Origin of the sequence: Halorubrum sp. AD140 (assembly GCF_034497445.1) — an archaeon.
In the GTDB taxonomy this organism is placed as follows: domain Archaea; phylum Halobacteriota; class Halobacteria; order Halobacteriales; family Haloferacaceae; genus Halorubrum.
The window spans coordinates 1-56,175 of the sequence record NZ_JAXRUU010000005.1; the positions used below are offsets into that span (position 1 = coordinate 1).

General features: G+C 69.3%; 50 protein-coding genes. 21 read left to right on the forward strand and 29 right to left on the reverse strand.

Features of this window, described 5'->3' with window-relative positions:
- Positions 1-224 precede the first annotated feature (224 nt).
- From U4E84_RS02240 to U4E84_RS02250, 3 genes are all read right to left on the reverse strand, one after another.
- Positions 225-752 (reverse strand): VOC family protein, encoded by a 528-nt coding sequence (locus U4E84_RS02240; RefSeq protein WP_322530471.1) that lies wholly within the window; start codon positions 750-752, stop codon positions 225-227.
- Between the two features lie 94 nt (positions 753-846).
- Positions 847-1,782 carry an NAD-dependent epimerase/dehydratase family protein gene (locus U4E84_RS02245; RefSeq protein WP_322530472.1) on the reverse strand — a complete coding sequence of 312 codons (936 nt, stop codon included), beginning with the start codon at positions 1,780-1,782 and terminating at the stop codon, positions 847-849.
- A gap of 73 nt (positions 1,783-1,855) precedes the next feature.
- Positions 1,856-3,466: an iron ABC transporter permease gene (locus U4E84_RS02250; RefSeq protein WP_322530473.1), complete on the reverse strand. Its 1,611-nt coding sequence runs from the start codon at positions 3,464-3,466 to the stop codon at positions 1,856-1,858.
- A 115-nt stretch (positions 3,467-3,581) separates the two neighbouring features.
- Here U4E84_RS02250 and U4E84_RS02255 point away from each other — a divergent pair, with 115 nt between their 5' ends.
- The 3 genes from U4E84_RS02255 to U4E84_RS02265 all read left to right on the forward strand — a co-directional run bounded on the left by U4E84_RS02255 (position 3,582) and on the right by U4E84_RS02265 (position 6,672).
- The gene (locus U4E84_RS02255) at positions 3,582-4,145 is read left to right on the forward strand and encodes a gluconate 2-dehydrogenase subunit 3 family protein (protein WP_322530474.1); all 564 of its coding nucleotides are present in this window, start codon (positions 3,582-3,584) and stop codon (positions 4,143-4,145) included.
- Positions 4,142-5,803, forward strand: coding sequence for a GMC family oxidoreductase (locus tag U4E84_RS02260; protein WP_322530475.1), 1,662 nt, complete (start codon positions 4,142-4,144; stop codon positions 5,801-5,803). The genes U4E84_RS02255 and U4E84_RS02260 overlap by 4 nt, the downstream gene beginning before the upstream one ends.
- Before the next feature lie 65 nt (positions 5,804-5,868).
- Entirely contained in the window at positions 5,869-6,672 is an 804-nt protein-coding gene (locus U4E84_RS02265; RefSeq protein ID WP_345785492.1) for a dolichyl-phosphate hexose transferase, read from the forward strand.
- A gap of 509 nt (positions 6,673-7,181) precedes the next feature.
- On the opposite strand, the gene U4E84_RS02270 is transcribed toward U4E84_RS02265, so the two are convergent.
- The 4 genes from U4E84_RS02270 to U4E84_RS02285 form a co-directional block, all read right to left on the reverse strand.
- The gene (locus tag U4E84_RS02270; protein WP_322530476.1) at positions 7,182-9,476 is read right to left on the reverse strand and encodes a glycosyltransferase family 39 protein; all 2,295 of its coding nucleotides are present in this window, start codon (positions 9,474-9,476) and stop codon (positions 7,182-7,184) included.
- 109 nt (positions 9,477-9,585) lie between these two features.
- Positions 9,586-10,755 carry an extracellular solute-binding protein gene (locus U4E84_RS02275; protein WP_322530477.1) on the reverse strand — a complete coding sequence of 390 codons (1,170 nt, stop codon included), beginning with the start codon at positions 10,753-10,755 and terminating at the stop codon, positions 9,586-9,588.
- A gap of 39 nt (positions 10,756-10,794) precedes the next feature.
- Positions 10,795-11,976 (reverse strand): alpha-1 4-glucan-protein synthase, encoded by a 1,182-nt coding sequence (locus U4E84_RS02280; RefSeq protein ID WP_322530478.1) that lies wholly within the window; start codon positions 11,974-11,976, stop codon positions 10,795-10,797.
- A gap of 72 nt (positions 11,977-12,048) precedes the next feature.
- Positions 12,049-13,191 (reverse strand): lysylphosphatidylglycerol synthase transmembrane domain-containing protein, encoded by a 1,143-nt coding sequence (locus U4E84_RS02285; RefSeq protein ID WP_322530479.1) that lies wholly within the window; start codon positions 13,189-13,191, stop codon positions 12,049-12,051.
- A 235-nt stretch (positions 13,192-13,426) separates the two neighbouring features.
- Here U4E84_RS02285 and U4E84_RS02290 point away from each other — a divergent pair, with 235 nt between their 5' ends.
- Both U4E84_RS02290 and U4E84_RS02295 read left to right on the forward strand, forming a co-directional pair.
- Positions 13,427-13,711, forward strand: coding sequence for a hypothetical protein (locus U4E84_RS02290; protein WP_322530480.1), 285 nt, complete (start codon positions 13,427-13,429; stop codon positions 13,709-13,711).
- Between the two features lie 113 nt (positions 13,712-13,824).
- The gene (locus U4E84_RS02295; RefSeq protein WP_322530481.1) at positions 13,825-14,388 is read left to right on the forward strand and encodes a rhomboid family intramembrane serine protease; all 564 of its coding nucleotides are present in this window, start codon (positions 13,825-13,827) and stop codon (positions 14,386-14,388) included.
- A gap of 61 nt (positions 14,389-14,449) precedes the next feature.
- Here U4E84_RS02295 and rpsJ read toward each other — a convergent pair whose 3' ends face one another.
- The 5 genes from rpsJ to U4E84_RS02320 all read right to left on the reverse strand — a co-directional run bounded on the left by rpsJ (position 14,450) and on the right by U4E84_RS02320 (position 17,930).
- Entirely contained in the window at positions 14,450-14,758 is a 309-nt protein-coding gene (rpsJ, locus tag U4E84_RS02300) for a 30S ribosomal protein S10 (protein WP_322530482.1), read from the reverse strand.
- Positions 14,759-14,761: 3 nt separating this feature from the next.
- Positions 14,762-16,027, reverse strand: coding sequence for a translation elongation factor EF-1 subunit alpha (gene tuf / locus U4E84_RS02305; RefSeq protein WP_322530483.1), 1,266 nt, complete (start codon positions 16,025-16,027; stop codon positions 14,762-14,764).
- 168 nt (positions 16,028-16,195) lie between these two features.
- Positions 16,196-17,182, reverse strand: a complete 987-nt coding sequence (locus U4E84_RS02310) for a homoserine dehydrogenase (protein ID WP_322530484.1) — start codon at positions 17,180-17,182, stop codon at positions 16,196-16,198.
- Complete coding sequence (locus U4E84_RS02315; protein WP_322530485.1) at positions 17,179-17,790, reverse strand: amino acid-binding protein; 612 nt, start codon at positions 17,788-17,790, stop codon at positions 17,179-17,181. Before U4E84_RS02315 ends, U4E84_RS02310 begins: the two co-directional genes overlap by 4 nt.
- On the reverse strand, positions 17,787-17,930 hold the full coding sequence (locus U4E84_RS02320; protein WP_322530486.1) for a hypothetical protein: 144 nt from the start codon (positions 17,928-17,930) through the stop codon (positions 17,787-17,789). Before U4E84_RS02320 ends, U4E84_RS02315 begins: the two co-directional genes overlap by 4 nt.
- 194 nt (positions 17,931-18,124) lie before the next feature.
- Between U4E84_RS02320 and U4E84_RS02325 the strand changes: the two genes are divergently transcribed.
- Positions 18,125-18,781 (forward strand): hypothetical protein, encoded by a 657-nt coding sequence (locus tag U4E84_RS02325; RefSeq protein WP_322530487.1) that lies wholly within the window; start codon positions 18,125-18,127, stop codon positions 18,779-18,781.
- A 110-nt stretch (positions 18,782-18,891) separates the two neighbouring features.
- Here the strand turns inward: U4E84_RS02325 and U4E84_RS02330 are convergent, their stop codons facing one another.
- A complete protein-coding gene (locus tag U4E84_RS02330) occupies positions 18,892-21,081 on the reverse strand; it encodes an elongation factor EF-2 (RefSeq protein WP_322530488.1) in 2,190 nt (729 codons plus the stop codon).
- A 197-nt stretch (positions 21,082-21,278) separates the two neighbouring features.
- On the opposite strand from U4E84_RS02330, the gene U4E84_RS02335 reads away from it, so the two are divergent.
- On the forward strand, positions 21,279-21,923 hold the full coding sequence (locus U4E84_RS02335) for a bifunctional 4-hydroxy-2-oxoglutarate aldolase/2-dehydro-3-deoxy-phosphogluconate aldolase (RefSeq protein WP_322530489.1): 645 nt from the start codon (positions 21,279-21,281) through the stop codon (positions 21,921-21,923).
- Positions 21,924-22,045: 122 nt separating this feature from the next.
- Positions 22,046-22,351, forward strand: coding sequence for a putative quinol monooxygenase (locus U4E84_RS02340; protein ID WP_322530490.1), 306 nt, complete (start codon positions 22,046-22,048; stop codon positions 22,349-22,351).
- 62 nt (positions 22,352-22,413) lie between these two features.
- Here U4E84_RS02340 and polC read toward each other — a convergent pair whose 3' ends face one another.
- From polC to U4E84_RS02360, 4 genes are all read right to left on the reverse strand, one after another.
- Positions 22,414-27,465 carry a DNA polymerase II large subunit gene (gene polC, locus U4E84_RS02345; RefSeq protein ID WP_322530491.1) on the reverse strand — a complete coding sequence of 1,684 codons (5,052 nt, stop codon included), beginning with the start codon at positions 27,463-27,465 and terminating at the stop codon, positions 22,414-22,416.
- 16 nt (positions 27,466-27,481) lie between these two features.
- Positions 27,482-27,901, reverse strand: a complete 420-nt coding sequence (locus U4E84_RS02350; RefSeq protein WP_322530492.1) for a PPC domain-containing DNA-binding protein — start codon at positions 27,899-27,901, stop codon at positions 27,482-27,484.
- A gap of 198 nt (positions 27,902-28,099) precedes the next feature.
- Positions 28,100-28,471 (reverse strand): NifU family protein, encoded by a 372-nt coding sequence (locus tag U4E84_RS02355; protein WP_322530493.1) that lies wholly within the window; start codon positions 28,469-28,471, stop codon positions 28,100-28,102.
- 86 nt (positions 28,472-28,557) lie between these two features.
- On the reverse strand, positions 28,558-28,884 hold the full coding sequence (locus U4E84_RS02360; protein ID WP_322530494.1) for a DUF5783 family protein: 327 nt from the start codon (positions 28,882-28,884) through the stop codon (positions 28,558-28,560).
- Between the two features lie 551 nt (positions 28,885-29,435).
- On the opposite strand from U4E84_RS02360, the gene U4E84_RS02365 reads away from it, so the two are divergent.
- A complete protein-coding gene (locus tag U4E84_RS02365) occupies positions 29,436-29,624 on the forward strand; it encodes a hypothetical protein (protein WP_322530495.1) in 189 nt (62 codons plus the stop codon).
- A 7-nt stretch (positions 29,625-29,631) separates the two neighbouring features.
- On the opposite strand, the gene U4E84_RS02370 is transcribed toward U4E84_RS02365, so the two are convergent.
- Positions 29,632-30,372: a hypothetical protein gene (locus U4E84_RS02370; RefSeq protein WP_322530496.1), complete on the reverse strand. Its 741-nt coding sequence runs from the start codon at positions 30,370-30,372 to the stop codon at positions 29,632-29,634.
- A gap of 423 nt (positions 30,373-30,795) precedes the next feature.
- Between U4E84_RS02370 and U4E84_RS02375 the strand changes: the two genes are divergently transcribed.
- Positions 30,796-31,041 (forward strand): helix-turn-helix domain-containing protein, encoded by a 246-nt coding sequence (locus tag U4E84_RS02375; protein ID WP_322530497.1) that lies wholly within the window; start codon positions 30,796-30,798, stop codon positions 31,039-31,041.
- Between the two features lie 38 nt (positions 31,042-31,079).
- Here U4E84_RS02375 and U4E84_RS02380 read toward each other — a convergent pair whose 3' ends face one another.
- A complete protein-coding gene (locus U4E84_RS02380) occupies positions 31,080-31,220 on the reverse strand; it encodes a hypothetical protein (RefSeq protein ID WP_322530498.1) in 141 nt (46 codons plus the stop codon).
- 174 nt (positions 31,221-31,394) lie between these two features.
- Between U4E84_RS02380 and U4E84_RS02385 the strand changes: the two genes are divergently transcribed.
- Complete coding sequence (locus tag U4E84_RS02385) at positions 31,395-32,027, forward strand: phosphoribosyltransferase family protein (RefSeq protein ID WP_322530499.1); 633 nt, start codon at positions 31,395-31,397, stop codon at positions 32,025-32,027.
- Positions 32,028-32,090: 63 nt separating this feature from the next.
- Here the strand turns inward: U4E84_RS02385 and glmM are convergent, their stop codons facing one another.
- Positions 32,091-33,476: a phosphoglucosamine mutase gene (gene glmM, locus U4E84_RS02390; RefSeq protein WP_322530500.1), complete on the reverse strand. Its 1,386-nt coding sequence runs from the start codon at positions 33,474-33,476 to the stop codon at positions 32,091-32,093.
- A gap of 318 nt (positions 33,477-33,794) precedes the next feature.
- On the opposite strand from glmM, the gene U4E84_RS02395 reads away from it, so the two are divergent.
- The 3 genes from U4E84_RS02395 to U4E84_RS02405 all read left to right on the forward strand — a co-directional run bounded on the left by U4E84_RS02395 (position 33,795) and on the right by U4E84_RS02405 (position 35,895).
- Entirely contained in the window at positions 33,795-33,995 is a 201-nt protein-coding gene (locus U4E84_RS02395) for a hypothetical protein (RefSeq protein ID WP_322530501.1), read from the forward strand.
- A 96-nt stretch (positions 33,996-34,091) separates the two neighbouring features.
- Positions 34,092-34,928, forward strand: coding sequence for a 3-keto-5-aminohexanoate cleavage protein (locus U4E84_RS02400; RefSeq protein WP_322530502.1), 837 nt, complete (start codon positions 34,092-34,094; stop codon positions 34,926-34,928).
- Between the two features lie 4 nt (positions 34,929-34,932).
- Positions 34,933-35,895, forward strand: a complete 963-nt coding sequence (locus U4E84_RS02405) for a hypothetical protein (protein ID WP_322530503.1) — start codon at positions 34,933-34,935, stop codon at positions 35,893-35,895.
- Between the two features lie 86 nt (positions 35,896-35,981).
- On the opposite strand, the gene U4E84_RS02410 is transcribed toward U4E84_RS02405, so the two are convergent.
- Positions 35,982-37,007 (reverse strand): NAD-dependent epimerase/dehydratase family protein, encoded by a 1,026-nt coding sequence (locus U4E84_RS02410; RefSeq protein ID WP_322530504.1) that lies wholly within the window; start codon positions 37,005-37,007, stop codon positions 35,982-35,984.
- Positions 37,008-37,252: 245 nt separating this feature from the next.
- On the opposite strand from U4E84_RS02410, the gene U4E84_RS02415 reads away from it, so the two are divergent.
- Positions 37,253-38,362, forward strand: coding sequence for an ATP-grasp domain-containing protein (locus U4E84_RS02415; RefSeq protein ID WP_322530505.1), 1,110 nt, complete (start codon positions 37,253-37,255; stop codon positions 38,360-38,362).
- Between the two features lie 3 nt (positions 38,363-38,365).
- Here U4E84_RS02415 and U4E84_RS02420 read toward each other — a convergent pair whose 3' ends face one another.
- The gene (locus U4E84_RS02420; RefSeq protein WP_322530506.1) at positions 38,366-39,367 is read right to left on the reverse strand and encodes a GNAT family N-acetyltransferase; all 1,002 of its coding nucleotides are present in this window, start codon (positions 39,365-39,367) and stop codon (positions 38,366-38,368) included.
- Positions 39,368-40,144 carry a hypothetical protein gene (locus tag U4E84_RS02425; RefSeq protein WP_322530507.1) on the reverse strand — a complete coding sequence of 259 codons (777 nt, stop codon included), beginning with the start codon at positions 40,142-40,144 and terminating at the stop codon, positions 39,368-39,370.
- 177 nt (positions 40,145-40,321) lie between these two features.
- On the opposite strand from U4E84_RS02425, the gene U4E84_RS02430 reads away from it, so the two are divergent.
- Positions 40,322-41,395 carry a polysaccharide deacetylase family protein gene (locus U4E84_RS02430; RefSeq protein WP_322530508.1) on the forward strand — a complete coding sequence of 358 codons (1,074 nt, stop codon included), beginning with the start codon at positions 40,322-40,324 and terminating at the stop codon, positions 41,393-41,395.
- Between the two features lie 99 nt (positions 41,396-41,494).
- Here the strand turns inward: U4E84_RS02430 and U4E84_RS02435 are convergent, their stop codons facing one another.
- Positions 41,495-42,595 (reverse strand): GNAT family N-acetyltransferase, encoded by a 1,101-nt coding sequence (locus U4E84_RS02435; RefSeq protein ID WP_322530509.1) that lies wholly within the window; start codon positions 42,593-42,595, stop codon positions 41,495-41,497.
- A 150-nt stretch (positions 42,596-42,745) separates the two neighbouring features.
- Between U4E84_RS02435 and U4E84_RS02440 the strand changes: the two genes are divergently transcribed.
- The gene (locus tag U4E84_RS02440) at positions 42,746-44,389 is read left to right on the forward strand and encodes an alkaline phosphatase family protein (protein WP_322530510.1); all 1,644 of its coding nucleotides are present in this window, start codon (positions 42,746-42,748) and stop codon (positions 44,387-44,389) included.
- A 48-nt stretch (positions 44,390-44,437) separates the two neighbouring features.
- On the opposite strand, the gene U4E84_RS02445 is transcribed toward U4E84_RS02440, so the two are convergent.
- On the reverse strand, positions 44,438-44,725 hold the full coding sequence (locus U4E84_RS02445) for a HalOD1 output domain-containing protein (protein WP_322530511.1): 288 nt from the start codon (positions 44,723-44,725) through the stop codon (positions 44,438-44,440).
- Between the two features lie 249 nt (positions 44,726-44,974).
- The gene (locus tag U4E84_RS02450; protein ID WP_322530512.1) at positions 44,975-46,444 is read right to left on the reverse strand and encodes a flippase; all 1,470 of its coding nucleotides are present in this window, start codon (positions 46,442-46,444) and stop codon (positions 44,975-44,977) included.
- Positions 46,445-46,895: 451 nt separating this feature from the next.
- On the opposite strand from U4E84_RS02450, the gene U4E84_RS02455 reads away from it, so the two are divergent.
- Complete coding sequence (locus tag U4E84_RS02455) at positions 46,896-48,704, forward strand: right-handed parallel beta-helix repeat-containing protein (RefSeq protein ID WP_322530513.1); 1,809 nt, start codon at positions 46,896-46,898, stop codon at positions 48,702-48,704.
- A gap of 1 nt (position 48,705) precedes the next feature.
- Positions 48,706-48,924, forward strand: a complete 219-nt coding sequence (locus U4E84_RS02460) for a hypothetical protein (protein WP_322530514.1) — start codon at positions 48,706-48,708, stop codon at positions 48,922-48,924.
- 45 nt (positions 48,925-48,969) lie between these two features.
- Here the strand turns inward: U4E84_RS02460 and U4E84_RS02465 are convergent, their stop codons facing one another.
- Positions 48,970-50,841: a hypothetical protein gene (locus tag U4E84_RS02465; protein WP_322530515.1), complete on the reverse strand. Its 1,872-nt coding sequence runs from the start codon at positions 50,839-50,841 to the stop codon at positions 48,970-48,972.
- 223 nt (positions 50,842-51,064) lie between these two features.
- On the opposite strand from U4E84_RS02465, the gene U4E84_RS02470 reads away from it, so the two are divergent.
- Complete coding sequence (locus U4E84_RS02470; RefSeq protein WP_322530516.1) at positions 51,065-52,453, forward strand: MBL fold metallo-hydrolase; 1,389 nt, start codon at positions 51,065-51,067, stop codon at positions 52,451-52,453.
- Positions 52,454-52,472: 19 nt separating this feature from the next.
- Here the strand turns inward: U4E84_RS02470 and U4E84_RS02475 are convergent, their stop codons facing one another.
- A complete protein-coding gene (locus U4E84_RS02475) occupies positions 52,473-52,973 on the reverse strand; it encodes a histidine kinase (RefSeq protein WP_322530517.1) in 501 nt (166 codons plus the stop codon).
- A 106-nt stretch (positions 52,974-53,079) separates the two neighbouring features.
- Positions 53,080-54,357, reverse strand: coding sequence for a sugar phosphate nucleotidyltransferase (locus tag U4E84_RS02480; RefSeq protein ID WP_322530518.1), 1,278 nt, complete (start codon positions 54,355-54,357; stop codon positions 53,080-53,082).
- 350 nt (positions 54,358-54,707) lie between these two features.
- Here U4E84_RS02480 and U4E84_RS02485 point away from each other — a divergent pair, with 350 nt between their 5' ends.
- Positions 54,708-55,901, forward strand: a complete 1,194-nt coding sequence (locus U4E84_RS02485; protein WP_322530519.1) for an alpha-D-ribose 1-methylphosphonate 5-triphosphate diphosphatase — start codon at positions 54,708-54,710, stop codon at positions 55,899-55,901.
- Positions 55,902-56,175: the final 274 nt, after the last annotated feature.

The window sequence follows — 56,175 nt, forward strand, 5'->3', positions numbered from 1 at the left end:
ACGCTGGAGGCGAGCGTCGCGTCCATGTCGTCGGGCGGGCGTTCGATGCCGAGGTCGTCGGTCGGGAGGTCGAGCGACGCGAGCGCGTCCGAGAGCGCCGCCTCGACCTCCGACCGGAACTGCCTGAACATACCGTCCGTTCGTCGGTCGGCCTAAAAGGCCCTTCCGAAGCGGCGCGCGGGGAGAAACGGTGCGAGCGAGAGCGACGCGCTCCCCCGAGCGCCTCAGACCGAATACGAGCGGTCCGGATCGGGCATCGCATCGAGGTTCGCCGCAGTCTCGAAGATGACTCCGTTGAGTTCGTCCGCCGTGTCAAAATACCAGAATGAGACGCCCTCGTCCGCACCTTCGGGGCCGAACGTCCCGCTCTGAACGACGTCCATCCCGGCGGCTTCGAACTGTTCGATAACTGCCGCGTCGTCGTCGAAGGCGAAACAGCCGACGTGGTGGAGTCCCTCGCCGTGAGCCGCCAGGTGTTCGGTGTAGATGCTCTCCCCGTCCAGGGGTTCGATGAGTTCGAGCATCGTCCCGCCGACGTCGGTGATAGCCAAGGCCATCGAGTAGTCGTGTGGCTCACCGCGATAGGTCCGGTCCCGCAGCCGTGGCGGTTCGAATCGATAGACATCCCACTGATCCACGCCGAGGACGCCGGCAAATCGGTTCATCCCGTCGTCGAGGTCTTCCACGACGAACGCGACCTGGGTTATCTCGGGGATCGTCACGTCTAATTGTGGTATGCTGTCTGGGAGCATACCTTAGAATAGTAACTAGAATCGGGCTTATAGATTTGGACAACACCGCTTCCGACCTTCGAGGCGCGTCACACCGTCCAGCGACCGCCGCTCGTCATCCGACGATCTCGTCGATCAGCTCCCGCGCGCTCCGGCGAACAGCCTCGTCGCTCTCGATCGAGGGCTCCCACCCGAGGTCGACGAGCCGCTCGATCGACAGCCGCATTTTGGGCACGTCGCCCGTCCACCCGCGGTCGCCGCCGGTGTAGCTGTACTCCGGCTCCACACCGAGTTCGTCGCTGACGATGTCGGCGATGTCCGTGACCGACGTGGTCGTCCGCGTCCCGAGGTTGTAGACGTTCAGGTCCTCGTCGGCGTGCTCGACGACGTGCTGGATCGCGTCGACGCACTCGGAGACGTGCATGTACGACTTCTCCTGCCGACCGTCGCCGAGGATCTCCAGTTCGTCGGGACCCGCGTCCAGCTTCTGGATGAAGTCGGGAATCACGTTCCCTCGCTGATGGGGGCCGACGATGTTCGCGAACCGGAACACCCACGCGGTGATACCGTACGAGTGCGCGTGCGTCGAGATCAGCGCCTCGTCGGCGAGCTTCGAGGAGCCGTAGATGGAGATGGGCTCTAGCGGGCCGTAGTCCTCGGGCGTCGGGCGGGGCGCCTCGCCGTACACCGTCGAGGAGGAGGTGAAGGCGAGCCGGTCGACGCCGACCTCGTTCATGCGCTCTAAGACGTTGTACGTCATCGCCGTGTTGTCCTCGAACAGCTCGCGGTCGTCGTCGTAGTTCGTGTCGGTGTACGCGGCGAAGTGGAAGACGACGTCGAGGTCGTCGGTGATCGCGTCAGCGACGTCCGCGGGCTCGGTGAGGTCGGCCTCGACGAAGTCGGCGCCGTCCGGAACGCGGTCGCGGGTCCCCTTCGAGAGGTCGTCGGCGACGCGGACGGTCGCGCCGCGATCGAGCAGCTGCGCGGCGAGGTGGCTCCCGACGAGTCCCGCACCGCCCGTGACGAGAACGCGCGAGTCTGTGAGGTCCATACCGGTCCGTCGGCGGTGTCGGATAAGTACGTGTGGAATCGGGACCGACCCGCGGTCGCTCGCTGGACGCGGCCTACAGGCCCCGCTCGTCCCCCTCCTGGGTGAGGAGGACGACCATCGAGAGCCCGGAGATGACGAGGAGGATGAGCGTGGGGACGACCGCGTACTGGTAGAACGCGCTCTGCTGTGCGCGCCAGATCTGCGTGACGATCGTGTCGAACCCGGAGGGACGGAGCACGAGCGTGACGGGCAGCTCCTTCATCGTCGTGAGGAACACGAGCGCGGCGCCCGCGACGATCCCCGAGCGCACGAGCGGGAACGTCACGCGCCTGAACGCCCCGGTCGACGACTCGCCGAGGGTGCGGCCGGCCTCGACGAGCCGCCGGTCCACCTGGAGGATCGACGTCCGAGTCGACCCGACCGCCTGTGGGAGGAACCGGACCACGTACGCGAACACGAGGAGCGGCAGCGTCTGGTAGAGCCACGGCGTGTAGCTGGAGCCGAAGTAGACCAACGCGAGCGCCAACACGATGCCGGGCACCGCAAAGCCGACGTACGTCGCCCGCTCGAAGACCGTCGCGAGCGGCGTGTCGTGGTTCGCGGCGAAGTACGCGACCGGGATCGCGGCGAGCGCGGCGACGACGGCGGCGGCAAGCGAGACCGAAAGCGAGTTCAACACCTGGATCGGCTCGAACGCCAGCGAGGGGCGCCGCCCGGACTCCGAACGGATCAGCCACATCCCGAGGATCCAGAGCGGGACCAGAAGCGCGAGCCCGGAGACGCCGGCGGGGAGCAGCGTCGCCGGCCAGCGCAGCCACCCGAGCGACACCCGATCGTCGGTCCGGCCCGCGTCGTCCCCGCTCGTGTTCCGGTTCGAGCGCACGGCCCACTCCAGCGCGAGCACGAGGACGACCACGACGAGCAGCTGCAGGGAGAGCAGCGCGGCGTAGTCGCGGCCGAACGAGTTGTACTCGACGTATATCTGCCGAGTGAACACGGGGAGCTGCATGATCGACGGTGTCCCGAAGTCAGAGACCGCGTACAGCGCCGCGAGCAGCGCCCCGGCGGCGATCGCGGAGCGGATCGTCGGGAGGGTCACCCGGCGGAACGCCGCGATCCGGCCGTGGTTCAGCGTCCGGGCTGCCTCCAGCATCGTCGTGTCGAACGACAGCAGCGCGGCCCGGGTCGTCAGGTAGACGTAGGGGTAGGTGTACAGCGTGATGACGAGGACCGACCCGGGGAGCCCGTAGATGTTGGGGACCCGCTCGACGCCGAGCGGCGCGAGCGCGTCGTGGAAGGCGCCCTGCGGGCCGAACGCGGAGACGAACGAGAAGGCGCCGACGTAGCTCGGCACGACGAGCGGGAGCGCGGCCGCGACCGACCAGAACCGGCGGAACGGGAGGTCCGTCCGGGCGGTGAGGTACGCGAGCGGGACGCCGATCGCGACGCAGGCGGCCGTGACGCCCGTCATCAACAGCAGGCTGTTGACGAGCACCTCGGCGGTGCCGGCGCTGAAGAGGAGCCCCGTCGCGCGCTCGCGGTCGACGGCGACCGCCTCGATAACGAGCCACGCCAGCGGGAAGACGAGCGTGGCCGCGATCGACCCGCAGAGCAGCGTCAGCCCGAGCGGGAGTCTGTCGTCGCCGTCGGTCAGGCGGTCGCGGAGCCGGTTTCGCAGGGTCATCGTGAGAGAGGGAGCCGCTCTGTCCGAGCGTGGTCGTGCCCGGCGTTAGGGGTTGCGATCGGTCGGCGGGCGCGCTCCGACGGATATATGAATTTAGGGCTACCTAAATTCTTCTATGGAACTGACGCGACGCGACGCGGCGGCCGCGCTGGCCGCGATCGGCGCGACGGGCGGTGTCGCGCTCGGCGTCCGTCGGGCGACCGACGACGGGGGGCGAAGCGGCGGCGACGCCGACCCCTCGTGGGACGGCGAGGGGGTGCCCGACGACGAGGCGGTCCGAGCGGCGATGACCGCAGTCGCGCGGACTGTCTACCCCGAGGAGGTCTCGGGAATCGACTCGTTCGTCGAGGAGTTCCTCGGCGGCCGGCTCGACGGGTCGGCACACGACGAGGGGATCCGGGCGGCGGTCGCCGAGGTCGAGTCGTCGGCCCGGTCGTGGTACGACGCGCCCGTCGCCGAGCTCTCGACCGCGGACCGCGACGACCTGCTCCGCGAGCTCGGCGCCGACACCGCGGAGGAGCGACCGCACGGCACGACTGCGGAGCGGGTCCGGTACTTCGTCGTCAACGAACTGCTCTTGGCGCTGTACGCCTCGCCGACCGGCGGCGAGCTCGTCGGCATCGAGAATCCCCAGGGACACGCGGGCGGCGCGGAGAGCTACCGGCGGGGGCCGCAATGAGCGGCGCCGAGAGCGTTGGAAACGGTCGGGCGGACGGAAACGACGGTTCCGGAGACGACGGCGTCGACCGCACCCCCGTTCCGGACGCGGACGTCTGCGTCGTCGGGGCCGGTCCGGCGGGCGCCCTCGTGGCCGATCGGCTGGCGGACGACCACGAGGTGGTCGTCCTCGACGCCGGTCCGCGATTCGACCCCGAAGACCGGCTCGCCAGGCAGGAGCGAGCGATCCGGCCGTTCTACGGTCGGCCGGACGTGTGGGGGGTCGGCGGCGCGCGCGACGCTCACGAGAACGCCGGCGACTGGTTCTACCCGCTGAACCACGCCCGCGTGAAGGGGATCGGCGGGTCGACGCTCCACTGGCAGGGGATGGTGATGCGGCTCCACGAGGACGACTTCAACTCGGAGACGGAACGCGGGGTCGGCGCGGACTGGCCGATCGACTACGCCGACCTCCGCCGGTACTACGCCGAGGCGGAGCACGAACTCGGCGTCGCCGGGGCCTCCGACAACCCCTACGCGCCGCCCCGGGAGGAGCCGCACCCGATGCCCGCGTTCGAGCCGTCCTACAGCGACTCGCTTTTCGCCGAGGCCTGCGAGTCGCTGGGGATCGACATGCACTCGGTGCCGAACGCGCGCAACTCCGAGGGGTACGACGACCGGTCGGCCTGCGTCGGCTACGGCACCTGCCAGCCGGTCTGCCCGAGCGGCGCGAAGTACGACGCGACGGTCCACGTCGAGCGCGCGGCGGACGCGGGTGCGACCGTGATCGACCGCGCGCCGGTCCAGCGGCTCGACCACGACGACGACGACAGGGTCACCGCCGCCGTCTACGCGACGCCCGACGGCGAGGAGCACCGCCAGGAGGCCGACGCGTTCGTCGTCGCCGCGGGCGGGGTCGAGACGCCGCGGCTCCTCCTGTTGTCCCATTCCGACCGCTACCCGGACGGCCTCGCGAACGCCAGCGGTCACGTCGGCGAGTTCTTCATGGACCACCTGTTCGCGGGCGCGGGCGGCGTCCTCGACGAGCCGACCCGCCAGAACCACGTCGGCTTCTACACCAGCGCCTGCGACCAGTTCTACGACGAGGCCGACGAGTCGCAGGCGCCGTTCAAGCTGGAGTTCTTCAACTACGCCGGCCCCTCGCCGGTCGAGATGGCGCTGACGGGCGACGACTGGGGCGACGAACTCGTAGAGCGGCTGCGCGAGGGGTACGGGAACCACGTCGCGATGGGCGGGCTCGTCGAGCAGCTCCCCGACGCGGACAGCCGGATCACTCTCGACGACGAGCGGGTCGACGACCGCGGCAATCCGGTACCGCGGATCGAGTGGACCGTCGGCGAGCGCGCGCTCGACACCATCGAGCGCGCGAACGAAGTTCAAGTGGAGATCCTCGAAGAGCTCGGCGCCGACGTCGAGTGGGTCGCCGGGCCGGACGCGACCGGCCCCGCCTACCATCACATGGGGACGATGCGGATGAGCGACGACCCCGAGGCCGGCGTCGTCGACGCCGACTGCCGGACCCACGACCTGGAGAACTGCTGGATCGCCTCCAGCTCCGTCTTCCCTACGAGCGGCGCGATGAACCCCACGCTCACCATCGCCGCGCTCGCGCTCCGGGTCGGCGACGACGTCGACGGCTGGCTGGCGGAGAGAACGTAGCGGCTCGTCGACACTAATTTAGGTAAACCTAAAAGCTCAAGTGCGTCCGGGATGAGTTCCGGACAATGAGCGACTCAGCACACGCGACGAACGGGTCGGTGAACGCCGTCGACAGGAACGGGCACGGATCGGACGAGGAGACGGCCGCCGGCGACGGCGCGACCGATGGGGCGGACGACGCCGAGCCGTACACCTTCGAGGACCTCAGCGTCGTGATGGGGACGTACAACGAGGAGGAGGCGATCGCGACCGTTCTGGAGGACGTCGAGCGCGTCACCGACGGGAAGGCCGAGGTCGTCTGCGTCGACGGCTCCTCGGACCGGACGCCGGAGATCGCCCGCGAGCACGGCGCGACGGTCGTCGAGCAGGAGCCGCAGGGGTACGGCGTCGCGGTGCGCGAGGCGATCCTGACGCCCGACCGCCCGGTCGTCGTCACGACCGACTGCGACGACACCTACCCGATGGACGCGTTACCGGAGTTCCTCGCGGAGATCAACGACGGCGCTGACGTGGTCAGCGGCGACCGGCTCTACCACGGCGCGAAGGCGATGCCGGCGTTCAACCGCTTCGGCAATCACTCGTTCGCGGCGGTCGCCTCCCTGCTCATGGGCGAGCGCGTCCACGACACCACCACCGGAATGCGCGCGTACCGCCGCGACGTCGTCGAGTCGATCGACTGGACCGAGAACACCGGGCTCTCGGCCGAGCTCCTCATCCGCCCGCTGATGCGCGGCTACGACGTGCGCGAGCGCCCGATCCGCTACGCCGAGCGCCTCGGCGAGACGAAGCTCGACCCGATCGGCGGCGGCCTCGCCATCGCGAAGTCGATCGTGACCGTCTGTCTCGAAGAGCAACTGCGGCGCCTCTGAGGGCGCTTCCCTCGACGCCGTCGTCGGAGGGCGGTCCGGAGGTACACTGTGGGCACAGTGGACCGCCGCCGGCGACGTTTTTACACTCGTGAGCGGCGGCGCTGACCATTTATAGATAAACGGCGGCGCGGCCGGCGCGTGCCTGCGAGCACCCGAAGGGTGCGAGCAGCACGCGCGAGGGAGTCGGGCGCGCCGAGGACGACCGAAGGGAGTCCGAAGGCTGCGCCCGACGAGGCTGGGGAGGTGTGAGGTGCTGTGCGGTTGCGGTGTCGGGCGGGACTCGAAGGGGCAGTCGTGAGGCGGGCGCAGGCGACGCGAGCACCGCAGGGAGTGAGCGGAGCGAACGACCGAGGAGCGCGGCGAACGTGCGCCCGCCTCACGGCTGGGGCTTCGGCGGTCTCGGTCGCCGTGTCGGTCACGATAGTATTGACGACGTCGTACCGAGCGGCTGGGGCTTCGGTGATGTCCGTGTCGATCGGTTACTTATAAATCCGAGCCGACTCAGCCACTTACTCCGCTTCCGCGTCCGTCTCGAAGACGACCCACTCGGGGTGGGTCTGCGGCTCGTCGGGGAGGTACGTCCCCTCGGTCCCGCACTCCGTGACGAGCCGGCAGGTCGAGCGCTCGGGCGGCCAGACGGCCTCGACATCGCCGTCGTCGGTCACGCGAACCGTCACCTCCTGGCGGTAGGTGTACGTCGAGCCCGCGGGGTCGACGAGCGTCACGGTCACGGCGAGCACGTCGCCGTCGGGGTCGAACGGAACGGGCTCGGCGGGGCCGTCGCCCGCCGCCGCGCCGGGCAGGCGCGCGCCCTCGGGCGTCACCGCCCACTCGATCGCGAGCGAGTCGCCGGGCTCCGACACCGTGTAGGAGGCGGAATCCGGCCCGCCCGCGGCGCCCCGCCGGGGGTCGACGCGGACCTGGGCGCGCGCGACGCGGTCGGGGACGCCGACGGTCGTCTCGGCCGCGAGCGTCGGGCCGGACCGACGGTCGAGCGTCTCTAGCTTCGGGACGACGTTCGCCTCGGGGTCGGCGCCCCAGACGCCGTGATAGCCGTACCGGTACAGCGTCCGGTCGGGGTACGCGTCGAGCACCGCGAAGTCCTCCTCCGGGTCGCGTTCGAGCGCGTACACGACGTCGCCGTCGAGCCCCGGTCCGTTCCGGAGGTACTGGAACGGATGGTTCTGCCACTCGCCGTACGGCGTGGGGAGGAACACCAGCCCGTCCTCGAAGGTCGTCTCGTCGAACGGGGCGTACGCCGCCTCGTGTTTCTCGTCGACCTCGGCGTTGCGCTCGATCGGCTCGGCGGCGGCGTCCACGGCGGCGACGCCCGCGACGGCGACCGCGCTCACGACGACGAGCGCGAGCGCGCCGCGGGCGAGCGCTGGTGAGACGCCGCGACGCTCGACCTCCCCGCGAGCCGCGGAGAGCGCGCGCCACCCGGCCGCGACGGCCAGGCCGCCGAAGACGGACAGCGGCACGAGCAGGTCGAAGTGGTAGAACGGGCCGAAGAGCGACGCGAGCCCGTCCGTCGGGTCCGAGAGGTCGGCGAGCGCGTTGTGCGTCCCCCAGAAGTACAGGTTCCCGACGACGACCGAGACCGCGACGCCGACGAGCAGGGCCGCCGCCGTCCGTCGGAAGGTCGCCGATCCGGCGTCGACCGGCTCGGACGATGCCGACGATCCGGACGGGACGGCATCGGAGTGCTCGCCGCCGTCCGCGACCGTCGCGGACCCGACGCCCTCGTCGCCGCCGGCGAGCCCGCTCACGTCTCCGTACGCGCGCCAGCCCCAGAGCGCGGCCGCGACGCCGGCGAGCGCGAGGGCGGTCCCGAGCGGGCCGCCGGCGAGCCACCGCGTCGCGATCTCCTGAATTGCGTACCGGTTCGCCTCCAGCGCAAGCTCCGGCGTGTACTCGACCGAGTGGCCGAGGATCCGCCGCTCCCCGAAGCCGGGGCCGTCCATCGGCGCGAACACCTGATAGGGGAACAGGAAGGGCTCCCCGGTCATCCGGACGTTGTACGCGAGCGTAACCCCGACGAACAGGGTGCCGAACAGCGCCGTCAGCCCGTGGCGACGGATCGGGCCGGGAAGCTCGCGGAGACCGCCGACCGTGAGCGCGCGGCGACCGACAGCCGCGAGCGCGCGCGGCGTCGACCGCCCCGTCTCGGCGCCGAGGCGACGGATCGCAGATCCCACCTGCCACAGCGCGTGGCAGATGAACGGGGCGGCGAACAGCACCGCGGTGTACGGCCGCGAGAAGAAGGCGATCCCGATCGCGAGGCCGGCGACCCCGGCGGCCCGGAGCGACTCGTCCCGGACGCTCCGGAGGTACGCGACCGCGAACACCAGGTTGAAGAACGTCGTGGGCGCGTACGGGAGGAACGCCGAGGAGGTCGCGAGCGCCATCGGCGACGCCGAAAAGAGGACGGCCGCGGCGAGACCGGCGCGGCGACCGAACGTCTGTGACCCGAGCAGGTACACGAGCGCGGCGTTGCCCGCCGCGATCGCCGCGAGCGTCACGCGCGGCTCGTCGAATAACGCCATCGACACCGCGAACGTCGCGGCCGGGACCGGGTTGTACTTCGGGTAGAGCCGGCCGCCGTCCTCGATGAAGAACCACGGGTGGAACGCGTCCGCGAGCGGGCCCGCGTGGAACTCCAGCTGGCCGCCCAAGAGCAGCGCGGCCTGGGTGAGGTAGACGCCCTCGTCATGGTTCGCGGAGTGGTGCGAGAAGACGGTCGCGGCGACCGCGAACGTCACGGCGCCGGCGGTAAGCGAGACGAGGGCGGCGGCGAACGTCACTCGGTCCGCCCGAGCGAGGCGCTGGCGGAGGCGCGTCGCGAGGCGGCGGAGACGGGGTGACGGAGCGGACACGAACGGTGAGCGGTGGGATGTAGAGCGGTGCGGGCGTTCAGATCTGAACGCCGGCGTCGCGCATGAGGTCGATCGTCGGTTCGAGGTTCGACAGCTCCGTGAGGTCCAGATCCGGCACGTCGAGCTCGTCGATCGGCGGGAGGTCGCCGATCGGCTCGACCTCCGGGATCAGCGGGTACTCGAAGGTGCTGCGGGCGAAGTAGTCCTGCGCCTCGGCCGAGAGCAGGTGGCGGACGAAGTTCGACGCCAGGTCGGCGTCGGAGGCGGTGTCGACGACCGCGGCGCCCGCGACGTTGAACACCGCGCCCGCGTCGCCCTCGGTGAACGCCGTGGCGATCGAGGCGTTCGGGTTGCCGTCCAGCACGCGCTGGATGTAGTAGTGGTTCGTGAACGCGGCGTCGATCTCGCCGTCGGCGATCGCCTGACAGGTGACGAACTCGTCGGGGTAGGTCTGTGCGCCGCGCTCAACTATCGCCTCCAGCCACTCGCGGGTCGCCTCCTCGCCCTCCAAGAGCCGCATCGCGGTGATGAACGCCTGCGCGGAGCCGTACGACGGGGCCCAGCCGAGGTCGCCGTCGAACTCCTCGGGGTACGCCATGATGTCGTCCGGCATGTCGCTCTCGCCGTACTCGTCGGTGTTGTACGGCACCGTGCGGGCTCGTCCGGAGGTTCCGATCCACTGCTCCGTGCGGAACTCCGAGCGCACCTTCTCTGTCACCTCCGACGGGAGCGCCTGCGTGCGTTCCGCGTCGGCGAGCGCGCCGAGCGCGCCGGAGTTCACCGAGTAGAACACGTCCGCTGGCGACCCCTGACCCTCGTTGGAGATCTGGTTCACGAGGTCGGTCGAGCCGCCGTACCGGACCGTCAGGTCGAGGTCGTCGTAGAGGTCGTCGATGTAGGAGACGAGCTCGCCGACGAGGAACTCGCCGCGTCCGGAGTAGACGGTAAGCTCGCCCTCCAGCGCGGGCATCTCGGCCATCGGCGTCCCGCCGGGGGCGCCGCGCCCCTCGCGGCCGGACCCGATCTGGCCGACCGATGACCCGCCGTCGTCGCCGTCGGATCCGTCGTCGCCGTCGGAGTCGTCATCTTCCTCGTCGGTGCCGTTACAGCCGGCGAGTCCGACCGCGCCGACCGCGGCGGTGCTCGCGAGGAACCGTCGCCGGTGAACGTTGCGTCCGTCTCGTCCGTCGGATTCGTGGTTCGTCATGTGTTTTAGGCGTACCTAAATGGTTTTAGTCGTGTCGGTTCAGTCGTCCGCGATCGCCGGCGTCCGCTGGATCCCGTCGAGGCAGTCGAGCCAGTCACGCATGTACTCGCCGCAGTGGTTGAGGAACGCGCCGTTGTTCCACTCCTCGAAGTCGCCCTCGGCGAGCGCGTCGGCCATCTCGTCGAAGACCGCCTCGAAGGAGTCGGCGTCGTCCGCCACGTCGTCGAGCACCTCCCAGACGTGCTCGTTCAGCTCCAACCCCGCCACCTCGTTCGCGAGGTCGTCGAACGTCGAGCGCGGCGCCTTGTTGTGCTCGCACAGCGGGCCGCCGTTGTAGATCCGCCTGTCGAGCACGTCGGAGGCTCGCTTTAAGAAGAGTCCCGACCAGATGTCGTCGAACCGGCCCACCTCCCACTCGTTGTCGTCCATCGGGAGCTGGTAGAACGCCGGGATCACCTCGCGGCGGAACGCGAGGTTCATCGAGCAGACGGTGAGGTAGTTGCCGCGCGCGGCGACGAAGTCCTCGCCGAAGTCGTCGGCGGTCGTCCGCGTCTGCGCCTGTCCCTCCAGGTCGCCGTCCATCAGGATCCGGACCGCGTCGAGGTCGGGGACGTTCGTCCACAGCCCCTGCGAGGCGACGACCTCGCCGCCCTCGACCTCGACCGCGTCCGTCTCCACCGTCTCGTCCATCGCGGAGTACGGGTAGCCGCGCGGGTAGAGGCCGTGCTCGTCGGCGTTCTGGTAGAGGACGTTCACCCACCGCTCGTCGGAGCTGACGCGTTCGATCTCCCCCTCGAACGCGAGGTTCTCCATGTGGCGGCCGAAGTAGTCCTCGTCCTCGTGCGGGAGCGTGTCGTCGTCGATGAAGATCCCGTACTCGAAGGAGTCGTCGGCCCACATGTAGAGGAGCCCGAAGCTCGTCTCGGCGTGGCTCGCGGCCGGAACGACGTGGCCGTACTCCGCGACCCCGTTGGCCTCGTACCACTCCTCGCGGCGGGTGCCGTCGAACACCTCGCCCGACACGTCGAGGTCGTCGAGCATGGCGCGCATCTCCTCGACATCACAGAAGTCCTCGGTGACGAGCACGAAGTGGAGCCGGGAGACGTCGAACCCGTGTTCCCGGGCGTTGGCGACGTACTCGCGGAGGCACTCGTACTCGCGGATCGTGGGGACGATCACGCAGATGTCCCCGTTCGCGGCTGATGAACTGTGTTCTGCCATACACCACTCTTTTTAGGCTGACCTAAAAGACTGGCGGTTCGTCGTCCGACGCGGCACCCCCGCCGTCGGCGTTCACCGCGAATCGTCGGTGATACTGCCCCCGTCGGCCTGCACCGAAGGGGTCGGCTCGCCGTCCGCCGCGGGGCCCGCCGTGGGCGACAGGCCGAGCGCGAGCGCCGCGATCCCCCCGCCGGCGAGCGTGACGGCGTTCTTCAGCGCGTGGTCGAGGATCGCCGCCGCCAGCGCCGTCTCGACCGGAAGTCCCGTCGCGCTCACGACGAGGCCGGTGAACGCGGCCTCGTACAGTCCGATCCCTCCCTGCGAGAGCGGGAGCACCTTCGCGAGGTTCCCGACGCTGACCGCGAGCGTCCCGACCACGAGCAGCGTCGCCGTCGGGACGAGCCCGCCGATCCCGCCCACGAGCGCGGCGAGCACGAGCACGGCCGTCACGACGTCGAGGGCCCAGACGACCGCGCTCCAGACGAACACCGTCCCCACGCTTCGGGGGTCGGCGGCGACCACGCGAACCGACGCGCCGAACCGAACGGCGGCGTCGACGACCCGCGCCAGGCGAGGCCGTTCGACCCGAGCGCGGAGACCGGGACCGAACCGGCGGTCGCTCCGCGCGACCGCCACCGTCGCGGCCGAGAGCAGGACGGCCGCGGTCGCGATCGCGACCGCGGCCGCGAGCGCGGTCGCCGGCTCTGCGGCGCCGACCGACTCGCCCGAGTCGATCGACCGACCGCCGAGCAGCAGGAACGCGAAGGCGACGCCGCCGAGGGAGGCGATCGCCACGAGGTCGAACGCGCGCTCGACCGCGAGCGAGGCGATCCCCGTCGGGTACGGCACGTCGCGTCGGTCCTTGAGCAGGTACGCGCGGACCCCGTCTCCGGCCCGCGCGGGAATCACGAGGTTCGCCGTCTGGCTGGCGAACACGGTCGCGGTGAGGAACCCGGTCCGGCAGCGACGCCCCATGGCCGCGAGCACGTCGCCGTACCGGCGTCCCCTGACCGGCCAGGAGACCAGGTAGGCGACGAGTGCGGCGCCCAAGAGCATCGGGTCGGCGTCCCGCACCGCCCCGATCACCGCGTCCGCGTCGAGACCGCGGACGAGGAACGCGGCGCCGAGCCCCAAGACGAGGAGGGTCCCGACGACCGTGAGCCGCCCGCGCGAGCAGCCGGCGCGAAGCCACGCCCGAACGTCGCTCGCGGTCATGGGCTGAGCGACCGGCACGGGAACGAAGGCGACACTCCTCCCGTCGCGACCGTTTCGGAGCGTTCGATCGATCGAGCGACTGGCATACATTGATTTAGGCTGCCCTAAAACATATAACGCTGACGGTTCGATCACGCAGTTCGAAGCGTCCACCGAGGCCACGCGACTCCCCAGCCACTCCCGCCGTGTGAGGATCACCGAAAATCGCTTTTGTGTGGATATCAAAATATCACACATGACCGAGACCGAGCCGTCGACCGTCCGGATGTGGCTCGTGGAGCGGACGTACTCCGACGACGAGCAGAACATGGTGATCCTCACCTACGCCACGGCCGACGGCGAGCGCTACTTCCGGAAGGAACGGGCGCTCACCTCGTTCTCCGACGTTCGCGACACCACCGCCGCGGTCGACGCCGAGCCCGAGAACGTGGGACGCGTCACCGACCGGGCCGACCGCGAGCGGTACGCGGCCGAAGCCGAGCGGATGGCGGCGGCGCACGACCCGACCGACGTGATCTGACGGTCGACCGGCGCGGTCGGCGCATCCACCTATCCGGCCGGTGTGCCGGCGCGATCCGCCTGACGCGACCGGCGCGGCCGCGCTTAAGTCGGTCCGACGCGAACGCCCGTTCGATGCGCGCCACCCTCGAAACCCTCGCGGTCGCGTCGCTCGTCGGGCTCTTACAGGGGGCGCTCCACGCGGTCGGCCTCGCGGGGCTCTTCGCGCTGTCCACGCCGTTGTCGCTGGCCCCGTGGACGGTCGTCACCAGCGTGTACGCCCACGGCTCGGTCGGACACCTGCTGGCGAACGGCCTCGCGCTGCTCCTCGTCGGGCCCCTCGTCGAGCGGCGGACGACCCGGCTCCGCTTCCACGCGTTCGTGGTGACGACCGGCGCGCTCGCGGGGATCGCGCAGGTGATGGTCGGCGGGCTGATCGGTCCGCCGACCGCCGTGTTGGGGCTGAGCGGGGCCGTGTTCGCGCTCGGTGGCTACCTGCTCGCCGGCAACGTCGTGACCGCGACGCTGTTCGACCGCCTGCGGCTTCCGCCGCGCGCGCAGTTCGGGCTGTTCGGACTCGCCGCCGTCGTCCTCACCGCGACGACCGCGGCGCCCGGCGTCGCGCTGATCGCCCACGCCGTCGGCGCGTTCTTCGGGCTCGTCGCCGGCCGGATCGGACTCCTCGACGCGCGGAGATAGAGAGCGTCGGCGTCGCTGTCGGGGGATGAAAAACGAAAGAGAGCGGAAGACGCCCTAGCGCTTAGTCTTCGAGGACGATCTCGATGCTGACGTCGTTCGGCACCTGGACGCGCATGAGCTGGCGGAGCGCGCGCTCGTCCGCGTCGATGTCGATCAGACGCTTGTGGACGCGCATCTCCCAGTGCTCCCACGTCGCCGTCCCCTCACCGTCCGGGGACTTTCGCGACGGGATCTCGAGCGTCTTCGTCGGCAGCGGGATCGGGCCCGACAGGGAGACTCCCGTCGAGTCCGCGATCTCGCGGACGTCGTCGCAGATGTCGTCGAGGTCCTCGGGGCTCGTGCCGGCGAGGCGGACGCGTGCCTGCTGCATCGATTATCGCTCGTTGACTTCGAGCACCTTGCCGGCCGCGATGGTCTGACCCATGTCGCGGATGGCGAAGCTGCCGAGTTCCGGAATCTCGCCGGACGGCTCGATGCTGAGCGGCTTCTGGGGGCGCACGGTGACGACCGCGGCGTCGCCGGACTTGATGAAGTCCGGGTTCTCCTCGGCGACCTCACCGGACGAGGGGTCGATCTTCTGGTTGATCTCCTCGATCGTACAGGCGACCTGCGCCGTGTGGGCGTGGAAGACGGGGGTGTAGCCGGCGGTGATGACGCTCGGGTGCTGCATGACGACGACCTGCGCCTTGAACGTCTCGGCGACGCTCGGCGGGTCGTCGGCGGGACCACAGACGTCGCCGCGACGGATGTCGTCCTTCCCGATGCCACGGACGTTGAACCCGACGTTGTCGCCGGGGCCGGCCTGCGGCACTTCCTCGTGGTGCATCTCGACCGTCTTCACTTCGCCGCCCACGTCGGACGGCTGGAAGGAGACGTTGTCGCCGGTGTTGAGCATCCCGGTCTCGACGCGTCCCACGGGGACGGTCCCGATGCCGGAGATGGTGTAGACGTCCTGGATGGGGAGTCGGAGCGGCGCGTCCGTCGGCGGCTCGGACTCCGGCAGGTCGTTGAGCGACTCCAGCAGGGTGGGGCCGTCGTACCACGGCGTGTTCTCGGACTCCTCGGCGATGTTGTCGCCCTCGAACGCCGAGATCGGCACGAACGTCGTGTCGTCGGTCGCGAAGCGGACCTGGTTGAGCAGGTTCTTGACCTCCTCGACGACGTCGTCGTAGGTGGACTCCTGGTAGTCGACCAGGTCCATCTTGTTGACGCCGATGATGAGCTCGTTGATGCCCAGCGTGCGGGCCAGGAACACGTGCTCTCGGGTCTGCGGCGCGACGCCGTCGTCTGCCGCGACGACGAGCACCGCGTTGTCGGCCTGCGAGGCGCCCGTGATCATGTTCTTCACGAAGTCACGGTGGCCCGGGCAGTCGACGATGGTGAAGTAGTAGTTGTCCGTGTCGAACTCCTGGTGGGCGATGTCGATCGTGACGCCGCGCTCGCGCTCCTCGGCGAGGTTGTCCATCACGTAGGCGAACTCGAAGCCGCCCTTGCCCTTCTCTTCGGCTTCCTCGCGGTGCTGCTCGATTACGTGCTCGGGGACGCTCCCCGTCTCGAAGAGGAGGCGACCCACGAGCGTGCTCTTGCCGTGGTCGACGTGGCCGATAATGGCCAGATTCTGGTGCGGTTTGTCACTCATGGGGTAATCACGCGCTAAGGCGCTCTGTGAGTAGGTTTCGGTAGATTCCACTAAAACGGTTTCGATACGGACCACAGACTATCGCGCCGCCGTCAGGCGATTCCCGACAAGGCGGGGCACGGGAATGAGACACACGGCGGCGGTCGAAGGATCCAAGAGCGAGCGGACCTACTCCAGTCGGCCCACGTCTCCGAGCACCGCGCTCGCCGTCTCCGGGCCGCCGGCACCGCGGCCGGAGATGTTGAGCCGGCCGGCGTGGGTGGTCTCGATCTGGACGATGTTCTGTGTCCCCGACACCGCGAGCGTCCCGTTCTCGGGGACGAGCCGCGGGGCGACCCGGACCGTCTCCCCCGTCGCCTCGCCGATGAGCCGGACGGTCCGACCGTCCTCCGCGGCGAGCCGGAGCGCCGACCCGGGCACGTCGCGGATCCCCTCCACCTCGGCGTCGTCGAGCGTGAACTCCCGGGCGTCCGCCGGGTCCTCGGCCGCGCCGAACGAGAGCACGTTCGCGAGGATGACGCACTTCAGCGCCGCGTCGGTGCCGTCGACGTCGAAGGACGGGTCGGCCTCGGCGACGCCGAGGTCCTGCGCCTCTGCGAGCACGTGCTCGTAGTCGAGCCCCTCGGCGGCCATCCGGGTGAGGATGAAGTTCGCCGTCCCGTTGAGCACGCCGCGGACCGCGGTGACGTGGCCCGGCTCGATGTCCTCGACGGTCGACACCGCCGGGATGGCGCCGCCGACGGTGGCCTCGAATCGGATCTCGCCCGCGCTGTCGGCGACCGCCGACTGCAGGTCGCCGAACCGCTCGGCGACCGGCCCCTTGTTCGCGAGCACGGCGTGGCGATCCCGCTCCAGCGCGGTCGTCACGTGCGAGAAGCCCGGTTCGGCGTCGCCCAGCGTCGTCGGCGTCGCCTCGACGAGGACGTCGTAGTCGGCCGAGAGCGCGTCTTCGGGGACGTCGTCGCCGACGAGCCCCCGCGCCGCCTTGCGGGCCGCCACCGCGTCGGGGTCGACGCCGGCGGCCCGACCGTCGGTCCCGTCCGCGACGACCGCGGTCGAGGAGTCCGCGACCGCGACGACCTCGTGGCCGTACTCGCCCGCGAGCTCGACGACCGACCGCCCGACGGCGCCGGCGCCGATGACGGAGAGCCTCACGCCTCCACCCCCGTGAGCGGCTCGACCAGACGCAGGTCCTTCTCGGCGGCGATCTCCCGGACCGCCGCGAGCGCGGCCTCGGTCTCGCCGGCGCGCGCCTCCAGCCGGAACCGGGCGCTCGACGCCTCCTCGGTGCCCTGCGGGGCCGCCAGCGACACGTCGGCGACCGACGCCGACTCGCAGGCCTCAATGCGCGAGAGCGTGTCCGAGAGGTCCGTGTCGATGAGGTGGCCGAAGAGCAGCAGCGTCACCTCCTCGGCGTACCGCTCCGTCCCCGCCTGCATCACGTTCACTCCCTCGCTCCGGAGTGCCTCGACGATCCCCTCGAACCGCTCCTGGGTCGCCTCGAAGTCGACCTCGACGGGGATCCGACCGCGCGGTGTCTTGTTCCCGCGCTCGTGGTAGATCGAGAGGAGGTTCCCCCCGTTGTCCGCGATGGGGTGGAGCGCGGCGAGCAGCTGTCCCGGCTCGTCGACGAGCTCGAGTCGGACCGTGTGCGTCGACGGCGTCGTCTCGGCGTGGCCGCCGTCGGGAGAGGCGCCCTCCCCGTCCGTCGCGCTCTCGTCGTCCGCCGCGTCCTCGGGGGCGCCGTCGCGGGCGTCGCTCACGCCGCCACCTCCGGGGAGTCGCCGGTCGGTCCGCCGGCGGTCCGGAAACGGAGCCGCTGACACGCTCCTGTCGGCGGCGCGGAGCGGTCGCTTGCTGGCTCCGTCGCGATGCGCCGAGCGGGAGTCGTGCCCGTCTGCATGTCCGAAGGGAGTCGGACGATCCGGTATAAGCCTTCGGCGATGGCAGGCGTTGCCTCCCCCGACGGCGTGTGAACTCACGGCACGGAGAGGGGCGGAGCGAGCAGAGAGGTGAGACTCCCGGCGGGGATGGGAGTCAGCGCCCCCGAAGCGCGGCAGAAAGCATTTTTGCGTATCGGCGATAGCTCCGACACCGATGCCCTCCACCGACAGACGAGCGCTCCTGGGGTACGTCGCGCTCACGGCGACGGGACTGATCGGGATCAGCGCGCTGACGAACGCGACCGAATCGGGGGACGAACAGCCCCCCTGGGGACCTCCCGTCGAGGGGTCCGGAGACTGGGCGATCGTCGACGAGGACACCGATCGGTTCACCGACGGAGACGCCGACGCGACGCTCGCGCTGACGGTGCAGGGGCCGAACGGCGGCTCGAACCGGTTCTACGGCGGATCCGGGCTACGCATCGTCAGCTACGAGACGGCCGTCTCCGACGTCGACCCGGACTGGAGCTACGCGCTCGGGCAACCGCGCCTCTCGCTTCGTATCAGACCGGAAGGAGACGCCGAGGGCACCGTGTATTTCTCGAACACCAGCGCGTACGGAGACACCCCGGACGAGGACGTTTCCGGAAGCACCGAGATCCGGCACGCGTTCGACGCCGGAAGCGGTCGAGGAGCCGTGAACCCCATCCTGAACTACACGGGGCCCGCTGACGGCGACGAAACCAGGCTGGACGCGACCGTGGAATCGCGTGTGAGCGTTCCGATACAGAAGGTGTGGACGCGGGGGGTCGGGGGCCGGGTCGAAGTCGGGTCGCTCCGGTGCGATATAACCGAGACGGTCATTTTCTAAGTGACTGCGACTGCGTCAGCCCCCTCCGCCTCCGGGAGGTGAGTTCCATCAGTTACGACGGATCTCACCGACCGCAGAGAACGCGGAATCGAAGGGACCGCGTCGTCGACTCAGAAGTAGTCGATCGACGACGGCAGCTCGAGCTTCATCCCCTTGCGCTCGCGGATCTCCATGATCTTCTCGCGCTGGAGGTTGTCGACGAGGACGCGGAAGCCCGCGTTCTCGGTGTTCCACGAGGCGCGGCCCTCGGTGGCCGAGCGGATGTCGGAGGAGAAGCCGATCATCTCCTCGACGGGCGCGATGCCCTCGACGACCATGAGGTCGCCCTCCTGGTACATGTCGTCGACGCGGCCGCGGCGTCCCTGGATCTCGCCGGACGCGGCGCCCATGTGCTCCGAGGGGACGTCGATCCGGACGTCCTGGATCGGCTCGAGCAGGCGGACCTCGCCGTCGATCAGCGCGCGGTGGACCGCGTCGCGGACGGCGGGGATGACCTGCGCTGGCCCGCGGTGGATGGTGTCCTCGTGGAGCTTCGCGTCGTGCAGCCGGAACAGCGACCCCTGGACCGGCTCTGCGGCGAGCGGCCCGTCGTCGAGCGCCTCCTGGAGCCCCTCCAAGACGAGCTCCATCGTCTCGTTGAGGTGCTGGATCCCCTTCGTGTCGTCGATGAGGATGTTGGTCCGGTGGATGTCCTCGACCTCCTGAGAGGTGTCCTTGTCCATGCCGGCCTCCTGCAGCGCCTCGCGGCGCTCCAGCTCGGGCATGTCCATCGATACCTCGCCGAGCTGGATGGCGTCGACGATCTCCTGGGCCATCGGCTCGACGGTGAGGTAGAACTTGTTGTGGCGGTTCGGCGAGACGCCCTCGACCTCGCGGGACGCCTCCTGGGGCTGCTCGCGGTAGACGACGATCGGCTCACCGGTGATGACCGGGATGCCCTGGTTGTCGCGGATCCGCTGGGTGATCACTTCGAGGTGGAGCTCGCCCTGCCCGCTGATGAGGTGCTCGCCCGTGTCCTCGTTGATCTCGATCTGGATCGTCGGGTCCTCCTTGGCGACCTGCTGGAGCGTCTCGATGAGCTTCGGCAGGTCGTCCATGTTCTGCGCCTCGACGGACTTCGTGATGACCGGCTCCGAGATGTGCTCGATCGACTCGAACGGCGTCATCTCGACGGAGGAGACAGTGGAGCCGGCGATGGCGTCGCGCAGGCCGGTGACGGACGCGATGTTCCCGGCCGGGACGTGTTCCACCTCCTCGCGCTCCGAGCCCATGAAGAGCCCGACGCTCTGGATGCGGTTCTTGCCCGCGGTGCCGGAGACGTACAGCTCCTGTCCCTTCTCCAGCGTGCCGGAGAAGACGCGGCCCGTCGCGATCTCGCCCGCGTGCGGGTCCATCGAGATGTCGGTGACCATGAAGACGACCTCGCCGTCCTCGTTGACCATCCGCATCGTGTCGGCCAGCTCGGACTCCGGGTCGCCGCGCCAGATGCGCGGGACGCGGCGGGGCTGCGCGTCGACCGGGTTGGGGAAGTGCTCGCACACCATGTCGAGCACGACGTTCGACAGCGGGGTGCGCTCGTGGAGCTCGTCGCGCTTGTCGTTCTGTTCGAGCTCCATGATGTCGCCGAAGTCCATGCCGGTCCGCTGCATCGACGGCATCGAGACGCCCCACTTGTACAGCGCGGAGCCGAACCCGACCGTGCCGTCCTCCACGGAGACGGTCCAGTCCGTGGGAATGTCGTCCATGTTCTCGGCCATGCCGCGGATGAGCTCGTTGACGTCGGCGATGACCGAGAGGAGCCGCTCCTGCATCTCCTGTGGCCCCTCCTGGAGCTCGGAGATGAGACGGTCGACCTTGTTGATGAACAGCGCCGGCTTCACGCCTTCGCGGAGCGCCTGCCGGAGCACCGTCTCCGTCTGGGGCATCGCGCCCTCGACGGCGTCGACGACCACCAGCGCGCCGTCGACCGCGCGCATCGCGCGGGTGACGTCGCCCCCGAAGTCGACGTGGCCCGGCGTGTCGATGAGGTTGATGAGGTGGTTGGTGTCGTCGTACTCGTGGGTCATCGAAACGTTCGCCGCGTCGATGGTGATTCCCCGCTCCTGCTCGTCCTCCTTCGTGTCCATCGCGAGCTGCTCGCCCGCGGTGTCCTGGGAGATCATGCCGGCACCGGCCAGCAGGTTGTCGGAGAGCGTCGTCTTCCCGTGGTCGACGTGGGCGGCGATGGCGATGTTCCGGATGTTCTCCGGCTCGTCCATCAGCCGCTCGCACTCTTGAACGATCTTCTTGCGTCGGCCCATTATACCGTTCGTTACCGACAGCAGGGTCAAAAGGGTAGTGTTTCTCCGCGGCCGTTTCCGGGGGGATCACCCCCCATCGTCGGCGATTTCGTGCCTATCGATGTCACGATTCGAGTCGCGCGGCCGGGAGTGACGGTCACGTCGCGGCCGCGACCGCCTCCACGCGGATTTAAGTGCTCGGTGGGGAAGAGACGCGTATGAACGAGACGCTCTCACGGCTCGCCGACGCCGGCGTCGTCGCGGTGCTGCGCGGGGTCGAGGCCGACCAGCTCATCGGAATCACGGAGGCGCTCCGCGAGGGCGGCGTCACCGCCGTGGAGATCACCGCGGACACGCCGGACGTCGCCGGGAAGCTCGGCGAGGTCACCGGCTCCTTCGGCGACGAGGTCGTCGTCGGCACCGGCACCGTCCTCGACAGCGAGACCGCCCGGACGACCCTGATGGCCGGCGCGGAGTTCGTCGTCTCGCCGAGCCTCCACGAGGACGTGATAGAGACCTGCAACCGCTACGGCGCCGTCACCGCGCCCGGCGTGATGACGCCGACCGAGGCGATTCGCGGCTACGAGGCCGGCGCCGACTTCGTGAAGGTGTTCCCCGCCAAGACCGTCGGGCCGGCCCACCTCGCCGCGATGAAGGGGCCCCTGGGCCAGATCCCGATGATGCCGACCGGCGGCGTCGGCCCCGGGAACGCGGCCGAGTACATCGACGCCGGCGCGTTCGCGGTCGGCGCCGGTGGCTCGCTCGTCGACTACGACGCGGCCGCACGCGGCGACTACGACGAGATCACCGAGACCGCCCGCGAGTTCACGCGAGTCGTCGAGGGCGCGCGCGCGGACGACTGAGACCGGCGGCGAACGATTCGCGGCGGCAACGGCCGAGGGACGCGGCGACGACCGAGCCGGCCGCTGACCGCCTCGCGAGCCGGGTGGCTTTTTTTGAGACGGCTGCGTAGCCGCCGGCGTCGATGATCGTGTTACACGCCGTCTTTCCGATCGAGCCGGACAGCCTCGACGAGGCGCTGGACCACGCGGAGACCCTCGTCGAGCGGTCGAACGAGGAGGAGGGGATGATCGACTACCGAGCGGCGACGGACGTCGAGGACGGAACGGTCCTCCGCTTCTTCGAGCAGTACGAGGACGCCGCGGCGTTCGAGGCGCACACGCAGACCGATCACTTCCGAGCGTTCGAGGCGGCGCTTCCGGACCTGCTCGCCGGGGAGCCGCGGGTGACGCGGTTCGACGTGGACTCGGCGACCGAGTTGGAGCTGTAGCGCGTCGATCCCGTCGGAGCGCCGGGGACCAGCGAGGCTCCCGACGCGACGGCCCGACCGCGCTACATGAAGTCAGCGATCCCCGACTGCTTGTTCGTGTCGTCCTCGAAGACCGATTCGAGCGACTCCTCTAGCACCTTCAGCCGCTGTTTCGTGTAGGGCCGACAGCCGAACCGGTCGGCGACCTCGATCGCCGTGTCGACGTACTTGTTCACCGACCCCTGGTGGACGGTGAGGGTCACCCGCCCGCCGCACTCGCGGCAGTCGCCCGACAGCGGCATCCGCCGGTACTTCTCGCCGCAGTCGAGGCACCGCGTCTCCTGTCTGGAGAACGCCCGGAGGTTCCCGATGATGTCCGGCAGGAAGTGGTACTCGATGACGCGCTCGGCCACGTCGGTCTCGTCGACCGCGCGGATCTTCCGAGCGAGCTCCAGCTGGGCGTCCATCTTCTCCATCATGTCGCCGAGCGTCTTGTACGCCGAGAGGTCCGGCCCCATCGCGATGTCCGTCGTGTCGTGGGTGTGGTCGAACCCGTGGTACTCCTCGTCGGTCCCGAGCGTGTCCTCGCCGAGCTGGATCCGGTCTTCCAGCTCCTCGGGGTCCGTCAGGTCGAGCGTCGCCTCGTAGAACTCGAGGGGGTACTCGCGCACGATGTCCATGTTGTGCGCCTCGTCGTCGATCTCCGAGGGGTCGATCCGCGAGGACATGACCAGCGGCGCGTCCATGCGCCCCCCGCGCTGGTCGGGGAGAAATTCTTTCGAGAAGTTGAGCAGTCCGTCCATGAGGAGCATCACGCAATCTTCGTCGCCGTCGCACTGACCGGAGTACACGTCGTTTGCGACGAGGGTATTGGTCTCTTCGACGGTCAGACAGTACGTGGATTCGACGTCGGACTGGACCGTCTCGACAGAGGCGATCTCGTCGACCCAAACGTCGCCGCCGTCGCCGAAGAGTCGCTGCGTTCGGGTATCGGTGCGATCCAGCACATCAGTAAGTGTGTCCTCCTTGCGGCCGAGGTGGAAGCCGATTCGGTCGGCGAACCGCACGGCGTTCTGTGATGTGATCTTGAGAACCCAAGAATCGAACGACCGCTCGTCGTCGTAGAACTCGGCCACCGCGCCCGTCTTCGGGGTGCGTTCCACGCGATAGACTTTCGCCGCGATGCCGAACCGCTTGAGCGCTGCGACGAGGTCGGACTGCAGGTCGTCGCTCACCGTGTGTGCGCGGACTTCGACACGTTCGCTTGACGTACTGCCGTCCCCGGAGAAGTACGCCGCGAGGAACGTTCGGAGAACCGAATCCGGTGCAGAGAGCACGCAGTCCGGGATTCGTTTCGTCTCCGCACGACACCCGGCGTGGAGAACATCCGAGAACAGCGTCGCGACGAGACGACTGGAGACGGTAACCTTCCACTCGTTCTCCTCGAATGCCTCGACGTCAAACACGTCGTCGAAGACGTCGATGAGTTCTTCGCGTGGCGCGTCGTCAGGCGTGCAGATGGTCGTCTGGTAGAATGATCCCACCTCCTGCCGTGTGAACCCTTCTGCAGCGTAGTACCCGAGCATCGTGCCGACAGCCTCGTCGACCTCGAACTGGCGCGAAATCGAAGCGCCGTCCCGACGGATTCCGAGTGTCACGTCGGTGGGAACGCGTTCGACGACATCGTCGCGGTCGTACAGTTCGAGCAGGACGCCGGCCGGAATGCTGTCGCGGGACACCCAGTTGTACACCGTCGACTGACTAACGCCGAGGAGTTCCGCAACGGGCTTCAGGTAGCTCTCGGCGGCTGTCGCGTCGTCGAGGAGTTGCTTGAGGTCGGATTCGCCGAGTCCTCGGATCATCAGGTCGTCGTTCGGAACGGCGTCCGCGTCGAGGAATTCCGCGAGCAGGTCGAACGTCGCTGTGTCCCCGTCGACCGGAATCTGTTTCGGCGCGGGGAGCGCGTCTTCCGTAGTTAACTCTCGAGCCGGCACGCGCTCGATTCTGTCCCCGGTCAACCGACGCATCGAGTGGTTGGGTGTCACCGTCAGCTCCTGCCCGCTCTTCGTTTCGACGCGGACCAGATGGTCGGGCGACGGATGCTTCGAGACGGCTTCGACTCGTTGGAGCGTGTCCTCGCCGTCCTCAGTTACGGACGGCACGTACACGTCTCCGTCGAGTTCCTGGACGAGCGTCCCGAAGTCGTCCTCGTCAGCCGCTTCGGCGTCGAGGCGGTCCTCAACGAGTGTCTCGATGGGGTCGTAGTGCCACGTTCCGGCTTCGTCCTCGAACCACACGTTCGTCTCCGGATGGAAGCAGTTCCTACGCTTCGCGGCGTGAAAGTACGGATGAGCGTATCCTACCGCTGCTGACGTAAATCCTACCACTCTCCCGACAGTTGCCGCGCTCGTGTGCGGCGCCATCCCGAAGACGAGCTCGCCGACGAGGTCGTCGCGCTCGTTCACCTCGTAGAAGCGGGGGAGCCCGTAGAACTGCTCGAGGAGGTCGTCGACGAAGTCGGCGGTCCGCAGCATGTGTTCGGCCGCGCCGTCCGAGAGGACGATGTCCTGCACACGGAGCTCGACGAGCTGGTCGTCGTGGCGCAGGGGTTCGCCGTCGATGTCGGTCTCGTAGCCGATCTCGCGGAGGTGGTCGGCGGTGACGTCGAGCTCCTCGGGCCGGACCGACGTGACCGGGAGGTCGGTCATGTCGTACCTGACGGTGCCGTCCTTGAACGACGTGACGCCGTTCTTCGCGCGGAGGATTCCCTTCTCGATCGGCTCGGGCGTCTTGTTCCGCGAGGTGAGCCCCTGGACCCCCTTCAGGATCTCGAAGGACGCCTCGCGTTCGCCGACGTTCGCCAGCGCGGAGCGGTACGCGTCGTGGAGGTCGACCTCCTGGTACGTCGCCGCCCGCACCTCCCACTCGCAGCGGGGGCACTCGACGCGCCCGGCCTCGTCGGGCGTACAGACCGTGCCGCAGTCGCCGCACTCGTAGTGAGGCTCGGTGTGGACCGCACAGTCCGGACACCGCGCCCGGTAGGTGTGCTCGCCGCAGTCTGGGCAGACCCGGTCCGAGACCTCGACCTCCAGCCGACCGCGGTGGCCCGAGTCGTCCATCACGCTCGCGGCCTTGGCGACGTCGCGCTGCGGGCCGCCGGCCTCGTTGATCGGGAACAGCGTGTGGACCGCGGGCGAGAGGTCGCGGCTCTCGGACTTCTCGGGGCGCCCCATCCGGTTGCCGATCCGGGTCGGCGCGCGCTCGCGGACCTCGAAGGGCGCGACCTCGTTGACGGCCGCCACCGCGTTCTCGCCGTCGGCCCACTCGCGGGCCGCCGTCGAGAGGTCGTCCGCGTCCCACGTCTTGCGGAGCCCGTCGTCGACCCCGAGCGACCGCGCGAGCGGGCGCCACGTCGGGATCCGGAGCGCGTCCGGCGTGGCGGTGTGCTCGACCAGCAGCGCCTCCAGGGCCGACCGCGTCGTCTCCGTGCGCTCGATCGCGAGGACGCCCTCGACCACGTCGCCGTCGGCGACCGCCTCGGCGAGCGCCTCGAACGCCGCGACCGACACGTCGTGCCAGAGGTAGGTGTACTCGGGGTGGAGCGGACAGTCGTACTCGCGCGCCCACGCGAGCGCCTCGTCGACGGCTGGGCGTTCCAGGTCGACGTGCGGGTCGTCTCGCATCGCCTGCACGTCGGCGCCGGCGGCCGCGAACTCCTTGACCCACCACTCGTACGCGTAGGAAGCGGGCGCGAGCGGGTGGTTGTTCTCGACGAACTCGCCGTAGTTGACGAGGTACTCCCCCAGATCGAGCACCTTCTCGACGCCGTTGCGCACCGCCTTCGCCTCCGCCGGGTCGTCGATGCGTCGGACCTCGCCGTTCGCGAGCCGGACCGTCGGCCCCTCGATGGAGTCGACGGGGACGACCCCGTGGGCCTTCCCCGGGCGCTCCGTCTTGATCTGCGTGCCGGCCGCGAGGAAGTCGTCGACGAGGTGCATCGTCGCGGGGTGGACCCCGCCCGTCGCGAACCCGTGGTTGCGCGCGCGCCCGTATCGCAGCCGGAACCCGCCCGCCTCGCTCGGGTGCGTGAAGACGGGGCGGCCCGCGATCAGGTCTCGGAGGAACTTCTGCGAGGGCTTCGCGCGGAGCGGGCCGACGGGCCCGTCTGCTCCCGACTCGTCGCCGTCCTCGTCGCTCTCGGCGTCGATCGCGTCGCCCTCGGTGTCGCCCCCTGAATCTCCGTCCGAGTCTCCGGCGCCGCCGTCAGACTCGCCGCTCGTCGCCTCCCCGTCCTTCCCGATCGTCCCGTCGATCAGGTCCTGGAGCCACGGCCAGTCGACCTCGTCGAGGTCGCGAGTGTACCGCTGGATCTTCGGGGCCTTCAGGGCGATCCCCTCGGCCGCGACGAGGCACATCCCGCCGCGCGCCGAGTTGGTGTCGACCCGTTCGAGGTCGCGGAACCCCGAGACCTCCTCGTCGCTCGTCGCCTCCCCGTCGAGCATGATGGGGATGTGCTCCGCGATGAACTTCGACTCCTTGTCCTTCGGCGTGTACTGGAGCCCGGTCTCCGTGTCGTAGAGGGCGATCTCCTCGGCGTAGCGCTCGACCTCCACGTCGCGCGGCTTGTACTCGTCGATGCCCAGCAGCGACCGGGCGTAGTCGGCGACGAGCACGGAGAGCGCCTGTGCGGTCCCGCCCGCGGACCGGATCGGGCCGGCGTAGTAGACGTTGACGAACTCGGTGCCGTCGTCGTTCTCTAACAGCTCGACCCGGTCGATCCCCTCGATCGGCGCGGCAACGACCCCCTCGGTGAGGAGGGCGACCGCGGTCCGGACCGCGCCCTCGACCTTCCCGGCGCGGGAGTCGTAGTCGCCGACGGTCCCCTCGACGAAGTCGGTGACGAGCGCCAGGGCCGCCTCCTCGCGGGACATCTCCCCTTCCAGCTCGCGGACGCGCTCCGCGACGCCGTCGATGCCGAGGATGTTCTCGACCCGGTCGGCCATGTCGCGGGCGACGGGGATCTCCACCTCCGGCTCCGGGTCGTGGCCCTGTCCCTTCGCGGTCTCCGCGAGCTCGAGCGCCTCGTCGAGCCGCTCTTCGATCCGGGCGAAGTAGCGCTCGTCGTCGGGTCTCATCGCCGCGGGACTCGCCTCACAGCCACAGGTCGAGGTCGGTCGTCGGGTCGTGTTCGCGCTCCAGGGGCTCGTCGAAGGCGCGGAGGTGACACTCGCCCGCCCAGACGGTGCCGGAGTCGAGGTGCCCCGCGAGGGCCTGCCCGCTCGGCCGCGAGAGCACGGCGTGGGTGTGCGCGAACACGTCCCCGTCGAGCAGCGAGACGTTCCCCACGCAGGCGGCGACCTCCAGCGGCTCGTCGAACGTCACCGACCGGTACTCGGTGTCGTCCTGGTCGTAGAACCACACGTCCGCGTCCTGAACGGCCCCGAGCGCCGTGAACCAGCCCGCCTCCACGTCCTCCGCGCGGGCGAGGTCCTCGATCTCTTCGCGCCAGTCGGCGCCGGTCTCGAATCGGGCGACGTACTCCGCCGTCGTCTCGACTTCCCGGTGGTACATAGGAACCGTCCACGGCCGCCGGGGAGAAAAAGCCTTCAGTCGACGACGCTGACGGCCGGTAGGGAGAATTGATATAGCGGTATCTGATATACTCGCGTACCGCAGCGTCGCAGATCGATTCGACGGAACCGCCACGAGAGGGACGAACGAGCCGCTAGAGGAACGGAACGCGGAAAACGGAGAGAACGGAGCGCCGGATCAGAACGGGGCCTGGGGGCCTTCGTCGTCGCCGTCGTCGGTCGTCTCGCCGGGGAAGGAGGGAGACATGCCGCCGCCCGTACCGCCGAGGTCGCCGTCGGCGCCGGCGCCCATGCCGGTGTCGGCGTGGACCGTCTCGATCTCGGGGATCTCCTTGACCATCCGGGACTTGATCGCCTGGATCGTCATCGGCGAGATGCCGCAGCCGGAGCAGGCGCCGCCGAGCTGGACGGTCACCTCGCCGTTCTCGCGATCGAGGTGGCTGATGGCGGCGCTCCCGCCGTGCATCTGGATCTGCGGGAAGTTGCGCCGCAGGAAGTTCGTGATCCGCTCGCGGAGTTCGTTGTCCCCGTCGGCTGTGTCCGTGCTCATGTCCGCAGATTGGCGGTCGGCCGGCTTATGCCTTTGGTTCGACTGGACTCGAACCGCGGAATCGACCGTCAGCGAGGCCCTCGCCCTCACTCCGGGCGGGCGACCCCGAGGGTGCGATGGAGTTCGGCCTCGATCCGCTCGACGTACTCCGCTAACGTCTCCTCGAACGTCTCGTCGTCGACGAGGACGCCCTGTAGCCGCTCGCGCGGGTTCTCGGGGAGCTCGACGCGGAACTCGCCGTCCTCGTAGAACGGCTCGGACTCGTTGAGTATCGTCTGGTCGATCCCGTGGATCAGCTGGGAGTCGTGGCGCTCGTTCATGTGGTTGAACGCGTTCTTGTACGCCCGCTGGAGCTCCTGGAAGTAGTGGACGTACTTGTCCTCGAACTTCTCGGGGTCGAACTCGTCGGTCATGCCTCGAACGACGAACCGACGAGAAAAAAGCCGGTCGATCGGCAGTTCGCGGTCGAGAACCGCACAGCGCCGCTCCCTCCAGCTGTCGACAGGACTGAGGAGAGGGGGTGTACGTGAATGAGAGAAGGGATAAACTAATATACGCTATACTAAATTGTGTCCCGGCAGTTCGAGCCGCTGGGAGGCGAGACCGGGGCTCGGTGTAGAGCGAGGCCGCGTCGCGAACGCCCACTACCGCTTGAAACGCGACCGCGTGAGCGCGATACGTTCTGGGTCTCGTTCACCCCGCTCGAAGTAAGGTTCACGGAGAGTAGACTAGGAGTCTCGTACCGGGGACAGTCAGGTGCTTGGAGCAGGTCAGTGGCTGTTGGGGCGGCGAGAACGCCGAGAGCCGGCGGGAACGGTAACGGCGGCTGAACGGTAGATAGTATCTAAATTACAATCGGACCCCGAGGCGGACCACCGGTGTGGATGCGCGGCGCTGCTTGCATCCGCGAGACACTATGACAAGAGCGTTTAAACCCGAAGACGAGGGGATGACAGTTCGCACGATGGACGGCGACGACGTCGGCGAGATCGAGTCGGTCGAGGGGTCCAGGGCCAACGTGCGGCCGACATCCAGTCTCTCCGAGAGCGTTCGACAGCGCCTGGGCTGGACCGGGGGAAACGACGACGTCTACGAACTCGAGAACTCGGAGGTTGGTGAGTTCACCGACGACGCGGTCATGCTCAAGGACTGACGACGCCTCACGACCCTTTTTTGAGCCGCGCTGCGACGCCGTCGAGGTGACTGAAGCCGACGACGCAGACGACTGGTCCCGCCCGTCGAAGCGCCGCGAGTCGGTCGGCCATCTGTCGCTCCCTGATGGCGTCGAGCAGTGCGGTCTCCGGCGGCGGTGTGAGCGAGTCCACCAGCGCCATGCCGCGGCGGAGGTGGGCCCGCTCGTGGTCGGCCTGCCTCGCAGGCGACGCCGCCGCAGAGATATCGTACTCCTGAGTGAGTTCCAGCTGCTCGACCGTGGGGACCCCCGGAACGCCCAGTCGCGAGAGCCTGGCGGCGACGGTGCGAGCCGCGATCTCGGCCGTCGACCGGAGCGTCCGCAGAGCGGTCCGAGGCGGGGCCCGGCTGGTCCGCAGCTCAGCGAGGACCGATCGGAGAGTCCTGCGACCGGGGATGTCGATCCCGGCGACCGGGATCGAGGGGTTCGCCGCGATGGCCGCCGTGACCTCTCCGCCGGCCCCGTCGCGGTCGCTGGCGTAGGCGGGAACCAGGAGCGACGGGACCTCGATCGCGATCGTCTCGGGCTCGACGGCGTCGACGACCGAGGCGACCCGGAAGACGCTCGCCGGGTGATCGTGGACGACGCCGACCAGCACGACGGGCGGGCCGCCCGCGTCGAACCGTCGGATCGCGTCGTCGAGAACGCGCGGATCGTCCTCGATCGCCGTCGTGAGTCGTGAGTCGATCTGCGACGTGGAGCGGGACACGAGTGGGGCAGGTCCCGTATGGGACCAGTAGTGTGCTCCTACCGCCCGACGTACTTAGCTTGCGCGCCCGCACGGCGAGGGTGGTACGTAGCCATTATTCGTGCGGTTCGTGGGTACGTAGCCATTATTCGTGCGGTTCGTAGCGTCGCCATTATTCGCGCGGTTCGTAGCGTCGCCTTCCGCGTGCGCGCTGCGGAGTCGACTGGTGAAGACCGCGGGGACTGCTGGGACACGTTCGGCGGCGAGTTCTCGCCGCAGGCCCCGTCTCGGATCGAGTACCGAGCGGGTCCGCGTTCTATCCGGCCACCGGCGGGCTCGTTGGCGCCGTCGGATGTCGCCGCCGTCCCCGCGTAGGACCGGGTTATCGGAACCAATGGTCACAATAACTTACCGAGCGTGGCAAGCAGGGTCGGTCGAACGTACATGCGCGCACGAGACAGCGTCGCCGAGCGGAACTCCCCGGCGGAGACGACACTCGCTCCGCTCCCCGAGCAGCTCGATTCGCACGTCGCGAAACTCCTGTATCTGTACCTGTACGCGGTCGGTCCGGCGACTCCCGCGGAGCTCTCCGCGGCGTTGCAGATGCAGAAACTCACCGTCTATCCCGTCTTACGACAGCTCAAGTCGAGGGACCTCGTCAGCCGCAACGGACAGACGTATCGGGTGTGACGCGACCGCGATCGGTTGCGTCGGGGGCCCCGCGCCGCTCACTCACGCCACCCAGAGAGGTGAGCGAAACAGTAGATGAACGCCAGCCAGCCGAAGAACAGTCCGGCGACGATGACGAGAAAGTCGGCCAGCGTCGTCCCGAAGACGACCAAGTAGCCGATACCCACCGTGAGCAGCACCAGAGAAACCCCGAGTAGCCCGAAACACGTTTTTTCTGCCGCTTTCGGTACGAAATCCATAGTGGTCAGTCGGGCAAAACCTCATTAGTAATATCCCACATACATTACCGATCGACGCCGTGGACGTGACCGTTCATCCGTAGTGTCGAAGGACGGACGAACGGACACCAAACCATGTTTACAGATCGAACCGACGCCGGTCGGCGGCTGGCTGACGCCGTCGAGGACCGCGACGTCGAGGCCGACATCGTCCTCGCGATTCCGCGCGGCGGGCTTCCGGTCGGGCGGGTCGTGGCGGACCGCCTCGGCGTCCCGCTCGACGTCGTGTCGGCCCGCAAGATCGGAGCGCCGGGGAATCGCGAGTTCGCGATCGGCGCCGTCGCCAGCGACGGCACCGTCTGGCTGAACGAACCGGCGATCGACGAGTTCGGGGTCGCGGACGCGTACGTCGCCGACCAGATCGACCGCCAGCGCGAGGCGGCGCGAGCGGCGGTCGAACGGTATCGACGCGACCGCCCCCCGCTCGAGCTACGCGGAAAGCGAGTCGTCGTCGTCGACGACGGGACCGCGACCGGCGCGACCGCGATCGCGTGCGTGAGAGCGATCAGAAACGCAGGCGCCGATCGCGTGGTGGTGGCGACTCCCGTTTCCCCGCCCGACACGGTCGAGCGCCTCTCGGCCGAGGCCGACCGGGTTATCTGCGTCGTGACGCCGCCGTATTTCAGTGCCGTCGGACAGTTTTACGAGTCGTTCGAGCAGGTACCGGACGAACGGGCCAGAGCGTACCTCACGGCGAACGAGGAGTGACGGTGGCGCCCTCCGCGGCCGAGGACGGGGCAAAGAAGAACTGCGACCCCGAGCCTCAGTCGCTCAGGTATCGCCGAGGGTTGTGACGGCGGTTTCGACCGTCTGGCGTGCGGTTTCGAGCAGGTCGTCCGCCCGCTGTGCCTGACGCGCTTCCGCGGTGAGCCGAACGAGCGGTTGCGTCCCGCTCGCGCGGACGAGGAACCACCCGTCGTCGGTCTCGACGCGGACGCCGTCGAAGGTGGTCACCGAGTCATATCGCCGCGTGAGTCGCCGTTCCACGTCGGCGACGACGCGCTCCAGGTCGTCACTGGGAACGGCGTCACGGCGTATCGGGTGCTCCGGAAGGTCGTCGACGAGCGTGGAGAGCGGTCCGCTCGTCGCGACGAGCTCCACGAGCGTACACGCGGCCAGCGGCCCGTCGGGACACGGGATCTCCCCCGGCCAGATCCACGCGCCGCTCGGTTCGCCGCCGAACGCGGCGCCCAGCTCCGCGGCGCGCTCCGCGACGTGGGCGTCGCCGACCGGCGTCCGGACCAGTTCGACGCCGACTTCGTCGAGCGCCTCGTCGACGGCGAGGCTCGTGTTCAGCGGCGCGGTGACGACGTCTCCCGCCGCGGCGGCTCGGCGGGCGAACAGCGCGAGCAGCGCGTCACCCCGCACGACGCGTCCCCGCTCGTCGACGGCGACGGTCCGGTCGGCGTCGCCGTCGTGCGCGATCCCCAGGTCGGCGTCCGTGTTCGCGACGGTCGCGGACAGAGTCGAACACGAGTCGGGAGTCGGCTCGCTCGGCCGCCCGGGGAAGCGGCCGTCTCGCTGTGCGTTCAGCGTCTCCACGTCGCAGCCGGCGGATGCGAGCGCGTCGGCGGTGACCCGTCCCGTGCCGTTTCCGACGTCGACGACAACCGCCGTTCCCCCGGCGTCGCGTTCGAGCGCCGTGCTCGCCAGCAGCTGCTCCTCGTGGCGCGCGGCCGCGTCGCTCCGTCGAGTCCGTCGGCCGAGCCCGTCCCAGTCGGCGAACTCGTACGAGCCCGACGCGATCAGCTCCTCGACGCGGGAGCGACGGTCCGCACCGAACGCCCGCCCGTCGTCGGTCCAGAGTTTGAGCCCGTTGTCGGGGGGCGGGTTGTGCGACGCGGTCACGACGACGCCCGCGTCGGCGCCCGCTCCGACGACGGCGCGGGCGACGGTGGGGGTCGGGACGACCCCGACGTCGACGACGTCGGCGCCGCATTCCGTGAGTCCCGCACAGACCGCGTCGAGGAGAAAGCGGCCGCTCTCCCTGACGTCTCGCCCGACGACGACCCGGTCGGCACCCAGGGTCGCGACCGCGCGACCGATCGAGAGCGCGGTGTCGGCGGTGAGCGTCCCGCCGACCCGGCCCCTGACGCCGCTCGTCCCGAACGAGACCGACGGTGCCGGCCGGTCGGTCCCCTCGTCCGTCCGCGTCATCTCACTCTCCCTCCGACGGCACCCGTCGCGGTCGTCGCGGCCGTTCCTCCCGCGGGCGGCCGATTCGGTCGTCGGCCGGTCCGGTCGCCGGCCGCCCGGTCGCGGTCGGCGGTCGCGCCAGTCGGACACGCGTCGGTCATTGGCGGTGAGTTCCCCGCTCTCTGGCATTAGTAGCGACACGGTACGACGGTCCGGAGCGACGGCCACGCGATTCGACGGTGATCGTCCCCGTTAGACGGTGTGAAGCCGATTGGGGTTCGACCGTCTCTCGGTAGTGTTCGGGTTACAAAGTCACCATACCGAGTGTCACCGTCGACGATGACGTGTCCATACCTCGACTACCGCTCTGAGGACGAGACCCACCAGTTCGACCACGATCGACCGTACTGCACGGTGATGGAAGAGTTCGTCTCCCCGATGCAAGCGGACGTCTGTAACGACCGCTTTCGGTTCAGTCACGAGGACGACTGTGAGGTGTTCCGCACGGCCGCGGAGCCGCCACGGGCCGACGATGACTGACCCGCGTAGCCGTGAGCTATCGTCGGTAAACGGGGCAATACAAAATCGCCGGACCGGCTCCCCCCGAACGACTCCGGCGCCGCCGGGGACCGACCAATGACCTACACGGACTACCTCAACGGCGACAAGATCATCCTCACCGTCGCGACCACCGGCGGAGTTCACGGAAAGGACGCGAATCCGAATCTCCCCGAGCAGCCCGAGGAGATCGCGGAACACGTCGCGGCGTGCGAGGAGCTCGGAGCCGCGATCTGTCACGTCCACGGGCGGGACGAGCACGGCGAAAACGACGCCGGGCGGCTGCAGGCGGTCAACGACGCGATACGGGACCGCTGTGACGACATCATCATCCAGAACACCACGGGCGGGCAGTCCGAGTTCGACTCCCGAGTCCAGGGGATCCGAACGGACCCCTCTCCCGAGATGGCGTCGCTCGACATGGGACCGTTCAACCGCGGCAAACACATCATCACCGAACACAACCGCCACAACATCGAGCGACTCGCCCGCGAGATGAGAGAGAAGGGCATCAAACCCGAACTGGAGGTGTTCAACAACGGCCACCTCAACGAGGTGTACCGCCTGATCGACACCGGCCTCTTAGAGGAGCCGTACTACATCAACCTCATCTTCGGGAGCGGGACGTTCTCGATACCCTCACCAGAGAACGTGATGAACCTCGTCTCGAACCTCCCCGAGAACAGCGAGTTCAACCTCCTGGCGACCGGCCGTCACCAGCTGCCGCTGACCACGATGGCGCCGATCCTCGGTGGACACGTCCGCGTCGGCATGGAGGACAACCTCTACCTCCGACAGGGCGAGCTGGCCGAGAGCAACGCCCAGCTCGTGGAGCGTTCGGCGGCGATCGTGGATCGGCTCGACCGTGACCTCGCGACGCCGGACGAGGCCCGCGAGATACTCGGAATGAGCTAAGCAGATGGGAGGAGCTTCGCCCGACCACGACGTCCGCGAGACCCCCGCCGCGGAGCGGTCCGAGCGGCGGAACGGGGACCGCAAAGGGGGACGCACCTACGGTGACGGCGACGTGGCACTCACTCGAAACGTGGACGGCAGAGACCGCTCCGACGACGGGGCCGGCGCCGCGATCGACGGGGTCGTCCGAGGGATCGGTCGACGCGTACTCGACGCGGCCCCCTGGCTGGAGCGACCGCTGTTGCGCTGTCGCAGCGCGTACGTGCGGGCCTACGTCCGAGCCGTCCAGCTCACCCACCGACGAGCGCACGCGGCCCCGATCGAGCCCTACCGAATCCTCCGCGTCGATCCCGACCGCATCACGCGCCTGGCGACGCCGCCCTCACGCTCTCGCTTTCGCCGCGCCGGCGCCGTCGAGGACGGCGAGTGGGACCTTCGAGACGACCGATTCGTCGACACCGACCTCTACCGGTCGTTCGAGGCCCACTTTCGCGACGGGGTCCCGTGGGACCGGACCGCGTTTTTCGAGCGCGTCACCGCGGAGATCCGGCAGGGTCACCGCCCGTGGGGGTGTGCGTCCCGAAGCGACCTCGTGCAGCGGTGTCGACGCCTCGACGAGCTCTACGAGTCGCTCCGCGAGCACGGGTTCCTCACGCAGCGGGAGCTCGCCGCGTCCGATCGAGACGATCCGGTGTTCCGCGAGCGGGCCACGCTCGCCACCCGAATCCTCAACGACGAGGTCGCCGTCGACGTCGGCCGCGACGGCGACCTGTTGTACTCCGACGGCCGGAATCGACTGGCGATGGCGAAGCTGCTCGGCGTCGACGAGCTCCCCGTGATCGTGCTCAGGCGGCACTCGCAGTGGGCCGACGTCCGCGACGCCGCAGCGCGGCACCTCGAGCGGACCGGACGGCTCCCGGAGCGGCTCCGTGACCACCCCGACGTCGCCTACCTCGAAGACGACTGACCGCGGACGCCGACCGTCCGACTCCGTCTCGTCGAACCGGCCGGCCCCTTCTCGTCGAACCGGTCGGCTCGGACGAAGCGACCGCGTTACCGCGGAGAGTCGAGCTGCCCGTCGGCGCGTCCGGCGCGCGCCGAGATCAGGTCGGCGAGCCCCTCTTCGAGGCCGACCCGCGCGCGGAATTCCAGCCGGTCCTCGGTCCGCGTCGTCGCCGCCCGGCTGTGGCGGACGTCGCCGGGACGCGGGGGGTCGTGTCGGACGTCGACGTCGGTCTCGACCAGCGTCCGGACGAGCGACCCCAGTTCGTTGATCGTGACGCTCCGGCCCGTCCCGACGTTGTAGGCGGTCCCGGTGTCGTCGGTCGTCGCGGCCGCGACGTTCGCCCGGACGACGTCCGAGACGTGGACGAAGTCGCGCGTCTGCTCGCCGTCGCCGTGGACGACGAGCGGCTCCCCGTCGAGCGCTCGCTCGAGGAACGCGTCGATGACGCCGCTGTACGGGCCGCGCTGCCCCCGACCGTACACGTTGAAGTACCGGAGCGCGACGACCGGCACGTCGTAGGACGCCTCGTAGGCGCGGGCGTAGGCGTCGGCGGCCGCCTTCGACGCCCCGTACGGCGACTGCGGGTCCTGGGGCTCGTCGACGGTGACCGGGAGCGACTCCGGGTGACCGTAGACGGCGGCGCTCGACGCGAGCACGACGCGCGCTCCGACCTCCCGAGCCGCGTCGAGGACGGCGAGCGTCCCGTCGACGTTCGTCCGGTTCGTCTCGAACGGATTCGCCACCGACTCCTCGACGCTGACGACCGCCGCGAGGTGGAATATCACGTCGACGCCCTCGGCCGCCCGCGCGACGGCCTCGCGATCCGTGACGTCGTCCTCGATCAGCGTGGCCGTCTCGGGAACCGCGTGCCGGCTGCCGGTCGAGAGGTCGTCGAGGACTCGCACGTCGCCGTCGACCGCGAGGCGCGCAGCCAGGTGGCTGCCGATGAACCCCGCGCCGCCGGTGACGAGGTACGTTCGATCGCCGGAGAGGGACTCCCCGAGGTCGTCCCGCGCCGCCAGCCGGTTCCGGTCCCGGCGGTCCCCGGTCGTCCGCGTCTGAAACTCGTCCATGACGCGACCCATCCCGAGTGCACGCATTGTAATGTCCGCGTTACCGGGGACCTCCCGCCGACAACCACGCGCGACGGCCGGCCGGGGACGGCCACCCTCCCCAGTGCCCGAGAGGGGCGGTCTGCGACCGTCTCGCTCCGTCGTTCGTACGCGGGAGCGGCCCACGCCGGGAGTCGACGGCCTTACTCCTCGACGTCCCGCCATATGAAGCGGCTACTTACCTCCCACCATTTGGAACGGCCTGCATGGACGTGCTTGTCACCGACGGGATGATGAAAAAGTCCCTGGCGGTCGTCCGCTCCATCGCCCCGGTCTCGAGGCGGACGGGCGTCGTGGCGGCGCACCGTCCTTCCATGGCGGGCATCTCGCGGTACGCCGACAGGCAGCACCGGGTCGGTCGCCGAGGCCCGGAGACGTTCGTTCTGGCGCTCAACGTCGTCATCGAGCGCTTCGACTACGACTGCCTGCTTCCGGTCGGTGGCTGGACGACGAACGCGCTCGCAGAGCACAGAGCTGACCTGAGCGACCGCGTCGACGTCGTGTTGCCCGATGGCGAGTCGATGCGGGTGGCCCAACAGAAGCTGGCGACCTACGCCCTCGGGAAGCGGCTCGGCGTTCCCGTCCCGGAGACGCTCCAGCTGACGCCGTCGACGACCGAGGAGCAGGTCGATCGCGTCGGCTTTCCGGCCGTGGTCAAGGCGCCGACCGAGGTGGCGCCGCGGTACGTCGAGTACGTCGAATCGGGCGCGGGCGCGCGGGCCGCGGCGGACGACTACCGGCGGCGACACGGCCGGGACCCGCTGTTGCAGGCCCGGCTTCACGGCGACGGGTGCGGGTTCTTCGCGCTGTACCTCGACGGCGGGTGCGTCGGCGGGTACTCCCACCGTCGGGTCCGAGAGTACCCCCCCTCTGGCGGCGTCAGCGCGTGCGCCGTCTCGAGAGTGGACGAACAGCTCGCCGACCTCGGAACGACGCTGCTCGACGACCTCGAGTGGAACGGACCGGTGATGGTCGAGTTCAAGCGCGACCGGGACGAGACGCCGAAGCTCATCGAGATCAACCCAAAGCTGTGGGGGTCGCTCGACCTCGGTATCGCGTCGGGGTGTGACTTCCCGGCCGCGCTGTTGCGCTACCTCGACACCGGGGAGCACCCGGAGTTCTCGTTCTCCACGCAGCGGTACCACTGGCCGCTCTCCGGGGACATCCAGTCCGCGTTCCATCGACCGCAGCTCGCGCCCGACGTGGTTCGCGACCTGCTCTCCGCGGAGACGTCCTCGAACCTCTCCGCGACCGACCCCCTTCCGAACGCGCTGGAGCTCGCCAAAGCGGTGCTCTCTCCGATAGTCGACGCCTGACAGCTACGCGACGAACTCGTAGGCCCACTCGGCGATCGCCATCCGGAGCCCGCCCGTGGTGACGCGGTAGTACGGGACGAGCTCGCCGCCGAACTTGCTCTTGTACTGACAGAGACGCGGAGTGTTCGCCCCGTACAGGTCGTACCGGTGCACCGTGTCCGCCGGCGGGTCCGCCCGAATGTCTTCGAGGATCCGCCAGTGGAGGAGGCTGTTGACCGCGACGCCGTCGTAAACGGTCTGGCCCCCGCCCTGCCAGAAGTACGCCTCGGAGGGCGAGTACAACGCCGTGATCCCGGTGAGAAACTCGCCCGCGGTGGACCGGACCACGTACACGCGGGCCCGGTCACCGAGCGCGCGAAAGAGGTCACGCACGTATGGCCACCGCATCGGGAACGAGATCCCCTGTTCTTCGTAGCGGTCTCGCGTCGCCTTGAACACCCGGAACGCGGACCCGATCCCCTCCCTGTTCACGACGACGTCGAGCTCGTTCCCGTCGCTGACCTCCCGTCGGAGGCTCTTGCTCGCGTCCGCGAGCAGGTCCTCCGGGGTCGTCTCGGCGAGGTCGAGCCAGTATGTGAAGCTGGTGTCGACGTTCATGTCCGTCCACGCGTACGGACGGGGGTCGCCGAACTCGGGGCGGCAGGTCATCTGGAACAGCGTCAGCGGGTCGTCGAGTCCGAACTCCTCGACGACGGCCTCGGTGAACTTCCTGTTCAACCGCTCCCGCTTCCGTTTTTTCGGACTCGCGGGCATCATCACCGGACCGAGTCGCGGGACGTTCTTCCCCGGCGGGGGGGAGGTGACGAGCTTGCCGATCGGGAGCGAGCGGACGAAAAGCGGCAGGAGCGCCACCGGCCTGTCTCCCTTGAACCCGCCGATCAGGACCAGGTCGCTCTCGGTGTAGTCGTCGAGGACCGACAGCGCCTCAGGAGTGTGAAACACGCCGATGCCCTTCTCCGGGAGCGCATCGGCCCATTCCGCGAGAGACAGGTGCTCAAGTCTCATTTACCTACTCGTGTGGCGAGAACCGCTTTGTAAACCCGAGCGTACTACCCCCGGCGGTGCGTCAGGGTCGCGATTCGTCGCGGACGCGGTACGGTAACCGTACCCGTCGTCGACGCCGCCGGACGCCTCGTAAACGCGCTCGTACTCGTCGAGAAGTTCGTCCACACAGGCCGCGATACGCCCGTACACGTCGCCGAACGTCTCCTCGCCGTACCCGTGGGGATCGCGTATCTCCGGGACTCGCATCGGCGCGAACAGCCCGAGCAGATACGTCCGGTCCGTCGCCCACGGGTGCCGCTCGGCGACCGTGTGGTAGTTCTGGTAATCCATCGCTACCACGAGCGCGGCCCCGTCGATCTGCTCAGCCGTCGCCCGGACCGACCGGTGGTCGTCGAGGTCGACGCCATAGCGCCGCGCGACCCGCCGGGCGGTGCCCGGGGACCGCGGGTCGTTCAGCTGCACCGTACCCGCGGAGTCGACGTCGAGCGGCTCGATCTCGCGGGCCGCGAGGCGCGCGCGGGCGTACCGCTCCGCGAACGGGCTCCGGCAGATGTTCCCGTGACAGAGGAACAGGATCGAGCCGCCGCCTCGCAGCCGCTCGAGGGCGGCCCGTCGACGGTCGTCCCTGGCGGACCGCGTCGCGTGGATGCGAAGCCAGTACCGCGACCGGGTCGCCGCGAGCGAGAGCCTCGTCGTCGCGTAGCGTGGCGCCAGCCGCAGCAGCTCGCGCGGCGACTTTCCTCGCAAGCGCCGGAGGAACGCGGTCGGAGATGGCATGCGCGAAAAGTGGGTCGCCGGGGTTTCGTTAGCTCGCCGCTATCGGGTTGGGCGGCCGACATGATCGGATTACCCGCGTTTGATGAGCTATAACAATATCTCGAATCGCAGAGCGTCAGACATGAGACGATCGAGGGCGCCTACCGCGCCACCGCTCGACCGGGGAGGTGAGGCACGTTGGGTAGCGTAGTCCTGTCGCTCGACGCCGAGCTTGGGTGGGGACACCACGACCTTCCCTCCCCGCCGGCGGACCGGGTCGAGGCCGGTCGCAACGGCTGGCGAGACTCGCTCGACCTGCTCGACGAGTACGACGTGCCCGCGACCTGGGCCGTGGTCGGCCACCTGTTCCTGCACGACTGCGACGGTCGTCACAACTCGCACCCGACCCCCGAGGAATGGTTCGCGCGCGAGCGTCGGGCGTGGAGCGACCGCCGTGAGCTTCGGTTCGCGCCGAACCTCGTGGCCGCGATCGCCGACGCGGACGCCGACCACGAGATCGGCTGTCACACCTTCTCGCACGTCGAGTTCGGTGACCCGCGAACGACCCCGGAGATCGCGCGCGCAGAGCTGGTCGCGTCGCTCGAGGCGGCCGCGGCAGCGTCGATCCAGCCGGAGATGACGTCTGTCGTGTTCCCCCGCAACAGCGTCGGCCACCGGGACGTGATCGCGCAGTGCGGGTTCACCTGTTACCGCGGAACGAGCCCGACCGCCGAGGCGTTCGGCCCCTCGGCGATCAGGAAGATCGGCTACCTCGTGGGGTCGACGCCGCCGCTCGTCGAGCCGCGCGTCGACGAGTACGGCCTCGTCGACGTTCCGGCCTCGATGTACCTCTTCAGCTTCGAGGGGCCCGCGCGTCGAGCGTTCGAGCTGGCGGGGCGAGACCCGGTCGTCGCCGCCGCGCGACGGGGGATCGACGCGGCGGCGCGGAGAGACCGCGTGTTCCACCTGTGGTACCACCCGAACAACCTCGTGACGGACGGCGACGTGGCCCGGCTTCGGGCGATCCTGGAGCACATCGACCGGCGGCGGTCCGAGGGAGGGCTCCGCGTGGAGACGATGGCCGACGTGGCGAGGCGCGTGACGGCGGACGCCGGCCGTCCCGCTCCGCAGTCGACGGACGCACTCTCCTCGCAGACTGACGCGCCCTCCTCGCAATCGAAGGCGTCCTCGGCGTCGGCGGACGCGACCTCGACGGCGGCGGACGCGACCTCGACGGCGGCGGATGCGACCTCGGCCGACGACGATCGGTGACGACTCGATCGACGGAGACCGCTCGGCGTCGGAGGGTCGACCCGTCCGCCGTAGCCGAGGGTCCAATCGCCTGAGGCGGCGGTCGGTCGCCCGGCGCGGCTAGAACGTGTTCCGCTCGGCGAGCGTGAGCGTCCAGTCGTCGAGCGCGTCCAGCCTCGCGCCGTGGAGCTCCCACGGCGGGTCGTCCGTCCCGTCGAACAGCCGAGAGATGAGGATCGTCGGCGTCGTCGCCGCCGACAGCGGGAGCCGGTCGTCGGCGAGGAATCCGTGAGCCCTCGCGAGGTCGTCGGGGAGGGTCGACCGGTCCGCGACCACCACGTCGGCGTCGGCGTGGTCGGACGCGACGCGGGGGAGGATCGCCGCGAGCCCGCGGTGACGGGCCGATCCCGCCGCGAGCGGGAGGACGTCCGTCAGCGCCGCGGTGTCGCTGTCGCCGTCGTCGCTGCGCCCGACCACGACGGCCGCGATCGGCTCCGCGCGGTCGGTCGTCCGGGCGACGTAGGTCTCGTAGTCCCAGTCGGGCCTGTCGAACCGCCAGTCGTAGAACCGCTCGTCGCGGAGTGCGTGGACGCCGTCGGGCGGACGCTCCTCGTACAGCGCCGACAGCGTCCCGGCCGGCACGGCGTCGTGGTGCACCACCGTCACGTCGTCGGGTGTCGGCGACCGCCGGCTCCACAACCCCTGCCCGAGTCGAATGAGGGGAGCGGCGGCGCCGCCCGCTCGCGCGACCGCGCCCGAGGCGAGCGCGCCCGGGTCCTGAATCCGGTACGCCGTCGCGAGCTGTCCCACCTCACGGCAGCCGAGCTTCAGGTAGCCCGGCCGGGAGAGCGCGTTCGGGATGCTGAACGTGAGCACGTCCCCGTCGAGGTCGCCGTAGTAGTCGAAGGACTGCCGGGTCATGCGAGTGAACAGCCCCCGGCGCTGGTGGTCCGGGTGGACCATCGTGTCGCCGGTCTGGAGCCCCAGCGCCGTCCGGTCCCCGTTCCGGAGTCGGAAGGCCATGTACGGCCGCGCGCCGACGATCTCGCCGTCGCGCTCCGCGACGAACATCGGCACGTGCGCCACGTAGGGGTTGTCCGGGTACTTCCAGCGGAACCACGCCTCGGTGCCGCCGCCGAACACCTCGTCGTACAGTCGCAGGAACCCCTCCCTGTCGGCGGGCTCGTAGAGACGGATCGTGTAGTCGTCGTCGCTCGGCATGCTCGCGCTCGGGAACGCGCCGGGTTTGTTATGGGCGGACTTACGGGAGCGACCGCCCCGATCCGGCGAACGGTCACGGGGGGTCCGACCGCGCTCGCCGGCCCGGCAGGTCGGACATAACAAAGGCCGGATCGTCGGTGGTCCCGCACAATGGGCGACCCATCGCGGTCCGGAGTCGACGTGCTGGTCATCGGCGTCGACGCGCTCTGTCACGGCGTGCTCTCGCGCCTCTCCCCGGACACGACACCGACGATACATCGGCTGGTCGAAGCGGGCGCGAGCGGCCCCCTGGAGTCACAGCTCCCGCCGTGGACGCCGAGCGCGTGGCCGTCGATCTACACCGGGGTGAACCCGGGGAAACACGGCGTGTTCGGATTCCTCCGGTTCGAGGGGTACGACTGGGACGTGGTGAACGCGACCGACGTGCGCGAGCACGCGGTGTGGGAGCTCCTCTCGGACCACGGCCACCGAAGCGTCGTCGTCAACGTCCCGGTCACCCACCCGCCGGCGGCCTTCGACGGCGCGCTGATCCCCGGCTACACCGCGCCGGCCGACCCCGCGTGCCACCCGGAGGGACTCCTCTCGGAGGTCCGAGACGAGATCGGCGGCTACCGGCTGTACAACGAGCAGCTCGTCGAGGGGGCGACCCGCGACCAGCGGGTCGACGGCTACGAGGAGGTCGTCGGGATGCGGGGGCGAGCGTTCCGCTACCTCCTAGACCGAGAGCGGCCCGCGTTCGGCTTCCTCCAGTTCCAGCAGAGCGACACGGTCTTCCACGAGTTCCCGGACGACGACGAGGCCGTGGAACGCGTGTTCCGGGCGATAGACGAGGAGATCGCCGAGACGCTGGCCGTCGCCGACCCCGACGCCACCCTCCTCGTGAGCGACCACGGGATCGGACCGATCGGCGACGTGGAATTCCGGCCGAACGCGTATCTGCGCGACCGGGGGGACGTCGTCACGTCGGCGGCCGCGGAGAAGCCGTCGTGGTCGCAGCTCTCACGAGAGCGGCTCCGGGGGGGCGTCGACGACGGCGGAGAGCAGGGAGACGACGCCTCGCTACCGGTCGCCGTCGCGGAGCGCGCGCTGGCGGCGATGGCGGGCCTCGGCCTCACCAGCCAGCGGATCGGGACGGTGCTCGCGACGCTCGGGCTCGACGACGCGGTGGTCCGGCTCGTCCCCGGCGACCTTGTCCGCGCCGGGTCTGAACACGTCGACTTCGCGGCCTCCCGCGCGTACATGCGCGATCGGATCGAGCTGGGAATCCGGATCAACCTGGCCGGCCGCGAGCCCGAGGGAACGGTCGACCCGAGCGAGTACCGGAGCCTCCGCGAGTCCCTGATCGGCGAGCTCAGCGACCTCCGCACGCCCGCGGGCGACGCCGTGTTCGACGACGTGCTGGCCCGCGAGGAGGTGTACGACGGCCCGTACGTCGAGGAGGCCCCGGACGTGCTCGTCGTTCCGCGGAACTTCGACGTGTACCTCTCGTCGACCGTCCGCGACCAACCGTTCGGCTCGCCGCGGGAGTCGTGGAGCCACAAGCTCTGCGGGATCGTCGCCGTGAACGGACGGGAGATTCCGGCGAGCGACCTGCGGGGGGCACACCTGTACGACGTTACGCCGACCGTGCTCTCGTTGCTCGGTGTCCCCGTCAGCGACCGGATGGACGGGAGCGCGCTGCCGGTCGTCGAGGAGACCGAACGCGCGTCTCCGCCCCCCTACGAGGGCGACAGCGAGCCGACCGACGACGCGGCGGTCGAGGACCGGCTGTCGAACCTGGGGTATCTCGAGTGACCGTCCGCGTCGACCGCCCCTCGCTCCCGAGCGTCGGAATCGACCGGGTCAGACCGTCTCCGCGACGGTGAGCGTGCCGGCACCGCGGACGGTGACCCGGTAGTCGCCGAACGGAACCGAGACGGACGCGTCCGGCGGAGCGCTCCGAACGCACCGGTCGAGCGCGTCCGGGTCGACGACGTCGTGGACGCGCGGAACGAGGTCGATCGGATCGACGCCGGCGACGGTCGCCACCGCCTCGACGACGGCGACGCCGATCTCCGTGTCGTCATCGTACTCGAAAACGGCGGGTTCGTCGATCGACTTCGCTTGCGGATGGTTAGAATTTGTTGACATGATCTCGTCTGTGTGTCGCCGTGTGTGAGCCCTTCGGAAGTACGGGGTTATGAAACCTGCAGATCCGTCCGCGGCACGTCACACTCGAAGTTTGATCGAACTGACACGACTCGGGACGAAGAGGCGGGACTCGACGCGAAGAGGCGGGACTCGACGCGAAGAGACGCGTCCGCGGTCCGGCCTCCGACGAGGGGCGGTCCGCGGACCGGCGGGTGACGGAGACGGACCGGAGCGGGCGGCGGCCGCCGGTCAGGTGAGCACGCGGCGGATCCGCGCGACGTCGAGCAGTCCGCCGAGCGTCGAGAGCACCGCCCACACGGCGACCCCGGCGCCGACGACGACGAGCAACGTCGGGATCCCCGTCACCTGCGGAACCAGCAGGCGAACGACCCCGCCCATGACCGCGGCGACGGCGGCGACGCCGCCCAGGAGGCGAGCGATAGCGGGGAGGTTCAAATCGAGCTCGTCGTGGATGATGTAGACGTTCGTGACCGTGTAGACGGTGTACGTGATCACCGTCGCGACGGCGGCGCCGACGACGCCGAGGGCGGGGATCAGCGCGAGGTTCAAGAGGAAGTTGGCGGTGGCGGTCACCGACTTCACGATCGCCCGCGACCGGGCGCGTCCGAGGTAGTCGAGCCCGTCGCTGGTCACCTTGTTGATCGCGTTCACCAACAGGTACCCGGCAAGTATCTGCAGGACCGGCGCCGCGTCGGCGTAGTCCGGCCCGAACACGTGGGTCACCGTGGGCTCCGCGACGAGCACGAGCCCGACCGCGGCCGGGACGTACAACAGGAGGACGTGCCGGAGCGACGCCTCGTACACCCGCCGCGCGCGGGCCAGGTCCTCGTCGGCGTACTGCTCGCCGACGGTCGGCGAGATCGTGTACCCCAGCGACGTCGCGGGGATCGCCGCGAACTGGGACACCTGCCTCGCCACCGTGTAGTACCCCACGGCGACGGGACCGAGGAACACGCCGACGAGCACCGTGTCGATTCGCTTGTCGAGCACGTTCGCTCCGCGGGTCGCGGTGAGCGGAACGCTGTACTCCAGAATGCGGCGTTTGAGACCGTCCTGGACGTCTCCGGCGGGCGGAAGCGTCGTATACGAGATCCGGTAGAACGCGACGGCGCCGACGGCGCTCGCGACGGCGAACCCGACGAGGTAACCGGCGAGGGCGCCGGCGGCGCCGAATCCGGCGAGGACGAGGAGGACGGCACCGGCGAGTCGAGAGACACCGGAGAGGGCCTTGAGACGACCGCTCCAGTCGACGCGGTTGATCGCCTGAAACAGCTTGCTGAACGTCTTGTGAAGCGAGTTCCCGAGGACGTATCCCAGGCCGAGAACGAGAAGCGGCACCAGCCCCGGTTCGTCCGTCGCCCTCCCGATGAGGGGGCTCGCGAGCGCGAGGCCCGCGCCCACGGCTATCGAGAGCCCGAGTATCGCGACGAGGCCGAACCGCACCACGTACCGAACCTGGTCGGGGTCGGTCTCGGACAGTTCGGTGACGTAGCGAGCGGCGGAGGAGGGAAGCCCGATCGTGCCGAGGATCGCGACGACGCCGATGATGGACAGCGCGTAGTGGAGCAGCCCGAACTCGGTAGGCGACAGCAGGTACCGGGTGAGCACGAGCATCAACAGCCCGTTCGCGACGGCGTCGACGACGTTCGCCCCCAGCGTGGCCTTCACGCCCGTGGTGATCCGGTCGGAGAGCGACATGGTTACGCCCCACCCGCGTCGCGTCGCGACGAGGCGGGGGCGCGCGTGCTGGCGCAGGTCATTCGGTCGACGGGTCCCCGGCGTGTTCGGTTTGTTATGGGTCGCGTACCGGGGCGAGCGCGCGCCGTTCGCGACGACACGACCGCGTTCGGACGGCACCGCCCCCGGAGGCCGTCGGGACCGCGTATGTCCCGAGTCGAGCCGTGAGTGCGGGGGCCCCCGGTAAGCGGACGATACCGACCGAACCGCGATCGAAAGTACGTCTTACCCGCTCGGCGGATGCGCGCGAGCGTAGTACGCGCATCTTACCGTTACGCTCGAAGTAAATTCGTGGAAATAATGTGACCCACAGGCAACACACAAGTTACTGGCACGCAAGTACGACGAAGTTATTGTTGGATGATTCGAACTCGCAAAAACGCTCTTTGTAGTAATTCCTCCCTACCCGTGTATGGCAAACAGCCATGACGACGACGACACGAATCGCCTCGGCTTCGGACGACGGTCGTACCTCGGGATCGTAGGAACGGCGGTCGGTATGGTGGGATTAACCGGCGGAGCGGCGGCCCAGAGCGCCGAAGACGTGGTCGACCTCGGCGAGAAGGGACTCTCGGAGGGAGACGTAATCGACGATTACCTTGAGGAGTACTTCGAGAGCGGCGTCGAAGTCCGCGTTCCGGCGGGGGAGTACGAGTACCACGGCTCCGGGTTCGGCGGCAGCCGGAGCGACGCTGCGGTGGTCGGGCAGGGCGAGGTCGTCCTCACCAACGAGGTCGGGGCGTACCAGGAGGACATCGAGGCGACCGACGGCGTGGTCGCGGTCAGAAACATTACGCTTCGCGGCAAGTCCGGACCGGAGAAGACCCGGTTCCGCCTGGAGGCAGAAGAAGGGGGACGCGTCGTGGTGGATAACCTCAATCTCCCGGACGGGAACGTTGAGGAGGGCGACGCCCGCGGGTTCTACGTGCCCCGTGGGCATGCCGGCGTGGTCGAAATCAGGAACTGCTACATCGCCAACAACTCCAACAACGGGATCTACGCGAGTTCGCCCGGGAAGGAGGGGAAGGGACAGGTTATCGTGGAGAACTGCTTCCTTCACAACAACAACATCACGGGGATCCGCCTCGGGTCGTCCAAGAGCGCCGCGCGTAACTGCCTCATCTTGAACGACGGGAAACCGCCGGTGCGACCCTCGTCATCGCTCAACATGCGTGGCATCCGCATCCGAGAACCCGGTGAAGACATGGTCATCGAGGACTGCGAGATTATCCACTCGTACGAGGACGCCGGCGGGCCGATCGAGCTCCACGACGGGGCGGAGGGCGGAACCGGTACCATCCGAAACGTGAAGATCCGTAACGAGACGGACACCGAGGCAATCAACGGGAAGGGCGACACGGCCGACGGCTGGTCGGCGGAGAACGTCTCCATCACCGGGGACGGGAACGTCGAGTACCCCTCGAACTTCGACGACGTGTGCGTCGGCGACGAGTGCGCGTCCCCGGACGACGAGGACCCGCGGAACGTGGACACCGACGAGTCCGACGGAGACGACGACTCGAGCGACGACGAGCCGTCCCTCGGGACCGACGGGACCGAGCTCACGATCGCCGCCGACAACTCCGACGGGGTCGACTACGAGTTCACGACCACCGGCGAGATCGAGCCGCTGTACGAGCGCGACGAGTACAACGCGAACCTCGTGGAGCCGGTCGACGAGGCGGTCGAGAACGACGACGGCACGTGGACGGCGACCGGATCGAACGGCGGCGGGAGCACCAGCGGCGACTCCTACCGCTACGAGGGCGCGATGACGGAGTTCTCCGCCGACGGCGACGTCGACGAGATGGTCCTGATCGCCGACGGTCAGGAGGTGACCGAGGAGGACCTGCTCGAAGTCGAGCCGGATGACGACTCCGGCGACGAGGAAGCGGAGGACGACTCCGACGCGACCGCCGAGACGGACGACGGGACGGACGACGGGACCGACGACGACGAGAGCTGGAAGACCGTCGTCTTCGACGGCACCGAGGCCGACACGGTGACGGCCTACAGCTTCCGCGTGACCGGCGAAGTCGTCCGAGACGACGCCATCAGCACGGATCCCGACGGCAACATGTGGGACGAGCTCGACGACACCGTCGACGACGACTCGGTGACCGGCGCGCTCGGGAAGGGTATCGACGGCTACCGCTACACCGGCAACCTCGTCGACATTGACTTCGACGGCGCCGCCGCCGTCACGATCGACGACTACTGAGATGTCGACGAGCCTCGCGGACCGGTGGGAACGAGCGGCGCCCGATCCCGATCCGGTCCGCGACCTCGGATACGAGATCGCCGAGTGGGACGAGCGCTGGGTGTCCTACCGGAGCGGAGAGCGTCTCGTCCTCGTCCCGACGGACGAGGACGAGTTCGAGCGCGACGCCTACATCGTCGCCGACGCGAGGGCGGTCTGCGACCCGATCAAACGCGCGTGAGGGGCCGAACACGGACCGCGGGGCGTAGATCGGACGGGTTCGGGGTCAGCCCGACTCCTCGTCCTCGTCGTCCGACGGCTCCTCGTTGATCCGGTAGAGCCTGACTTCCCCGTTCTGCTGGACTCGGTCTATCCGGTCGTCCCGGTCGAGCCGCTCGAACCCCTCGCGGGGGAACCGAAGCTCGTCGTAGAGGACGACCTCCTTTAGCACGTCGTGTTCTTGGACGACGAGGTAGCGGTCCTCGTCGAAGACCGACGGGAGCCCGCTCCGGAACTGCTCGCCCGTCACGCCGCCGTCCAGCATGGCGAGGTCCGGATCGGCCGCGGCGGTCTCGGTCCCGTAGTGGGCGTCGACGAAGCGGCCCTCACCGGCGCGGAGCCCGACCACCGGCGTCTCGCCGTCGTGGTGCTCGAAGAGCACCTCGTGGCCCGTGATGTCGGCCTCTGTCACCTGCTTGTTCGGCTGATACATGTACGGCGACGCGTGGATCGCGACCAGCTGGCCGGCGAGCAGCAGGACGAGTGCCACCACCACGAGCGCGAGCGCTCCCGGGCGCAAGCGACCGGCCGACCGTCGGATGGACCCCCAGCTGGAGCGCGACTGCCGGGCGTTCTCCCCGGCGGCGTACCGGATCATCGACACGATCCCGACTCCGCCGACGATGCCCGCAACCGCGGTGATGAACCCGAGGAACCGGAAGTAGTGGTCTCCCTGATCAGCCAGAAAGATGATCACGAAGATCCCCATCGGGGGCAGTAGACCGACCGCGAGCAGCGGAACCAGCGCGGTCCGCGGCGAGGAGTCGTCGGACCGGAGAACGTGGTACGCCACCACCGCCGCGGCGAGCACGCAGAAGAGCGTCGTGACGCCGAACAGCTTGACGAACAGCTCCAGGAAGCTCCCGCCGAGGTCGACCAGGGACTCGCCGCGGGTTTCCGTCCCGTCTCCGGTGGTCACGCCGGCCGTGAGCAGCCCCGTGACGACGGCCTCGATCCGCCCGATAGCGCGCCCGTGTTGCGTGATCCACGCGACGAGTCCCACCCCGAGAACGACGGCGTGGACCCCGAGCGGCCGGTGGTTCGCGAGCGCTCCGTCGGGCGCGTACGACCGGGCGAGCGCGCCGACGACCGCGAGCGCCGCGAGCAGCGAGAGGAACGTCATCGTCTCCTGCGGGTGGATGAACAGCAGTCCGATGCCGCCGACGGCCAGGGCCAGCCCCCACGGCGTCAGGAGCGGGAACCGCTCGTCGTCGTCGGAGAGGTAGCGGAGCGTGAGCAGGAGGACGAACGGGACGAGGAGGATCGCCTGGCTGGACGGGTGCTGGACGATGTGGACGCTGACCTCGTTGATCGGGAGGAACAACAGCCCGACCACGAGACCGACCGGTACCGCCCACCTGGACTCGGTGAGCGCGGCGACGCAGAGCGGCACCGCCACGACGTACACGAGCGGGAACAGCAGCTCCGGAACGAACTGCAGCGTCGTCGTGAGGTCGAGTCCGGTGAGCTCGCCGAGGAAGACGCCGATGAGGTGGGTCCCCGGGTACACCGTCTCGGACGGCTCGATGACGCCCGCTCGCATCTCGCGCGCCCAGCCGAGGTGCGAGAGCGAATCGCCCGCGCCGTAGAAGGCGTACGAGCGCAACAGCGGAATCGCAGCGATCGCGAGCGTGCAGCCGACCGCGAGCAGCATCGCGCCGTCGACGAGCCGCCGCGACTCGGCCCCGAAGAGCGTCGACAGGGCGGCGACGAACCCGACACCGATCCCCAGCCAGAACACCGCCGGCGTCGCCCGGTAGATCGAGAGCTCGTAGCCGGAGGCGGGCGACGCGTGTGCGACCGCGACCGCCGCCGCGAACGCGAGGAAACCTAGGGTTAACACGCCCTTGTACGCCGACGAGTGGGAAGCGCCTGTCATGGTGGAGCCCGCCGCCCGTGGCGGAACACCGGTACGACGGGACGAACCGGTCTTTGTTATGGATCGACTTCGCCCGTCGAGCGGCCGCGTTCGGGGGACGACGGGGAGGTGAGATCGCGAGGAGCGCGCCGAACCGACGGGGGACGCTCGCGGTCGGAGTCCCCGTGCGCGCCCGCCGAAACGCCTCTGTAACAAAGTGCCGTGGGGCGGACGGAGACGCCACATGCAGGTAACCTACCTCTCATCGGCGGCGGTGCTCGTCGAGACGGGAGAGACCTCGATCCTCTGTGACCCCTGGCTCGTCGACGGCGCGTACTACGGCTCGTGGACGCACTATCCACCGCTCGACGTCGAGCCGGAGGACTTCGACGACGTCGATTACATCTACCTCTCGCACGTCCACCCCGACCACTTCGACCCCGCGACGCTGCGTCGCATGGACGACGACATCCCGGTGTTGATCCACGACTACCGGTGGGACTACCTCCGCGAGGCGGTCGAGGACCTCGGCTTCGAGGCGCGCGAGCTCCCGCACGACGAACGCGTGCGTCTCGACGGCGACGTCCACATCAACGTCCTCGCCGCCGACGGCTGCGACCCGGAGCTGTGCGGCAACTTCTTCGGCTGTAGCTGGTACGACCCCGACGCCGACCGCCCCGGATCGACGCAGGTGGACTCGATGGCCGTGATCGACGACGGGGAGTACACGCTCGTCAACACCAACGACTGCCCCTACCCGATCGCCGAGTCGAGCTGTCGGCGGATCGCCGACCGGTACGGGGACGTCGACCTCCTGTGTCACCAGTACAGCGCCGCCCAGTTCTACCCGCAGGCGGTGACGAACTACGACCGCGAGCGGAAGCTCGCCGAGCGCGACCGGGTCATCCGGGAGAAACACGAGCTGGCGCTCAACTTTCTCGACGTGTTCGACCCGTCGTACTACATGCCGTTCGCGGGGGAGTACGTGCTCGCGGGCGACCTCGCGGAGCTCAACGAGTACACGGCGAACCCCCCACGCGAGGAGGCCCGGGAGTTCTTCCGCGAGCACGTCGACGGCGACCGGGAGTGCGTCTTCCTCAACTCCGGCGAGCACATCGACCTGAGCGACGGCTCTCGCTCCGCGCCGTTCCGGCCGGTCGATCGGGACGCGAAGCGGACCTACATCGAGGAGGTGTTGAGCGAGCGGCGCTTCGAGTACGAGTCCGACCCGATGCCCTCGCTGGAGGATCTCGAGGCGTACCTCCCGCTCGCCTACGAGAACATGGAGGCCAAGCGGGCCCGGATCGGCTACGAGACGGACACGACCGTGTACGTCTCGATGCGCGACGGGGTCTACCTGGCGCTGTCGATGGACGGGAGCGGCTACGAACTCGTCCGCGATCCCGACCACGACGTCGACTACGTCCAGCTCGACGTCGATCCGCGGCTCCTCCGGTGGCTCCTCGAGGGGACCGACCGCGCGCACTGGGCCGACGCCAAGATCGGCTCGCACCTCGGGGTGCGCAAGGAGCCGGACGTGTACGAGCGCGGGCTGTACAACTGCCTGGGGGACTTCCACGCGGCCGGCGAGCGCGTGGACGCGACGGCCGCCGCGACCATGTCCCACGACTGACGGCGAGCCGCGGCCCGGCTCACTGCGGCGACAGCTCTCCCGAGAGAACCCCGTAGGTCACGCCGAGGACGGCGCCGTACGCGGCGTGACCCACCGCGCTCGCGAGGTCGACGTTCGGGACGTCCGGCGCGCCGGCGAACCCGACCGCGTCGAGCCAGATCGGCATGACGATGACCGCGAGGACCGCCCAGACGCCGAGTCCGTAGGCGAGTCCGAGGAGCCCGCTCTTGAGGTTGGTCTCGAAGCCCTCCTCGAGGGTCGCGTCGGCGAGCGCTGCGAAGACGACGCCCAGAACGGCGGCGTGGCTCAGGTGGATCACCCACCCGGCGACGCCGGATTCCGCTCCGATCCCGTACAGCGCGGGGATGGCCGTGTGGATCACGCCGGGGCTCGACAGCGAGAGCAACAGGCCGAAGACGAGCCCGCCGAGCAGTCCGCCGACGACGCCGCCCTGCCAGGCGACGAGCCTCGACGTAGACGCGCCGGTTCGATTCCGTTCAGTCCGCGTTTCCGCGTTCATGACGGCGGACTCGACGCGACCGGTCGACTTCGTTATGCGCCCGTGCCGCGGGAATGTGGGTGGGCATACCTTCCCGGAGCGGGCCCCGCGTTCGCGGCGGCCGACGTCACCGGTCGCGGGTGACGATCTCCCCGGGTTCGGTCGTCGAACCGGCCGAGAGGGTGACGCCCGGATTGATCCCGGTCTGGATTCCCGTCTTGACGTCCGGACCGATCACCGTTCCGAACTTGCGGCGGTCGGTCGACACGCGCTCGCCACACACCGTGAGCGCGACGGGCTCGCCGTCGTGACGGAGGTTGGCGACGTTCGTCCCCGCGCCGAGGTTCGCGTTCGGTCCCACCACGCTGTCGCCGACGTACGAGAGGTGGCCGATCCGCGCGTCCGCCATCACGACGCTGCTTTTCACCTCGACGGCGTGACCGATCCGCGCGCCGGGGCCGACGAGGGTCGGCCCCCGAACGTACGCGTTCGGTCCGACCGTCGCCCCCGACCGGAGCCTGACCGGTCCGTCGACGACGACGCCGGAGCGGATCTCGACTCCCGGCTCGCAGGTGACCGACCCGCTGACGGTCGCGTCCGGGTGGATCGTTCCGTGCGGTTCCTCGCCGGGCTCGACGACCAGCGGACCGTCGGCTGACGGAGGCGTTCCCGCGGCTCGGTCGGGAACGTCGACCGGATCGACTCCGGCGGGCCGCTCGGGATCGCCGCCCGGGAGACGGCGCTCGTTCGCCTCGAGCAGCTCCCACGGGCGGCCGACGTCCATCCAGTCGTCGAACGGCACGAGCGTCACGTCGTACCCCGAGATCACGCGGTCGAGCGCGTCCGTCAGCTCCAGCTCGCCGCGGTCGCTCTCGGGGACGTCGAGGAAGTCGACGACCGCCTCGGGGAAGGCGTAGGCGCCGGCGTTGATCGTGTCGGAGGGCGGGTCGGACGGCTTCTCGACCACCTCGGTGACGACGCCGTCTTCGGAGGCCAGCACGCCGTACGAAGAGGGGTCGTTGACACGCGCGGCGCCGACGGCCGGAACCGCCTCGAACAGCCGAGCGAGGTCGGCCGGGCGATAGAGGCTGTCGCCGTTCAGCACCGCGAACGCGCCCTCGACGTGGTCGGCCGCCACCCGAACGGCGTCCGCGGTGCCCCGCTGCTCGGGCTGGGCGGCGTAGCGCACGGGGACGCCGGCGTGGCGGTCGCCGAAGTGCTCCCGGATCCGGTCGCCGCCGTAGCCGACGGTGAACACCAGCTCCGACGCGCCGGCCGCGACGGCGGCGTCCGCGACGTGGGCGACGAGCGGCCGGTCGGCGACCGGAAGCATCGGCTTCGGCATCGACTCTGTGAGCGGCCCCATTCGCGTGCCACGTCCCGCCGCGAGGATGACGACCTGCATGCCGTCGGTGTCTCCCGGGACTCCGGTTTAGTATGCACCAGTTACCCGAGCTGACTGACCGGGAGCGGGGACGGTAGGACCCCGCGCTGCGTCGCAAGAGCGGCGAACGACGCACGCAGCGAGCCGTCTCGCGTTCGATCGCTCGTTCGGAGTCGGGCCCGGACTCGACACGAATCGGAGCGAGGGCGGGCCCGCGGCGTCGACGGACTCCGTGCCGTTGGCACCGACTAACAAAGCTCTCACTACCGGTACGAGAGGGTTATGTTCCCGCCAGCACTCACCGGAGCCTACACCCGTGTCCCGTCAGCGCGAAGCGCGCAGTTCGACCGGAACCCGACGGGAGCGGGACGATGACGGGGGCCGTCGAGATCCGCAACGGGCGGGTCGTCACGCCGACGGGCGTGATCGAGGACGGACGCGTCGTCGTCGTCGACGACCGGATCGCACAGGTCGGAGAGGCGACAGCCGTGCCGCTCCCGCGCGCCACGGTCGTCGACGCGGACGGTCGGGTCGTGGTACCCGGCTTCGTGGATATCCACGGGGACGACATCGAGCGACACCGCTCGCCCCGAGCGGGCGCCCGGGTCGACGTCCGGTCCGCGCTCGCGACCGCCGACCGCGCGAACGCGCTGGTCGGCGTGACGACGAAGTTCCACGCGATCGCGTTCGAGGACGACGCCAGCGACGGGCGGTCGATCGACGAGGCGGAGACGATCGCTCGCGCGGTCTCGAACGCGGACGACACCCTCGCGGACAACCGCGTTCACGTCCGGTCTGACCTGTCACACGACAGCGTGGACGCGGTCGAGCGCGTCGTCTCGAGCGGCGAGGTCGACGTCGACCTGCTCTCCGTGATGCACCACGCCCCCGGAGACGGCCAGTTCGACGAGACCGAGTTCGAGCGGCACTACATGGAGGACCGAAACTGGCCCCCGGAGAAGGTGGAACGCGTGATCGAGGCGCGAGAGGAGCTGTCGGTGTCCACGAAACGCGACCTCGTCGCGCGCGTGGCCGAGCTGGCGGCCGGCGCCGGCGTGCCGCTCGCGTCTCACGACGACGAGACGGCGGCGGCCGTCGATCGGATGTTCGAGTGCGAGGCGTCGATCAGCGAGTACCCGCTCACGATGGAGGCGGCCCGGCGCGCAACCGACCGGGGGATGACGACCGTCATGGGCGCGCCGAACCTCGTCCGCGGCGGGAGCCTGTGGGACAACCTCTCGGCGCGCTCCGCGGTCGACGCGGACGTCGTGGACGTCCTCTGCTCGGATTATCACCCGCCGTCGCTGTTGGCTGCACCGTTCGTCGAGACGGGGGAACCGCTGTCCGCGCGGGTGAACCGAGTGACGCGAAACCCGGCGGAAGCCGTCGGGCTCCACGATAGGGGCCGCCTCGAGCCGGGCGCCCGGGCCGACGTGGTCGTCGTGGATCCGTCCCCGATACCGTCGGTCGAACGCGTCCTCGTCGCGGGAGACGAAGTGCTCAGAGCGGGAGCTGACCGGGAGCGCGTCCCTCACGGCAGAGCGGTCGACGGCCCCGGGTCCTGACCGGGCGACTGCGGCCGTCGATCGCGGGAGTCCTCGCCGGAACGAAAAAACTACTCGGCCGCCCGGGCCTGGACGGATTCGGTGATCGTTGGGGAGGGGGAACCGAAACCGGGCGGTCGAGCAACAGTTCGGTGGAGTCGCAGTCACTTGGTTACAGGGGCGTTACCGTCTCGCAGCGCCGGGCGGCGGCTCCCGACACCGACGTAAGCCGGCGCTGTCACGCGGCTCGACGCGCCGCACCCCGAGCGGAGTGCGCCCGGTTTCCGGTCCGCGA

Excerpts from the sequence above, each read along its gene's own strand:
- U4E84_RS02480 (WP_322530518.1), bottom strand. The coding sequence starts at position 54,357 with ATGCAGGTCGTCATCCTCGCGGCGGGACGTGGCACGCGAATGGGGCCG.
- U4E84_RS02355 (WP_322530493.1), bottom strand. The coding sequence starts at position 28,471 with ATGAGCACGGACACAGCCGACGGGGACAACGAACTCCGCGAGCGGATC.
- U4E84_RS02280 (WP_322530478.1), bottom strand. The coding sequence starts at position 11,976 with ATGGCAGAACACAGTTCATCAGCCGCGAACGGGGACATCTGCGTGATC.
- U4E84_RS02415 (WP_322530505.1), top strand. The coding sequence starts at position 37,253 with ATGGACGTGCTTGTCACCGACGGGATGATGAAAAAGTCCCTGGCGGTC.
- U4E84_RS02365 (WP_322530495.1), top strand. The coding sequence starts at position 29,436 with ATGGACGGCGACGACGTCGGCGAGATCGAGTCGGTCGAGGGGTCCAGG.
- U4E84_RS02245 (WP_322530472.1), bottom strand. The coding sequence starts at position 1,782 with ATGGACCTCACAGACTCGCGCGTTCTCGTCACGGGCGGTGCGGGACTC.
- U4E84_RS02405 (WP_322530503.1), top strand. The coding sequence starts at position 34,933 with ATGGGAGGAGCTTCGCCCGACCACGACGTCCGCGAGACCCCCGCCGCG.
- glmM (WP_322530500.1), bottom strand. The coding sequence starts at position 33,476 with ATGACGCGGACGGACGAGGGGACCGACCGGCCGGCACCGTCGGTCTCG.
- U4E84_RS02460 (WP_322530514.1), top strand. The coding sequence starts at position 48,706 with ATGTCGACGAGCCTCGCGGACCGGTGGGAACGAGCGGCGCCCGATCCC.
- U4E84_RS02350 (WP_322530492.1), bottom strand. The coding sequence starts at position 27,901 with ATGTACCACCGGGAAGTCGAGACGACGGCGGAGTACGTCGCCCGATTC.
- U4E84_RS02410 (WP_322530504.1), bottom strand. The coding sequence starts at position 37,007 with ATGGACGAGTTTCAGACGCGGACGACCGGGGACCGCCGGGACCGGAAC.
- U4E84_RS02425 (WP_322530507.1), bottom strand. The coding sequence starts at position 40,144 with ATGCCATCTCCGACCGCGTTCCTCCGGCGCTTGCGAGGAAAGTCGCCG.
- U4E84_RS02445 (WP_322530511.1), bottom strand. The coding sequence starts at position 44,725 with ATGTCAACAAATTCTAACCATCCGCAAGCGAAGTCGATCGACGAACCC.
- U4E84_RS02470 (WP_322530516.1), top strand. The coding sequence starts at position 51,065 with ATGCAGGTAACCTACCTCTCATCGGCGGCGGTGCTCGTCGAGACGGGA.
- U4E84_RS02475 (WP_322530517.1), bottom strand. The coding sequence starts at position 52,973 with ATGAACGCGGAAACGCGGACTGAACGGAATCGAACCGGCGCGTCTACG.
- U4E84_RS02275 (WP_322530477.1), bottom strand. The coding sequence starts at position 10,755 with ATGACGAACCACGAATCCGACGGACGAGACGGACGCAACGTTCACCGG.
- U4E84_RS02450 (WP_322530512.1), bottom strand. The coding sequence starts at position 46,444 with ATGTCGCTCTCCGACCGGATCACCACGGGCGTGAAGGCCACGCTGGGG.
- U4E84_RS02255 (WP_322530474.1), top strand. The coding sequence starts at position 3,582 with ATGGAACTGACGCGACGCGACGCGGCGGCCGCGCTGGCCGCGATCGGC.
- U4E84_RS02320 (WP_322530486.1), bottom strand. The coding sequence starts at position 17,930 with ATGCAGACGGGCACGACTCCCGCTCGGCGCATCGCGACGGAGCCAGCA.
- U4E84_RS02420 (WP_322530506.1), bottom strand. The coding sequence starts at position 39,367 with ATGAGACTTGAGCACCTGTCTCTCGCGGAATGGGCCGATGCGCTCCCG.
- U4E84_RS02260 (WP_322530475.1), top strand. The coding sequence starts at position 4,142 with ATGAGCGGCGCCGAGAGCGTTGGAAACGGTCGGGCGGACGGAAACGAC.
- U4E84_RS02290 (WP_322530480.1), top strand. The coding sequence starts at position 13,427 with ATGACCGAGACCGAGCCGTCGACCGTCCGGATGTGGCTCGTGGAGCGG.
- U4E84_RS02295 (WP_322530481.1), top strand. The coding sequence starts at position 13,825 with ATGCGCGCCACCCTCGAAACCCTCGCGGTCGCGTCGCTCGTCGGGCTC.
- rpsJ (WP_322530482.1), bottom strand. The coding sequence starts at position 14,758 with ATGCAGCAGGCACGCGTCCGCCTCGCCGGCACGAGCCCCGAGGACCTC.
- U4E84_RS02400 (WP_322530502.1), top strand. The coding sequence starts at position 34,092 with ATGACCTACACGGACTACCTCAACGGCGACAAGATCATCCTCACCGTC.
- U4E84_RS02360 (WP_322530494.1), bottom strand. The coding sequence starts at position 28,884 with ATGACCGACGAGTTCGACCCCGAGAAGTTCGAGGACAAGTACGTCCAC.
- U4E84_RS02385 (WP_322530499.1), top strand. The coding sequence starts at position 31,395 with ATGTTTACAGATCGAACCGACGCCGGTCGGCGGCTGGCTGACGCCGTC.
- U4E84_RS02285 (WP_322530479.1), bottom strand. The coding sequence starts at position 13,191 with ATGACCGCGAGCGACGTTCGGGCGTGGCTTCGCGCCGGCTGCTCGCGC.
- U4E84_RS02440 (WP_322530510.1), top strand. The coding sequence starts at position 42,746 with ATGGGCGACCCATCGCGGTCCGGAGTCGACGTGCTGGTCATCGGCGTC.
- U4E84_RS02435 (WP_322530509.1), bottom strand. The coding sequence starts at position 42,595 with ATGCCGAGCGACGACGACTACACGATCCGTCTCTACGAGCCCGCCGAC.
- U4E84_RS02240 (WP_322530471.1), bottom strand. The coding sequence starts at position 752 with ATGCTCCCAGACAGCATACCACAATTAGACGTGACGATCCCCGAGATA.
- U4E84_RS02485 (WP_322530519.1), top strand. The coding sequence starts at position 54,708 with ATGACGGGGGCCGTCGAGATCCGCAACGGGCGGGTCGTCACGCCGACG.
- U4E84_RS02465 (WP_322530515.1), bottom strand. The coding sequence starts at position 50,841 with ATGACAGGCGCTTCCCACTCGTCGGCGTACAAGGGCGTGTTAACCCTA.
- tuf (WP_322530483.1), bottom strand. The coding sequence starts at position 16,027 with ATGAGTGACAAACCGCACCAGAATCTGGCCATTATCGGCCACGTCGAC.
- U4E84_RS02455 (WP_322530513.1), top strand. The coding sequence starts at position 46,896 with ATGGCAAACAGCCATGACGACGACGACACGAATCGCCTCGGCTTCGGA.
- U4E84_RS02340 (WP_322530490.1), top strand. The coding sequence starts at position 22,046 with ATGATCGTGTTACACGCCGTCTTTCCGATCGAGCCGGACAGCCTCGAC.
- U4E84_RS02375 (WP_322530497.1), top strand. The coding sequence starts at position 30,796 with ATGCGCGCACGAGACAGCGTCGCCGAGCGGAACTCCCCGGCGGAGACG.
- U4E84_RS02395 (WP_322530501.1), top strand. The coding sequence starts at position 33,795 with ATGACGTGTCCATACCTCGACTACCGCTCTGAGGACGAGACCCACCAG.
- U4E84_RS02335 (WP_322530489.1), top strand. The coding sequence starts at position 21,279 with ATGAACGAGACGCTCTCACGGCTCGCCGACGCCGGCGTCGTCGCGGTG.
- U4E84_RS02330 (WP_322530488.1), bottom strand. The coding sequence starts at position 21,081 with ATGGGCCGACGCAAGAAGATCGTTCAAGAGTGCGAGCGGCTGATGGAC.
- U4E84_RS02250 (WP_322530473.1), bottom strand. The coding sequence starts at position 3,466 with ATGACCCTGCGAAACCGGCTCCGCGACCGCCTGACCGACGGCGACGAC.
- U4E84_RS02325 (WP_322530487.1), top strand. The coding sequence starts at position 18,125 with ATGCCCTCCACCGACAGACGAGCGCTCCTGGGGTACGTCGCGCTCACG.
- polC (WP_322530491.1), bottom strand. The coding sequence starts at position 27,465 with ATGAGACCCGACGACGAGCGCTACTTCGCCCGGATCGAAGAGCGGCTC.
- U4E84_RS02265 (WP_345785492.1), top strand. The coding sequence starts at position 5,869 with ATGAGCGACTCAGCACACGCGACGAACGGGTCGGTGAACGCCGTCGAC.